At 60.9% G+C, this 57671-nt stretch carries 48 protein-coding genes and 1 pseudogene (2 of these 49 only partly in view); 35 read left to right on the forward strand and 14 right to left on the reverse strand.

What is annotated here, in order from left to right; genetic code table 11:
- The 4 genes from ACLFLU_RS17380 to ACLFLU_RS17395 all read left to right on the forward strand — a co-directional run.
- On the forward strand, positions 1-353 hold the 3' portion of the coding sequence (locus ACLFLU_RS17380; RefSeq protein WP_426414013.1) for a malonic semialdehyde reductase. The gene continues 241 nt to the left of window position 1, outside the view; 353 of the gene's 594 nt are visible here — the last part of the coding sequence; the start codon falls outside the window, past its left edge; its stop codon occupies positions 351-353.
- A 39-nt stretch (positions 354-392) separates the two neighbouring features.
- Positions 393-797, forward strand: a complete 405-nt coding sequence (locus ACLFLU_RS17385) for a nuclear transport factor 2 family protein (protein ID WP_426413380.1) — start codon at positions 393-395, stop codon at positions 795-797.
- Between the two features lie 233 nt (positions 798-1030).
- Positions 1031-1708: a dienelactone hydrolase family protein gene (locus tag ACLFLU_RS17390; protein WP_426413381.1), complete on the forward strand. Its 678-nt coding sequence runs from the start codon at positions 1031-1033 to the stop codon at positions 1706-1708.
- A 121-nt stretch (positions 1709-1829) separates the two neighbouring features.
- On the forward strand, positions 1830-2615 hold the full coding sequence (locus ACLFLU_RS17395) for an enoyl-CoA hydratase/isomerase family protein (RefSeq protein ID WP_426413382.1): 786 nt from the start codon (positions 1830-1832) through the stop codon (positions 2613-2615).
- 285 nt (positions 2616-2900) lie between these two features.
- On the opposite strand, the gene ACLFLU_RS17400 is transcribed toward ACLFLU_RS17395, so the two are convergent.
- Together ACLFLU_RS17400 and ACLFLU_RS17405 are read right to left on the reverse strand one after the other, a co-directional pair.
- On the reverse strand, positions 2901-4562 hold the full coding sequence (locus ACLFLU_RS17400) for an electron transfer flavoprotein-ubiquinone oxidoreductase (RefSeq protein ID WP_426413383.1): 1662 nt from the start codon (positions 4560-4562) through the stop codon (positions 2901-2903).
- A 98-nt stretch (positions 4563-4660) separates the two neighbouring features.
- Complete coding sequence (locus ACLFLU_RS17405; protein ID WP_426413384.1) at positions 4661-5530, reverse strand: crotonase/enoyl-CoA hydratase family protein; 870 nt, start codon at positions 5528-5530, stop codon at positions 4661-4663.
- A gap of 261 nt (positions 5531-5791) precedes the next feature.
- Here ACLFLU_RS17405 and leuC point away from each other — a divergent pair, with 261 nt between their 5' ends.
- The 13 genes from leuC to ACLFLU_RS17470 all read left to right on the forward strand — a co-directional run bounded on the left by leuC (position 5792) and on the right by ACLFLU_RS17470 (position 21933).
- On the forward strand, positions 5792-7195 hold the full coding sequence (leuC, locus tag ACLFLU_RS17410; protein WP_426414014.1) for a 3-isopropylmalate dehydratase large subunit: 1404 nt from the start codon (positions 5792-5794) through the stop codon (positions 7193-7195).
- Between the two features lies 1 nt (position 7196).
- Positions 7197-7832 carry a 3-isopropylmalate dehydratase small subunit gene (gene leuD / locus ACLFLU_RS17415; protein ID WP_426413385.1) on the forward strand — a complete coding sequence of 212 codons (636 nt, stop codon included), beginning with the start codon at positions 7197-7199 and terminating at the stop codon, positions 7830-7832.
- Positions 7829-8944 carry a 3-isopropylmalate dehydrogenase gene (leuB, locus tag ACLFLU_RS17420; RefSeq protein WP_426413386.1) on the forward strand — a complete coding sequence of 372 codons (1116 nt, stop codon included), beginning with the start codon at positions 7829-7831 and terminating at the stop codon, positions 8942-8944. Before leuD ends, leuB begins: the two co-directional genes overlap by 4 nt.
- A gap of 121 nt (positions 8945-9065) precedes the next feature.
- On the forward strand, positions 9066-12554 hold the full coding sequence (locus ACLFLU_RS17425) for an indolepyruvate ferredoxin oxidoreductase family protein (RefSeq protein ID WP_426413387.1): 3489 nt from the start codon (positions 9066-9068) through the stop codon (positions 12552-12554).
- A gap of 49 nt (positions 12555-12603) precedes the next feature.
- The gene (locus ACLFLU_RS17430; protein WP_426413388.1) at positions 12604-13398 is read left to right on the forward strand and encodes an ABC transporter ATP-binding protein; all 795 of its coding nucleotides are present in this window, start codon (positions 12604-12606) and stop codon (positions 13396-13398) included.
- Positions 13395-14108, forward strand: a complete 714-nt coding sequence (locus ACLFLU_RS17435; protein ID WP_426413389.1) for an ABC transporter ATP-binding protein — start codon at positions 13395-13397, stop codon at positions 14106-14108. Before ACLFLU_RS17430 ends, ACLFLU_RS17435 begins: the two co-directional genes overlap by 4 nt.
- Positions 14109-14121: 13 nt before the next feature.
- Positions 14122-15000, forward strand: a complete 879-nt coding sequence (locus ACLFLU_RS17440; protein ID WP_426413390.1) for a branched-chain amino acid ABC transporter permease — start codon at positions 14122-14124, stop codon at positions 14998-15000.
- A gap of 2 nt (positions 15001-15002) precedes the next feature.
- On the forward strand, positions 15003-16016 hold the full coding sequence (locus ACLFLU_RS17445) for a branched-chain amino acid ABC transporter permease (RefSeq protein ID WP_426413391.1): 1014 nt from the start codon (positions 15003-15005) through the stop codon (positions 16014-16016).
- A gap of 376 nt (positions 16017-16392) precedes the next feature.
- Positions 16393-16518 (forward strand): hypothetical protein, encoded by a 126-nt coding sequence (locus ACLFLU_RS17450; RefSeq protein WP_426413392.1) that lies wholly within the window; start codon positions 16393-16395, stop codon positions 16516-16518.
- Positions 16519-16915: 397 nt separating this feature from the next.
- Positions 16916-19750: an ATP-binding protein gene (locus ACLFLU_RS17455; protein WP_426413393.1), complete on the forward strand. Its 2835-nt coding sequence runs from the start codon at positions 16916-16918 to the stop codon at positions 19748-19750.
- An 856-nt stretch (positions 19751-20606) separates the two neighbouring features.
- Positions 20607-20987, forward strand: coding sequence for a hypothetical protein (locus ACLFLU_RS17460; protein WP_426413394.1), 381 nt, complete (start codon positions 20607-20609; stop codon positions 20985-20987).
- A gap of 9 nt (positions 20988-20996) precedes the next feature.
- Positions 20997-21698 carry a TetR/AcrR family transcriptional regulator gene (locus tag ACLFLU_RS17465; protein ID WP_426413395.1) on the forward strand — a complete coding sequence of 234 codons (702 nt, stop codon included), beginning with the start codon at positions 20997-20999 and terminating at the stop codon, positions 21696-21698.
- Positions 21655-21933, forward strand: a complete 279-nt coding sequence (locus ACLFLU_RS17470) for a cytochrome d ubiquinol oxidase subunit II (protein WP_426413396.1) — start codon at positions 21655-21657, stop codon at positions 21931-21933. Before ACLFLU_RS17465 ends, ACLFLU_RS17470 begins: the two co-directional genes overlap by 44 nt.
- A gap of 379 nt (positions 21934-22312) precedes the next feature.
- On the opposite strand, the gene ACLFLU_RS17475 is transcribed toward ACLFLU_RS17470, so the two are convergent.
- From ACLFLU_RS17475 to ACLFLU_RS17495, 5 genes are all read right to left on the reverse strand, one after another.
- The gene (locus ACLFLU_RS17475) at positions 22313-23092 is read right to left on the reverse strand and encodes an outer membrane protein (protein ID WP_426413397.1); all 780 of its coding nucleotides are present in this window, start codon (positions 23090-23092) and stop codon (positions 22313-22315) included.
- Between the two features lie 969 nt (positions 23093-24061).
- Complete coding sequence (locus ACLFLU_RS17480; protein ID WP_426413398.1) at positions 24062-24679, reverse strand: HupE/UreJ family protein; 618 nt, start codon at positions 24677-24679, stop codon at positions 24062-24064.
- Positions 24676-25281, reverse strand: a complete 606-nt coding sequence (locus tag ACLFLU_RS17485; RefSeq protein ID WP_426413399.1) for a HupE/UreJ family protein — start codon at positions 25279-25281, stop codon at positions 24676-24678. The genes ACLFLU_RS17480 and ACLFLU_RS17485 overlap by 4 nt, the downstream gene beginning before the upstream one ends.
- Positions 25282-25297: 16 nt before the next feature.
- Entirely contained in the window at positions 25298-26290 is a 993-nt protein-coding gene (locus tag ACLFLU_RS17490) for a HupE/UreJ family protein (protein ID WP_426413400.1), read from the reverse strand.
- The gene (locus ACLFLU_RS17495) at positions 26287-27195 is read right to left on the reverse strand and encodes a peptidyl-prolyl cis-trans isomerase (protein ID WP_426413401.1); all 909 of its coding nucleotides are present in this window, start codon (positions 27193-27195) and stop codon (positions 26287-26289) included. The genes ACLFLU_RS17490 and ACLFLU_RS17495 overlap by 4 nt, the downstream gene beginning before the upstream one ends.
- Before the next feature lie 265 nt (positions 27196-27460).
- Between ACLFLU_RS17495 and ACLFLU_RS17500 the strand changes: the two genes are divergently transcribed.
- The 3 genes from ACLFLU_RS17500 to ACLFLU_RS17510 all read left to right on the forward strand — a co-directional run bounded on the left by ACLFLU_RS17500 (position 27461) and on the right by ACLFLU_RS17510 (position 30611).
- Positions 27461-29458: a hypothetical protein gene (locus ACLFLU_RS17500; RefSeq protein ID WP_426413402.1), complete on the forward strand. Its 1998-nt coding sequence runs from the start codon at positions 27461-27463 to the stop codon at positions 29456-29458.
- 89 nt (positions 29459-29547) lie between these two features.
- Positions 29548-29889: a hypothetical protein gene (locus ACLFLU_RS17505; protein WP_426413403.1), complete on the forward strand. Its 342-nt coding sequence runs from the start codon at positions 29548-29550 to the stop codon at positions 29887-29889.
- A gap of 98 nt (positions 29890-29987) precedes the next feature.
- Positions 29988-30611 carry a 2OG-Fe(II) oxygenase family protein gene (locus ACLFLU_RS17510; RefSeq protein WP_426413404.1) on the forward strand — a complete coding sequence of 208 codons (624 nt, stop codon included), beginning with the start codon at positions 29988-29990 and terminating at the stop codon, positions 30609-30611.
- 10 nt (positions 30612-30621) lie between these two features.
- Here the strand turns inward: ACLFLU_RS17510 and ACLFLU_RS17515 are convergent, their stop codons facing one another.
- Both ACLFLU_RS17515 and ACLFLU_RS17520 read right to left on the reverse strand, forming a co-directional pair.
- The gene (locus tag ACLFLU_RS17515; RefSeq protein ID WP_426413405.1) at positions 30622-33255 is read right to left on the reverse strand and encodes a spermidine synthase; all 2634 of its coding nucleotides are present in this window, start codon (positions 33253-33255) and stop codon (positions 30622-30624) included.
- Between the two features lie 160 nt (positions 33256-33415).
- A complete protein-coding gene (locus tag ACLFLU_RS17520; protein WP_426413406.1) occupies positions 33416-35611 on the reverse strand; it encodes a TonB-dependent receptor domain-containing protein in 2196 nt (731 codons plus the stop codon).
- A 377-nt stretch (positions 35612-35988) separates the two neighbouring features.
- Between ACLFLU_RS17520 and ACLFLU_RS17525 the strand changes: the two genes are divergently transcribed.
- Positions 35989-36639, forward strand: a complete 651-nt coding sequence (locus ACLFLU_RS17525) for a hypothetical protein (RefSeq protein WP_426413407.1) — start codon at positions 35989-35991, stop codon at positions 36637-36639.
- Between the two features lie 664 nt (positions 36640-37303).
- On the opposite strand, the gene ACLFLU_RS17530 is transcribed toward ACLFLU_RS17525, so the two are convergent.
- Together ACLFLU_RS17530 and ACLFLU_RS17535 are read right to left on the reverse strand one after the other, a co-directional pair.
- The gene (locus tag ACLFLU_RS17530; RefSeq protein ID WP_426413408.1) at positions 37304-38653 is read right to left on the reverse strand and encodes a protoglobin domain-containing protein; all 1350 of its coding nucleotides are present in this window, start codon (positions 38651-38653) and stop codon (positions 37304-37306) included.
- A 102-nt stretch (positions 38654-38755) separates the two neighbouring features.
- Positions 38756-39010, reverse strand: coding sequence for a hypothetical protein (locus ACLFLU_RS17535; RefSeq protein WP_426413409.1), 255 nt, complete (start codon positions 39008-39010; stop codon positions 38756-38758).
- Positions 39011-39369: 359 nt separating this feature from the next.
- On the opposite strand from ACLFLU_RS17535, the gene ACLFLU_RS17540 reads away from it, so the two are divergent.
- From ACLFLU_RS17540 to ACLFLU_RS17555, 4 genes are all read left to right on the forward strand, one after another.
- Positions 39370-39618 carry a hypothetical protein gene (locus ACLFLU_RS17540; RefSeq protein WP_426413410.1) on the forward strand — a complete coding sequence of 83 codons (249 nt, stop codon included), beginning with the start codon at positions 39370-39372 and terminating at the stop codon, positions 39616-39618.
- Complete coding sequence (locus tag ACLFLU_RS17545; protein ID WP_426413411.1) at positions 39611-40636, forward strand: GGDEF domain-containing protein; 1026 nt, start codon at positions 39611-39613, stop codon at positions 40634-40636. The genes ACLFLU_RS17540 and ACLFLU_RS17545 overlap by 8 nt, the downstream gene beginning before the upstream one ends.
- Before the next feature lie 295 nt (positions 40637-40931).
- Complete coding sequence (locus ACLFLU_RS17550; protein ID WP_426413412.1) at positions 40932-41642, forward strand: LuxR C-terminal-related transcriptional regulator; 711 nt, start codon at positions 40932-40934, stop codon at positions 41640-41642.
- A gap of 146 nt (positions 41643-41788) precedes the next feature.
- A complete protein-coding gene (locus ACLFLU_RS17555) occupies positions 41789-42772 on the forward strand; it encodes an AraC family transcriptional regulator (RefSeq protein WP_426413413.1) in 984 nt (327 codons plus the stop codon).
- Positions 42773-42929: 157 nt separating this feature from the next.
- Here the strand turns inward: ACLFLU_RS17555 and ACLFLU_RS17560 are convergent, their stop codons facing one another.
- Together ACLFLU_RS17560 and ACLFLU_RS17565 are read right to left on the reverse strand one after the other, a co-directional pair.
- A complete protein-coding gene (locus ACLFLU_RS17560) occupies positions 42930-44807 on the reverse strand; it encodes a TRAP transporter large permease subunit (protein ID WP_426413414.1) in 1878 nt (625 codons plus the stop codon).
- Complete coding sequence (locus ACLFLU_RS17565) at positions 44804-45829, reverse strand: TRAP transporter substrate-binding protein (RefSeq protein WP_426413415.1); 1026 nt, start codon at positions 45827-45829, stop codon at positions 44804-44806. Before ACLFLU_RS17565 ends, ACLFLU_RS17560 begins: the two co-directional genes overlap by 4 nt.
- Before the next feature lie 266 nt (positions 45830-46095).
- Here ACLFLU_RS17565 and ACLFLU_RS17570 point away from each other — a divergent pair, with 266 nt between their 5' ends.
- The 4 genes from ACLFLU_RS17570 to ACLFLU_RS17585 all read left to right on the forward strand — a co-directional run bounded on the left by ACLFLU_RS17570 (position 46096) and on the right by ACLFLU_RS17585 (position 49942).
- Entirely contained in the window at positions 46096-47049 is a 954-nt protein-coding gene (locus tag ACLFLU_RS17570) for a LysR substrate-binding domain-containing protein (RefSeq protein ID WP_426413416.1), read from the forward strand.
- A gap of 291 nt (positions 47050-47340) precedes the next feature.
- Positions 47341-48699, forward strand: coding sequence for an NAD(P)H-dependent oxidoreductase (locus ACLFLU_RS17575; RefSeq protein WP_426413417.1), 1359 nt, complete (start codon positions 47341-47343; stop codon positions 48697-48699).
- A gap of 35 nt (positions 48700-48734) precedes the next feature.
- Positions 48735-49040, forward strand: a complete 306-nt coding sequence (locus ACLFLU_RS17580; protein ID WP_426413418.1) for a putative quinol monooxygenase — start codon at positions 48735-48737, stop codon at positions 49038-49040.
- Positions 49041-49060: 20 nt separating this feature from the next.
- Positions 49061-49942: an NAD(P)-dependent oxidoreductase gene (locus ACLFLU_RS17585; RefSeq protein WP_426413419.1), complete on the forward strand. Its 882-nt coding sequence runs from the start codon at positions 49061-49063 to the stop codon at positions 49940-49942.
- 84 nt (positions 49943-50026) lie between these two features.
- Here ACLFLU_RS17585 and ACLFLU_RS17590 read toward each other — a convergent pair whose 3' ends face one another.
- Positions 50027-50905 (reverse strand): LysR substrate-binding domain-containing protein, encoded by an 879-nt coding sequence (locus ACLFLU_RS17590; protein ID WP_426414015.1) that lies wholly within the window; start codon positions 50903-50905, stop codon positions 50027-50029.
- Between the two features lie 108 nt (positions 50906-51013).
- Here ACLFLU_RS17590 and ACLFLU_RS17595 point away from each other — a divergent pair, with 108 nt between their 5' ends.
- From ACLFLU_RS17595 to tkt, 6 genes and pseudogenes are all read left to right on the forward strand, one after another.
- Complete coding sequence (locus tag ACLFLU_RS17595) at positions 51014-51763, forward strand: SDR family NAD(P)-dependent oxidoreductase (RefSeq protein ID WP_426413420.1); 750 nt, start codon at positions 51014-51016, stop codon at positions 51761-51763.
- A 15-nt stretch (positions 51764-51778) separates the two neighbouring features.
- Positions 51779-52627 carry a transketolase gene (locus ACLFLU_RS17600; protein WP_426413421.1) on the forward strand — a complete coding sequence of 283 codons (849 nt, stop codon included), beginning with the start codon at positions 51779-51781 and terminating at the stop codon, positions 52625-52627.
- Positions 52624-53640 (forward strand): transketolase family protein, encoded by a 1017-nt coding sequence (locus tag ACLFLU_RS17605; protein ID WP_426413422.1) that lies wholly within the window; start codon positions 52624-52626, stop codon positions 53638-53640. The genes ACLFLU_RS17600 and ACLFLU_RS17605 overlap by 4 nt, the downstream gene beginning before the upstream one ends.
- A 50-nt stretch (positions 53641-53690) precedes the next feature.
- On the forward strand, positions 53691-54716 hold the full coding sequence (locus ACLFLU_RS17610) for a TRAP transporter substrate-binding protein (RefSeq protein ID WP_426413423.1): 1026 nt from the start codon (positions 53691-53693) through the stop codon (positions 54714-54716).
- Positions 54713-56577, forward strand: a pseudogene (locus ACLFLU_RS17615) (TRAP transporter large permease subunit). The gene ACLFLU_RS17610 and the pseudogene ACLFLU_RS17615 overlap by 4 nt, the downstream one beginning before the upstream one ends.
- Before the next feature lie 71 nt (positions 56578-56648).
- On the forward strand, positions 56649-57671 hold the 5' portion of the coding sequence (gene tkt, locus ACLFLU_RS17620; protein WP_426413424.1) for a transketolase. Its footprint extends 993 nt past the window's final position; the window shows 1023 of its 2016 coding nt (coding positions 1-1023); its start codon is at positions 56649-56651; its stop codon lies off the right edge, out of view.

A 57671-nucleotide genomic window follows, 5' to 3' on the forward strand; every position in this document is an offset into this window, starting at 1 on the left:
CGCCTGTCATAGCTATCGTTGGCTACGATCTCGCTTTCCATGAGCATCTGCCCGCACTGTTTCCGCATTTGCCGAATGCGAGAGCCATATTTGAGGATAAATTGCCGCTGATCGAGGCGACGGCCTTTCGCAACAGCAGCCTCCAGGGGGCTTATCTCGTCATCGCTGCACGTGCGCTCGGCTTGGATTGCGGGCCAATGTCGGGCTTTAACAATGCTGGCGTCGACCAGGAATTTTTTAGAGGTACACAGATCAAGTCCAATTTCCTGTGCAACCTCGGATATGGCGATCAGTCGAAGGTGTTCGCCCGTTCTCCACGTCTTGAGTTCAAAACCGCTTGCGCGGTCCTTTGATCGCAGGCGACCAGCGCGTCGCAGGACGATGGAACAGTAATGTCACCAATCTTGTTTGAAGGCGCGCATGGTTCGACGACTTCGGATCAAGAGATCGCAGAAGTAGAACGGCGCCGATATGAGGCCATGAAAAAGGCAGACGTAAATGTCTTGCGTGAAGTTCTAGACGATTTGCTCGTCTACGCCCATTCGAATTCCGAAACCGATGATAAGGAATCGTATCTCGCAAGAGTGCAGACCGGATACTACCGGTATGAGTCTATCTCGATCGACGAACAAAGTGCCGTTGTGCTTCCCAACCTGGCGCTCCTTCGCGGTCGAATGAGAGCACAGGGGTACTTCAATGGCTCGCCGCTGACGTTGGATAATCGCTTCCTGGCTGTGCTTCGGTGCCTGGATGGACAATGGCGTCTGCTCGGCTATCAGCCGACGCCGGTGAAGTGAAGGCCCCGCGAGGCCGTTACGGCGCTCGAGGGCTGATCCAGGTGTTTGGTGTCGTCATGGGGCCGAGTTACCGCGAGGATGGGGTCGGCGCGTGAAATCGTATCCAAGCGCTCTTCCTGTGCCGGTTTGCCTGGGTCATTGGCAGGCCGTTTCGTAATCGATGTGGCAGCAACGGACGTACAATGTTGTCGCAAGCTCGACTAAGTGCAACTTCAATTGAAAAAGGATCGGTCATGGGACAAGACATCAAACTGACGGCATCAGATGGGTTTCAAGTTGGCTGCTATCGCGCTGATCCTGCTGGCGTGCCCAAGGGCGCGATCGTCGTGGCTCAAGAGATCTTTGGCGTCAACCATCACATCCGCTCGATCTGCGATCGGCTCGCGAAGGAAGGCTATGCGGCGTTCGCACCATCGATTTTCGACCGCGTAGAGCCAAATTTCCAAAGTGGATACTCGCCCGATGAAGTCCAGAATGCATTGAAGAAGTTCGCCGGCAATCCGGATTGGGCGGCGTTTGTGCGCGATACGCAGGCGGCGATCGACGCGGCAAAGTCTATCGGACCGGTCGGCATCATCGGCTTTTGCTCTGGAGGAGTCATCGCGTACCTGGCGTCAGCTCGGTCGTCCGGTCTTTCCGCTGCGGTCGGATACTACGGGGGTGGCCTCATACACTTCGCAGATGAGAGACCGAGAGTGCCAACGCAACTACATTTCGGTGAGAAGGACGCGCATATTCCTCTGACCGACGTCGAAACAATCAAGGCCAAGCAGCCGGACGTCGAGGTCTTCACTTATCCCGGTGCAGAGCACGGCTTCCATTGCGACGAGCGATCCAGCTATGACAAGACAAGCTCGGATATCGCGTGGCCGCGTAGCCTGGCATTTTTCGCGAAACATTTGCAGGCTTAGTCGGACGATTTTGGTAAGCAGTCGGGGCCGCTCAGTTCTGGTCTTTGTTTGGCTCCCGATGGCCAAGGCCGGAACTGGCGTGCGCCCTCGAAGCTGTCATTCACCAATCAAGGAACGCTGAATGTCGTCGCTCGTGACTGTAGAACAATGCGGAGGCTATGCCGTTGTAAGCCTCAACCGTCCAGAAAAGAAGAATGCCATGAACCGCGCTGCGCGTCGGGAACTCTTCGACGCGCTGAGCTCCCTACGCGGCGAATGCCGGGCGATCGTGTTGACCGGTTCTGGTGATACGTTTTGCTCTGGCGTCGATCTGAAGGAAGCACGCGCGGATGCCGAGGCAGCAATCGCCCCCGATCCCCGGTCGGACTGGATTGAGGTGCTGATCGCAATCCGCGAGCACCCTGCGGTCTTTATCGCCGCCATCAACGGACTGGCCTTGGGCGGCGGAGCGACGCTCGTGAGTGTTTGCGACCTAGCCGTTGCCGCCCACGAGGCTGAAATCGGAATGCCGGAGATCGGCTTTGCAGCCTATCCGCAATTCTCGGGGCCGGGAGCCCAAATCCAGCTCACCGCCAAGCGTGCGGCCTGGCTGGTATTGACAGCCCAACGCATCGACGGCCGCACCGCGGAGACCTGGGGGATGGTCAACCGCTCGGTGCCACTTGCCGGGTTGATGGAGGAGGCCGGTCGCTTGGCGAAAGTCGTCGGCGGATTTGATGCAGTCGCTCTTTCAGAAAGCAAACGCGCTTTGGACGTGATTCCTGCATCGATTTCTGCCTGGCGCCAGTCGTTCGAGTACGGTCTGTCTACCAATGCTCGTATCCGGTCATTAAGCGTGGCGCAGGATGAGGGATTCTCGCGGTTCTCGGCGGGCGAGCGAAATCCCGGCCAAGGCCGATTGACATAACTAGTGGAACGCGACGAGCGGCGGGTTAGGAAAGATCCCAATGAGAATCGTCGCAGTGGTGGACGTCAGTCAACGGCTTTCTGGAATCTGAAAGACGGAAGCGTCCGGTTACGGGCCGAAGAGGCAGTCTGCGCAGGCCGTGTACCGCTAAATCAGTTGTGACGAACAAAATATACGATTCGTTTGTCCGCGGCTAAGCGCAACGCGGTACGGGCGGCAATGAGCGATGCGGCGGAGACCATCTATCGTCGAGGCCTGGCGGGAAAATGCCAGTCATGAGCTGTATTACATCGCCTCGTAGTTCGGTCCGCCGCCCCCCTCCGGAGGAACCCAGGTGATGTTGCCGTTGGGATCCTTCACGTCGCAGGTTTTGCAGTGGACACAGTTCTGGGCGTTGATCTGGTAGCGCGGAGCCGCACCCTCCTCGACCCACTCATAGACGCCGGCCGGGCAGTAGCGATTCGACGGGCCGGCGAAGACATCATGCTCGGACATCTTCTGGAGATTCATGTCGGCCACCCGGAGATGGATCGGCTGATCCTCCTCGTGGTTGGTGTTGGACAGGAACACTGAGGACAGCTTGTCGAACGAGATCTTGCCGTCCGGTTTCGGATAGTTCTTGGGCGCATGCTGCTTGGCCGGATCGAGTGTCGAGCGATCGGGCTTGGCGTGCGACTGCGTGCCGAACAGCGAGGTGCCGAACAGCGTGTTGAACCACATGTCGAGGCCGCCGAGGGCTACGCCAAGCACGGTGCCGAACTTCGACCACAGCGGCTTGACGTTGCGGACCAGGAACAGATCCTTGCCGACCGACGAGGACCGCCAGGCGCTCTCGTAATCGACGATCTCGTCATTGGCGCGATCGGCGGCGAGCGCGGCCGCGACATGCTCGGCAGCGAGCATGCCGGTACCCATCGCGTTGTGCACCCCCTTGATCCGGGGCACGTTGACGAAGCCAGCCGCGCAGCCGACCAGCGCGCCGCCGGGGAATGTCAGCTTCGGCACCGACTGGTAGCCGCCTTCAGTGATGGCACGCGCGCCATAGGCAAGGCGCTTGGCGCCTTCGAAGGTGCCGCGGATCGACGGATGAGTCTTGAAGCGCTGGAACTCGTCGAACGGCGATAGATACGGATCGTCGTAGTTCAGATGCACGACGAAGCCGACGGCGACGAGATTGTCGTCGTAATGATAGAGGAACGAACCACCGCCGGTCTTCAGGTCGAGCGGCCAGCCGAACGAATGCTGGATCAGGCCCTTCTGGTGCTTGGCGGGATCGATCTGCCAGACTTCCTTCAGACCGATGCCGAACTTCGCCGGCTCGCTCTTGGCATCGAGCGCGAACTTTGCGATCAGCTGCTTGGTCAGGCTGCCGCGCGCGCCTTCGGCGAACAGCGTGTACTTGCCGAGCAACTCCATGCCGCGGGTGAAAGAATCCTTCGGCTTGCCGTCGCGGCCGATACCCATGTCGCCGGTGGCGATGCCTTTCACCGCGCCCTTTTCGTCATAGAGCACTTCGGCGGCGGCAAAGCCCGGATAGATCTCGACGCCGAGCGCCTCGGCCTTGCGCGCCAGCCAGCGGCAGACATTGCCGAGCGAGCCGATATAGCAGTGATGGTTGTCCATCAGCGGCGGCATCATGAAGCCAGGCAGCTTGATCGCGGCGCCCGCCGTCATCCAGTAGAAGCGATCGTCCTTGACCTGCGTCTTCAGCGGGCAATCGGAATCTTCGCGCCAGTCCGGGATCAGCTTGTCGAGCCCGGCTGGATCGATCACGGCACCGGAGAGAATGTGCGCACCGACCTCGGAGCCTTTCTCCACCACGACGACGTTGAGATCGGCATTGATCTGCTTCAGCCGGATCGCCGCGGCCAGGCCCGAGGGGCCGGCGCCGACGATGACGACGTCGAATTCCATCGATTCGCGTGACGGCAGCGGCTCGGTGATCATGTTTCTACTCGAAGTTTCTGGCGCAGACGATAAACCGATCCGACCCGGTTACCATTCCACTGTGAGGACAACGCTGCGCGCATGGAGCTGGGCGCTGCCTATTGATAGTCTCGCTCTTGCCACCAAGGATAGTACGGCGGCATGTCGTCGGACACCTTGTCAGTGAACACGGCTGGCCGTTTCTCCAGAAATGATGCCACGCCCTCGCGCACATCGGCGGAGGCGCCGCGGGAATACATGCCGCGGCTGTCGATCTTGTGCGCCTCCATCGGATCGTCGGCGCCAAGCATGCGCCACATCATCTGCCGGATCAGTGCCACCGACACTGGCGCCGCGTTATCGGCTATCTCGCGGCCAAGTTCGCGCGCGGCCGGCAGCAACATTTCGGGAGAGACCACGCGGCTGACCAAGCGGCCAGTGAGCGCCTCGTGCGCATGAAATAAGCGACCCGAATACGTCCACTCCAGTGCTTGAGCGATACCGACGATACGAGGCAGAAACCAGCTTGAACACGCCTCGGGTACGATACCGCGTCGCGAAAACACAAAGCCGAAGCGGGCACTATCAGCGGCGATGCGGATATCCATCGCGAGCTGCATAGTGACGCCAATGCCTACGGCAGGGCCGTTAACCGCGGCGATTACAGGCTTGAGACTCTTGAAGATGCGCAGCGTCAGCCGGCCACCGTCGTCGCGTACGGCATCGTCGCTCCATGCCACTTCGCCATTCGTCCGCGCCGCGATGTCGAAAGTCTTCCCGCCTTCAGAGAGATCGGCGCCGGCACAGAACGCACGCCCGGCGCCCGTGACGATGATGGCGCGAATATTGTTGTCCTGATCGGCGCGATCGAATGCGTCGATCATCTCGGACTGCATGGTGCGAGTATAGGCGTTAAGCTTGTCGGGCCGGTTCAGCGTGATCGTCAGGATTTGATCCTCAACCTCGTACTTGATCTGCTTGTAACTCATCCGTTTCTTCACCTCGCGTCATCGTTGTTGGTCGCATCGTGACATCCCAGCGCAGCGGGATATACGCGATGGTTTGCGAGGCTTCGACACCTACATTTCTAGGTGAAGTCGCTTAATCACATATGTGATGTTTTGGTCTTCGGCGAATGACCATGGATGTGAAATCGATCGAGAAGCATTAATGTCCGAGCCAGACGGGCCGGGAGAGCCAGTCACCAGCCTATGAGACGCTAGTTGAGCAAGAGAGAGGGTGGGAAAGGGATGGCTGGGAGAACTATGTTCCGCAAGATATGGGACGACCACGTCGTCGCAGATCTCGGCGACAACTTTTTCCTTTTGCACATCGACCGCCACATTATGCACGATCTCGGTGGGCCAGCAGCGATGCTCGATGTGAAGCAGCGCGGGCTGCGTATTCGCAATCCCGAGCTGACATTCGCAACCGCCGACCATGCGATTTCGAGCGCTCAGGGCCGCATCGGTACGACGGAAACCGGGATCCGGCTCCTGAATGGCTTGCGTGCCGGCACACGTGACGCGGGCGTGCGCATGTTTGACATCGACGAACCCGGGCAAGGGATCGTTCACGTCATCGGGCCTGAGCTTGGGCTGACGTTACCGGGAGCGCTCCTCGTTTGTGGCGACAGCCACACTTGCACTCAAGGGGCGATGGGCGCCCTGGCATTCGGCATAGGGTCGACGGAGCTCGTTCACGTGCTCGCGACACAAACGTTGGTGCAGTCGCGACCGAAAACGATGCGCATTTGGTTCGAGGGCACCATGGGTCCCGGGGTGACGGCGAAAGACCTTATTCTACACCTGATCGGGAAGATCGGGGCCGCCGGAGGTACCGGCTATGCAGTGGAGTATGCAGGAAGTGCCATCCGCAACATGGGAATCGAAGGCCGGCTGACCGTCTGTAACCTGTCGATCGAGTTGGGTGCCAAGATGGGTCTGGTCGCGCCAGACGAAACGACCGTCGGCTATCTGAAAGACCGCAGGTTCGCGCCGACCGGGGACCTGTGGCATCGCGCAGTGGCCTACTGGCGTACTCTTGCTTCAGATGCTGATGCGGAGTTCAATCAAGAGGTAAAGATCGATGTTGATCGCATCGCGCCTCACGTCACTTGGGGTACAAGTCCAGAACAAGTTCTACCGATCGACGGCGTGGTACCTGACCCAGCCCTTATATTGGAAACCGGCAAGCGGACGGCTGCCATCGCGGCCCTGAGCTATATGGGGCTTGAGCCAGGTAAGCCCATTATGGGTACGCCCGTCGACTGGGTCTTCATCGGGTCTTGTACGAACAGTCGCATATCCGATCTCCGCTCGGCAGCCGACGTTGCTCGCGGGCGCAGAGTCGCACCGACAGTGCGTGCCTGGGTCGTGCCCGGCTCGGTAGCCATCAAACACCAAGCTGAGGCCGAGGGGCTTGACCGCGTATTTACTGAGGCCGGCTTCGAGTGGCGGGAGCCCGGCTGCTCGATGTGCCTCGCCGCGAACGGCGAGACTGTCCCACCCGGTCAGCGATCGGTTTCGACCTCAAATCGGAATTTCGTGGGTCGGCAGGGTCCGGAGGCCCGCACCCATCTTGCGAGTCCCGCCATGGCTGCGGCTGCAGCTATCGCCGGGCATATCGCAGACGTCCGCAGGCTGCGAGCTTAGCATGAAGCGGTTTCGCGTACTGACAGCGACGGCTGCCCCGCTTTTGCGTGACAACATCGACACCGATGTGATCATCCGGATCGAGAAGCTCGTTGGTATGACTGATGACAGCGACTTGGGCCGGTGGTGCTTTGGCGCGCTCCGTTATTCGCCCGACGGCTCGGAGAATCCCGAATTTGTTCTCAACCAAGCGCCGTATCGTGGATCTGAGATTCTGCTGGCGGGCGCGAATTTCGGGTGTGGTTCCTCACGTGAGGGAGCCGTTTGGGCGATGATGAAAATCGGTCTGAAGGCGGTGCTGGCGCCAAGCTTTGGCGAAATCTTTCACAACAACTGCTTTCAGAACGGCATGTTGCCCGTTGCACTCCCCCGCAGTTCAATTGAGGAAATCGTCTCGGAACTGGAGCCGGGTGCCGGAATGACGCTGGTAACTGTCGACCTTGAGCGCCGACTTGTCGTGTCGCCCCGGGGTAATGAGTACTCTTTCGAACTTCCGGAGTTGCGACGAGAAGCTCTGCTTGAAGGATTGGACGATATCGGACTCACTCTGAAGCGTGAAGAAGAGATCGCCGCGCATCAGGAGCGCGACCGCAGGGTCCGACCGTGGATCTATGAAACGGTCGAGGCTCAGTCGTGACGCGTTCCGATATTCGCAGCGTTGCGGTGATTGCCGGGGATGGGATCGGCCCCGAGGTCACTGCGCAGGGGCGTCGAATCCTTGCACTGGTGGCCGAAAGACGTTCGCTTCCGGTGAAGCTGCTGGACGTCGATTATGGTGCCGAGGCGTATCGGACTTGCGGCAAAGTGTTGCCAGAGGCGACGCGCCTAGCGATGCGCGAAGCTGATGCAATTCTGTTCGGCGCAACCGGTGGCCCCGCTTTCGACGCGATTCCCGTTCAGGCGCGCCAAATTGGCAGCCTCCTGGTCGTGCGTCGCGACTTCGATCTGTTCGCGAACCTGCGACCGGTCAAGATCATACCCGCGCTCTATGAGGCGTCGTCCCTCAAGCAGCGTGCGCTTGAGGGCGTCGATGTGATGATCGTACGGGAACTCGTAGGGGGGATGTATTTTGGCGAGCCGCGAGGTGTCGAAACGCTGCCAAGCGGCGAGCGACGCGGCGTCAACACGCACGTTTACACGTCCTCCCAAATTCAGCGGGTTGCGCGCACCGCATTTGATCTTTCGCGCACGAGAAACGGGCGGGTCTGCTCTGTAGCCAAGGAAAACGTGATGGAGGCTGGTGCGCTTTGGCGCGAGGAAGTGCAGGCGATTCACGATACCGAATACGGCGATGTGGAGCTGACCCATATGCTTGCGGACAATTGCGCAATGCAGTTGGTACGTGCGCCCGCTCAATTCGACGTAGTTGTAACCGACAATCTATTCGGCGACATTCTCTCCGATTGCGCTGCGATGGCCGCCGGCTCATTAGGAATGTTGCCGTCGGCTTCGCTCGGTCCTATTCAGGGCAGCGGACGGCGCGCGGCCCTTTACGAGCCAGTGCATGGGAGCGCTCCCGACATCGCCGGAAAAGGTTTGGCGAATCCGATCGGCTCGATTTTGAGTGTCGCCATGATGCTCCGATTCTCATTCGGTTTAGGGACAGAAGCTGATTTGATCGAACGCGCCATTTCGGACGTGGTTACGTCCGGCGCCCGTACTGCGGACATAGCTAATGGCGGCACGTACATCTCGACCACAGAAATGGGAGATGCCGTGACGTCGAAACTGACGGCGCTCTTGAATTGATTGAAGTGCCATTCGATTCTCGCATTCAGAGCTGGCTCCTTCCGCAGCGGTCATGCTGCTGGAAGGCCGCAGCGGTGTGGGGCAGCCCTGGTGAAAATCGAGAAGTAGCGGATACTTGAAAATGAATGCTCTCGTTGCCCGGGAAAACGTCACGCTAGACGACAAGTTCAACGTTCAGGACGGGTGGATTTACCTGACCGGCACGCAGGCGTTGACCCGGCTGCCAATCCAGCAGGCGATTCGCGACAAGGCGGCCGGATTGAATACCGGGGGATTCATCTCCGGCTATCGCGGCTCTCCGCTCGGCCGCTACGACATGGAGCTGTGGGCGCAGAAGGAGCTGCTCGAGCGGCACAACATCTACTTCATGCCGGGCATCAACGAGGAACTTGCCGCGACAGCGGTCTGGGGCGCGCAATATGTCGGTCAGATTCCGGGTGCCAAGGTCGATGGCGTGTTCTCGATCTGGTATGGCAAGGGGCCGGGTACGGACCGGAGTGCTGACGCCTTTCGCCATCTTGGCGTCGCTGGCGCGAACAGCAAGGGTGGTGTGCTGGCAATCGCCGGCGACGACCATGGCGTCAAGTCGTCCACCGTCTATAACTTCTCGGACCCGATTTTTATCGCAACGGGCATGCCCGTGCTCTATCCCTCGAACACCCAAGAGCTGTTGGAGTTAGGGCTTCACGGTATCGCACTGAGCCGTTTCTCGGGCTGCGCTGTTGGGTTCAAGGTGCATAACGACGTTGTCGAAGGCGGCGGATCCGTCTATGTCGATCCCGAAGCGCCGGTGATCGTACTGCCCGATCTTGCCGCTGCTCCGGAGCTCGGACCAGAAGGCCGCAACCTTCGCGTCTTCGATCGGCCGCTAGGCGGCGAGGAAAGGCTCGTCAACCATCGTTTGCCGGCCGCAATTGCCTATGCGCGCGCGAACCGTCTGAATTACATGGTCAGCGAGGTACGCGATGCCCGGCTGGGTATCCTGTCTGCGGGCAAGTCGTTCCAGGACGTGATGCAGTCATTGGCCGGCCTCGAGCTCAACGAAGACGGCCAGAAGGAATTCGGGATTCGCGTTGGCAAGGTGGGCATGATCTGGCCGCTGGATCCCGAGTTCATTCGCGAATTCGCGGCTGGTCTCGATGTGATTCTCGTCGTGGAAGAGAAGCGTGGCATTCTCGAAGATCAGTTGAAGGCAATCTTATACGACCTGGCTCTTCCAAATCAGCCGCGCGTTATCGGGAAGTACGCCAATGCGCAGGCTTTCGCGCCTGAGCGTGGAGAGGTGGTCCTACAGGGCTGGGGTGAACTGTCGTCGGCATCGATCAGACACGCAATTTCAACGCAATTGGGCAAACTGCGCCCGAGTCTGTCGAACGTCCTGCCAAAGCTACCTGCAACGAAACGAGGTGGGGGCGCCGATCCAGGCGCTCCAAATCGGAACCCCGGCTTCTGTTCTGGCTGCCCGCACAATCGCTCAACGAAGGTGCCGGAGGGCTCTCGGGCAATCGCAGGCATAGGTTGTCACGGCATGGCGGCGTACAACGATCCAACCAAGACCCTGCCGATCTTTGCTCAGATGGGTGCGGAGGGCGTTCACTGGCTAGGACAGCATAGATTTACGAACGAAAAGCACATATTCGCCAATATTGGCGATGGCACCTATTTTCACTCGGGCTTCCTTGCGATTCGGCAGTCGATCGCCGCGAAGGCGAACATTACCTACAAGGTTTTGGTCAACGGCTTCGTCTCGATGACTGGAGGCCAACCGATCGAGGGCGACCTTTCGGTTCATCAGATCGTCACCGAACTGAAGGCCGAGGGCGCCAAAGCCCTTTTTGTGCTCACAGACGATCTTGAAAAGTACGAATCCGCAAGTCTGCCCGCCGAAGTATCGCTCCTTTCACGAGACGATCTTGACGAAGTGATGTTGCGATGTCGCGAGATCGAGGGTGTCACTGTTATCGTCTACGACCAGCCCTGTGCCACTGAACGTCGTCGTCTACGAAAACGTGGCAAATGGTCCGATCCTGCAAAGCGCAGTTTCATCAACGCAGCAGTCTGCGAGGGCTGCGGCGACTGTTCGACGGTGTCGAACTGCATGTCGATCGAACCGCTCGAGACCGAATTCGGCCGCAAGCGCAAGATCAATCAGAGCTCCTGCAACAAAGACTTCAGTTGCGTCGAAGGTTTTTGTCCGAGCTTTGTGACGGTGTATGGCGGGTCCCTGCGGAAGGCGAAAAAGAACGGCGTCGTTGGCATAGATTTTCCGGTCCTTCCCATGCCGAAGAGGCCTCAGCTCACACGCGACTATTCGATACTCCTCACGGGCGTGGGCGGCACCGGTGTCGTCACGGTCGGCCAGATTCTTGGCCTGGCGGCCCATGTCGAAGGTCTCGCTGTGTCGGTGCTCGATGTGACGGGGCTCGCCCAAAAGTACGGCGCAGTAATGTCGCATGTCCGGTTCGCGCCGACGGCGGATCAATTGCATGCGACTCGTATTGCGGACTCCGAGGCTGACGCTGTCGTTGGATGCGATCTGGTCGTTACGGCGGGTGAGGAGGCGCTGGCGCGCATGAAACCAAGGCAGAGCCGTGTCGTGGTCGCGACCGATCTCGTGCCGACGACGGACTTTTCCCGTAATCCAGACTGGCGTATGGACCGGACCGCGCTAATCGGACGAATCCAGGATCGTTGTGGCAGGGAGAGCGTTCTTGCGATCGAGGGCTTACGCCTTGCGACGGGACTGATGGGCGATCCGCTCGCTAATAATATGTTCATGCTTGGAGTGGCGTGGCAGTTGGGTTACGTACCGCTGTCGCTCGACTCAATCATGAGAGCAATCGAGCTGAACAACGTACAGGTCGACTTCAACAAAACGAGCTTCCTTTGGGGCCGTCACGCCACGGTCAACATCGCGGCCGTCGAGAAGGCCGTGACCAAGAACAGCGCGCAGCCGATACCGGAGCGCATCGACACGTCGCGCGACGCGATCGTCGCGCGTTCAATGACTTACCTTACCAACTATCAGGACGCCTCGTATGCACGGCGATACAAGGCGTTCGTGGACTGCGCCATCGCTGCCGAGAAGGCGAGGGGGCTTGACGATCGGTTCAGTACGGCTATCGCCCGTTACTATTTCAAGCTGCTTGCAATAAAGGACGAGTTTGAGGTGGCGCGCCTCTTCTCGTCGGATGTGTTCAAGAAGGAATTACAGGAGACCTTCGAAGGCAATTACACAATTCGGTTCAACGTTGGTGCATGGCCGTTCGGTGGCATTGACGGAAGTGGCCATCCTTACAAGAAGGAGATCGGGCCATGGCTGATGCGAGCTTTCGGTCTGTTGAAGAACCTAAAGAGGCTACGCGGCACGGTATTTGATCCGTTCCGGAACAACGCGGAGCGAAGGCTAGCTTTGCGTGTGCTCGCAGAATACGAGGCGGAAATTGGAGAATTGATCGCGACGGTCGACAAGAAAACCGTCGACAAGGCGATCGCCCTCGCGTCTTTGCCGGAGAAAATCCGGGGGTATGGCCATGTGCGCGAACGTCATGTCACGCAGGTCGAGAAAGAACGTGCGGCTATCAGGGCCGTCGAGCCCATCACGGCATGAGTGGAGCAGGTATGTACTCAACGTTGATCACTCATGATTGGCAGGCGCCATGAACCGTCCGCAATTGGCCAATCAAGAACCGCTGCTGGCGGTGCGCGACCTAGGGGTTGCCTTCGGCGGCATCATTGCGCTCAACGGCGTTTCCTTTGCGCTGAGGCACGAGCAGATTCTTGGTCTGATCGGCCCCAACGGCGCCGGAAAGACGACCTTGTTCAATTGCCTGAGCAGGCTTTACCAGCCGTCCTCCGGCGACATCTTGATGGAAGGCCGGAGCATCCTGACGAGGCCGCCGCACCGGATCGCCGAAATTGGCATCGGTCGCACCTTTCAGAACGTCGCGCTGTTTGCGAACTTGTCGGTGATGGACAATGTGCGAATCGGCGCCCATTCCAGAACCTCCAGCGACATAATTAGTGACTCGCTCCGGTTGGCTTGGGTTCGCCGCAGCGAGACTGAGGTGAACAAAAAGGTCCGTGAGATCCTTGCCTATCTCGACCTCGAAAACGTAGCGCACAGCATCGTCGCGGGGCTGCCGTTTGGAACCCAGAAGAGAGTCGAGCTCGCCCGCGCCCTCGCAGCTGATCCAAAGATACTGCTGCTAGACGAGCCGGCCGGCGGCCTCAACCATGAAGAGGTCTATGTGCTCGGCGACCTGATCCGGAAGATCCGCGACGAGCGCCACATCACTGTGCTCCTGGTTGAGCATCACATGGGGCTTGTGATGTCGATCGCCGACCACGTCGTGGCGCTCAATTTCGGCCGGAAGCTCGCTGAAGGCACTCCTGGCCAAGTGCAGGCGGACCCCGACGTCATCAAGGCCTATCTCGGGAGCAAAGACCAATGACGGCGCTGTTGAAAGTCAAGGATTTGCGCGCCTTCTACGGCCAGGTGCAGGCTCTCCATGGGCTGAATTTCTCGCTCGACGAAGGGAGTCTGACCACGCTGCTCGGCGCCAATGGTGCGGGTAAGACCACAACACTGCGCGCCGTCTGCAACATGGTACGCTCGACAGGGGCGATCGAGTTCGAGGGGCGCTCGCTTAGCGGTCGGTCGACCGAAAACATAGTGCGGCTCGGCATTGCCCATGTACCGCAGGGCCGCGGCACTTTCACCGCAATGACGGTGGAAGAAAATCTGCAGCTCGGGGCCATCACTCGCAAGGACCAGGCCGGCATCGCCTCCGATATCGAGCGGATGTACGCCTATTTCCCGGTACTGAAGCGGCGCCACACCCAGCAGGCCGGCACGTTGTCGGGTGGCGAGCAGCAGATGCTGGCGGTCGCACGCGCGCTGATGCTGCGGCCGCGGCTGATGCTTCTCGACGAGCCATCTTTCGGGCTCGCGCCGCTGGTCGTGCGCGACTTGTTCTCGATCCTTGGCAAGATTAACCGCGAGGAGAAGGTCTCGATCTTGGTGGTCGAACAGAATGCGCAGCTCGCGCTTGAGCTTGCCGACCAGGCTTATGTGATTGAGACCGGCCGCATTGTCATGTCGGGTGGCGCTAAGGACATCGCTAACAACGAAGATGTCCGCAAGTCCTACTTGGGCTACTAAGGAGCGAGCGTCAATGGAGCTTTTCACCAACCAAATCCTCGCCGGGATTTCCACTGGCGCGATCTATGGGTGCCTCGCATTGGCGGTAGTCATGATCTACCAGGCAATTGATCAACTCAATTTCGCTCAAGGCGAAATGGCGATGTTCTCGACCTTCGTATCCTGGCAGATGATGCAGTGGGGCATGCCTTATTGGGGGGCCTTCATCCTCACGATCGGCTTCTCCTTTATCAGCGGTATCGCCATCGAGCGCATTCTGTTCAAACCGCTTGATAAAGCGCCGATTCTGACCAAGGTCGCAGGCTTTATCGCCCTCTATTCGGTCCTCAATTCCTCTGCCGGACTCATCTGGGACTTTACCATAAAGCAATATCCGACCCCGTTCGGATCGGCGCCTTTGCTTGGCAGTCGACTGATCTCGACCCACCAGGCAGGCATGATCGGGGTTACCATTCTTCTCTTGAGCGGGCTCTACTTCTTCTTCCAGTACACGCGGGTCGGGCTCGCGATGCGGGCCGCCGCCTCGTTGCCTGAATCGGCGCGGCTGGTCGGCATCAACACATCCTGGATGATTGCGCTTGGTTGGGGCATGGCCTCCTCGATCGGCGCTGTCGGCGGCATGCTGATTGCGCCGGTCGTGTTCCTGGAACCGAACATGATGCTTGGAACGTTGGTCTACGGCTTCGCCTCAGCCGTGCTCGGCGGCCTGTCAAGCCCGCTTGGTGCCGTGGTAGGTGGCTTCCTAGTCGGCATCTTTGAGAACCTGGCAGGTACCTATATTCCGGGCGTTGGCAATGAGTTGAAGCTACCGATCGCGCTTGCGCTGATCATTTCTGTCCTAGTCGTCAAACCCGCCGGTCTGTTCGGCCGTGCCGTCGTGAAACGAGTCTGACCATGAGCGCTGTCGAAGAATTCGCAACCGAATCCACAGCCGTCGAAGCCGTACCGAAGCGGTCCATGACGCTCAATACCGGCACCTCGCTGGCTTTACTCGGCGTGCTGCTGCTCGCGCCGCTAGTGGTGAAGAATTTCCTCATTTTCCAAATGACGATGCTCCTGATCTACGGGCTCGCGGTGCTGGCGTTAAACATCTTGACTGGCAGCTCGGGGCAGTTCTCGCTCGGCCAAAGCGCATTCTATGCAGTCGGCGCCTATACATCAGCGATCTTGATGGAGACCTACAACGTCAACTACGCGCTGACCTTACCGATCTCCGGCATCGTGTGCTTTGCGGTTGGTTTCCTGTTCGGCCAGCCGGCGCTGCGGCTGTCGGGCGTTTATCTTGCGCTTGCGACCTTTGCGCTTGCGACGGCAATGCCTCAACTTCTCAAGCTCAACTTTCTTGAACCCTGGACCGGTGGCGTACAGGGCCTGGTGGTGACGAAGCCCGACGCGCCGTTCGGCTTGCCGATGTCCCAGGACATGTGGCTCTATTATTTCACGCTAGCGGTCGCAATTGCGGTCTATGTCGGCGCAGGAAACCTGTTGCGCTCACGTACTGGGCGAGCTTTCATGGCGATCCGCGACAACGAGATCGCGGCCTCCGCCATGGGCGTTAATGTAGCGCTGTACAAGACGCTGGCCTTCGGCGTTTCTGCGGGCGTCACAGGGATCGCCGGCTCGCTTGGCGCCATCGTCGTGCAATTCGTCGCACCTGACAGCTACACCATCGCGCTCGCGATCTCATTGTTCCTTGGCATGGTGGTCGGCGGCGTGGGCTGGCTACCGGGCTCAATCGTCGGGGCCGCCTTCATTATCTTCGTGCCGAATATCGCGGAGAGCGTCTCGAAGGGCCTCTCGGGTGCAGTGTTCGGTGTGCTCCTATTTCTCGTTATATTCCTGGTGCCGCATGGCGCCAGGCAAGTCGCGATCGCGAGCGTACGGCTGGTCAGAAGGCGCGACAGTTAGTTGAGCGGGGCGCTCCTGGTCTTCGCGTGGCTAAGGTGAGGCCCCAAGCACTAACGGAAAGACCTCTGGGACAGAAGTGATGATGTATCCATGAACGGAGTGGGACGGATGCCGTTCGCCGGCATCGCGGCGCTATCGCAGAACCATGTTTGCGATCGCGTTTATGCATTTGCAGCAAAGCGGCGCAAGTCGAATGTAACCTGTCTAACGGGCTTCGCCGAGCTGAGTTACCATCGCGGCTTAACGCCTCGCAAGGGACCGACTTAGGGATGGCCGGGGACGGCGTTGCCCCGACTTAGGAGTAACTCCCGGTGGCGACACCATCGGCGTTGGCACGGCACCTATCTTGCGCATGCACGAATTGGTGACCAAGGATGTGCCGGTCCAATCTCTCGACGGCCACCACCACGATATCTACGGCTTAGCGATCACTAACATCTACGCATTGTGCCAGTTCGGGCTTCGCAGTTTCGACGGCGCCGTCGGCTGGCTGGGCGACTAACCCTACGCAAAAAGGGGCGGTGGGCAACGTTTCGACCGAAGATGTCGTCCATCTTCTGAAGGGGACTTGGCTGCGACGCCAGCGTCGATCTCGATGCGCTCCGGCACGTTGCCACCAGAACCTGAGCGGTCCTGGTGGAGCCGACTCGGACGTCTGTTCACGAATATAGTAGGAGCAGGTGAAGCCCGTTGCCATCAAGCTCGCTCGTTATATTATACGATCGTAAAAATTGTTTGAAGTCGAGCGCAGATCTCGTTCTTGGTTGCAGTCGATGACGGCTTCGTAGGGGAGAACTCACAACGACATGCTCATCGCGCCTGCCGGACGTTGGTGAGGGCTAGACCGGCACTCGAGAGGGTGACGCACTGAAAACCTCATCCCCAGCAGGGATCGTTCATTGCACGAAGTTGTCCACATTGGAACATTCAAGCTCTTCCCGTCGCAACGTCTGCTGATGAGGGGCGCTGAGGTCGTCAAGCTCGGAAGTCGCTCGTTCGACATTTTGCTCGCTTTAGCTGATAGACCCGGCGAAGTCGTTAGTCAGAAAGAGTTGATCGCGAAGGTCTGGCGAGACGTTTTTGTCGAGAACGTAAGTCTTCGCGTGCATGTTGCGGCGCTGCGTAGAGCGCTTGACTGCGATGGTACGCGTTGCCTCGCGAATGTGCCCGGCCGCGGCTATTGTCTTATCGCCCCAGTCGTACGGGGTACGATGGAAGAATTGCCAGGCTCGGCTCCCGCTATCGAGCCCGAATATCTATTGCCGCCGCCACTCGCCCGAATGGTGGGGCGAAATGAAGACGTTCGCGAGATCTGCGGCAAACTGCTTGCAAGCAGGTTTGTGACCGTCGTCGGGCCGGGAGGCGTAGGAAAGACCACAACTGTCCTTTCCGTCGCTCATAACCTCCTTGACCAATTTCTTGGTATGGTGTGCCTTGTCGAACTTAGTCCTGTCGACTCTCCGACGTGTTTCGCGCCAGCGATCACCGCCGCCCTTCGCCTTCCAGTCCGGGCGCAAGATCCGATACCGGAACTGGCCACGCAGCTTCGCGGCAAGCGCGTCTTGCTCGTCCTGGATAGTTGCGAGCACCTCATCGCGGAAGCGGCCAGGGTTGCGGAGCGCCTCTTTCGAGAGGTCTCAGACCTTTACATTCTGGCGACCAGCCGCGAAGCGTTGCGGGTGGAAGGCGAGCACATTTACCTGCTGCCTCCGCTGGCCAGCCCGCCAGAGGACGAGAAACTCACCGCTACCGAAGCTCTTGCGTATCCGGCCGTGCAGTTGTTCGTCAATCGTATTGTAAGTGATGGTAGTAACGGGCTCGTCGACGAAGACGCGCAGATCGTGAGCGGGATGTGCCGCCAGCTCGGTGGCATCGCGCTCGCGATAGAACTCGCCGCCGGTCGTGTCGCAGCCTACGGCATTCGGCAAACCGCGTCGCTTCTCAACGACCAGTTCGCGTTGCTATGGCCTGGACGGCGGACGGCGCCGCCTCGTCAGCAAACGCTGAATGCGACGCTCGACTGGAGCTATGATCTGCTTTCGGAGGATGAAAGAAAGCTGTTCCGGCAACTATCGGTATTCAAAGGCGGGTTCACGCTTGATGCGGTCCACCGCGTGACGGCGGGTGGCGAGCCGGGAAGCTTAGAAGTTCACGGGATCATCGCAGGTTTAGTCGCGAAGTCTCTCGCGTCCGCCGATCCCGGCGCGTCGAGGCGTTATCGGCTCCTGGACATGACCCGGGCCTATGCCGAGTCAAAGCTGCAGCGCGCAGGTGAGAACCTCGATCTATGCCGGCGACACGCTATCTACTATCGCGATCTGCTGGCCCAAGCGGCGCGCGAAAACCAAGACCCTCGCGCGCTGGCGGCGGAAATCGACAACATTCGCGCGGCGCTCAGTTGGTCGTTCGAGCGGTCAGGCGATTCCGAAATGGGAGTACAACTCGCTGCGTTGTCCGCGACGGTTTGGCTCGGCCTGGGCCTTCTTACCGAGTGCCGTGATTGGATGAAGACGGCATCGAAGCTCCTTGACTACACGCCCGCGCCATTGCCACAGCAGCTTGGAATCTGCATGGCTCTCGCGAGTACGCTGCTGTTCACTGCCAGTAATATCGGCGAATTCAAATCCGTCTGGGACAAGGCATTCGGTCTCGCTGTGAGCCTCGGTGACATCGAAAGCCAGATGAGCTGTCATCTTGCTCTGTGGGCACTCCAGGTTCGTACGCCGTGTTACGCCGACTGCCTTGCTGTAGCCGAAGACTGCCTGCGCACGGCCGAGCGCTCCGGCAACCCCGGGGCGATCGGTCAAGCAGAATGGATGCTGGGACAATCGAATCTGCACTTCGGAAGGCTGGATAAGGCAATGAGCCATTATCAGCGCTTCATTGCGGTGGATACAGAAGCGTCGCGGTTGGCCATGATGAAGCAAACCGGATATGATAGATTGTCGGATGGCCTTGGTAATCTTTCGTGTCTTTTGTGGCTGACCGGATCGCCCGAACAGGCTCTCCGCACTGGTAGCGAAGCGGTATCCGTGGCCAGATCGCTGGAGTTCCCGCTGCCTATCGCAGTTGCCGGCATGTGGAACGGCCTCACTCGTTATTTCGTCGAGCTCGATATCGACGAGATCGAAGCCGACATGGTTGAGTTGGTCGAGCATGCTCGGACGCATAGGATAGTTCAGTTCCATGGGTTTGGGTTGTCGATGCTGGGCCTTTGCCAGGCGCGACGCGGCCAATTTGATGAGGCGCGCCGGCTCGTCGAGGAAGGCTTGCGTTTGCAAGACGCATCGCACATCCGCGTATTCCATCCAATCATGAGGAGCGAACTTGCAGAGGCTGCCGCAAATCTCGGCCGGCTAGGGGAGGCCAGATCGATACTTCTGCAACACGACAGAGATGATATCAACGATCCCGAACATTGGTGGTCGCCCGAAATCTTGCGGATAAAGGGTGTGGTAGCCGAAGCGGACGGGCGGGTGGATTATGGTGTCGATCTTTGTCGGCGTGCTGCTCTGCTCGCAGGCCATCAGGGAGCGCTTTCCTTTGAGCTACGAGCTGCAACAACGCTGGGCCAAATGCGCGCGCCGAATCCGCATGCGGCACTGGAATTGCTCAGCGCTGTCTATGGTAGGTTTGTGGAGGGGTTCCATAGCCCTGACCTCCTGAAGGCGAAGCGATTGATCGATAAACTGAAGATCTCAAGCAACCACCCTGACTTGCGGGACGCAATCTGAGCCGCTTAAGCGCGGTGGTCCGAACGTGGCTCCGGATCGGGTGCGGCTTTGTAAGAGCCGAGGAGGAGAAACCGAAATCGGAGGCGCGTGCCGTGAGTGGATGTTACCATGCGCGCAGAGCGGTTTCCGCACGGCTGCATGTCCAAAAATCTGCTTCGCAGCAATGCATCTGTTCTGAGGATCCGTCAGGTCTGGCCTCGGCAAAATCCGCTAAGCGGCAGCATGGACCTACAAGATCAGGAATCTCTCTTGGCGTAAGCCGTTTCAGCGCAATCCTCGGCGTTCGAATGGAACGGAGGCTTTTTTGATGCTCAAGGGGTTTCAGTCCCGCGGTCGGCGCAGGGGTCGGCAACTCTAACGCTCCAGCTGCCCTGGCATTACGCCGGTGGCGTTCTGGCAGCGGAATTCTGGAGTGACCCGGGGGTGTCAGCCGAAAACGCTTCCCAGGGGCGTCGAGCTTGATGCACCAGGTGGCGGGCGTTGCGTCACGCGGCTCTCGATTCACATTGTCTGACTACCAGCCTTTGGCGGATTTGGCTGTCCGCTAGTCTTTCCTCCCGGTAGTCCGAGACGGCCATTGCAGTCGACACAGCAGGAATAGACAAGAAGAGACTAGCTGATGAAATCAATTGTAACTGATCCTGCTAGACTTTTGCCGCGATGAACGAAATGCGCGGAGTCAGAGAAGCTCGGGGGCTTTACCGTTCCAAAGCCGCCATTTTCGTCGAGCCGCGCTGACCCCACTGCGGCAGTGGTACCATTCAGGTGATGTTGTGGGAGTAGAGTGTGGGTGGGCCCCGAGGCCGGCAGTAGCGACGCTGCCGCACGGCGTCTCGCCAGATCCGGGCATGCCATCATGATGTCACTGGATTGGCGATTCACCGCGCAAGACGACGAGATACTCGATCCGACTCACGACCAGTACTGCGAGGCGTTCGTGATGCTTGACGCAATGTATTGCGATATGCCGCCACTATGGTGTCCGGGCATCCATGTCGACAATAATGCGGGCACGTCACTGGGGAGGGGAACACAAGCCGTTTCCAAGAAAAAGGGCAGCATTTATCAAACGCGCAGCTTTGCTGCAAAAGCCCCGGTTGTTCCTGGCGGCCGATTTGGTACCTGCCTGGCCACGCACAGCGTTTGCGGAAGCCTGCGTTACCTTGCGGCAGTCAGTCGAAAACGGACTATCGTTCCTCACTCGCTGTGCAGCGTCGTCTCCCAGCCAAAGTATTAGCCAGTCAGAATGCGGAAGAAAGCGAAGACAGTATCAAAGGAGAAGCGATCTGCGCGTCCGCGCAAGAGGGCCGAACAGCAGCGCTCGCTCGAGACGCGGGCCCAGATTCTGAATGCTGCCATCGCTGAGTTTGCTGAGTCGGGCTTCGAGGGAGCTAGCATTCGGGCGATCGCTGATAGGCTCGATCTGCAGCATCCGCTTATTACATATCATTATCGCAGCAAGGACGTCCTATGGCGCGCGGCAGGAGAGTATGCCTTCGCGCAGATCAGCGGCTCGTTGGGGGGGCGCGTGGCGCCGGAGAGTGCCGATTTGTCGCCGCTTGCCCGATTGAGGAGGGAATACGAGAGTCTTTATCGTTTCACCGTCGCGTTCCCCGAGTTTCACCGCTTCATGCGTCAGCAGGCACTGCCCAACAATCCGCGGCTCGAGTGGGTGGCGAAGACCGTCTTGTCGCCGCTTCTTGGAAGGCTGCTTCCTCAGATTGTCGCGGCGCAAAAACAACGCTTGCTTCCTGCAGTCGACCCGATTCTTTTCCATTACATGATGGTGAGCCTCACTGCCACCCTGTCAGGGTTTGGACCCGAGATGCAGGTGACAAGCGGACGGTGCTCTGGAGATAAGAATATAGTCGAAGTCTATTGGCGTTTGGTCGAAGCGACCGTCTTTGGAGACTGCACTTGCGCGAAGCCTGGAAGAAAAGGCCGATGACCCCGCTACGGCGCTATTTTGGGACGGTGACAACCGCCCTTGGATCGGCGCCTGCTCGTTTTGGCCTTACACGATTCCGTTCGCGCTCACTGTCGAACAGGCGGCCTCGCCGGGAGAAAGTTTGACGTTCATGTTCTGGGGCGCTGGCCTCTTCGTAATGCCACTTACGCTGGCCTATACGTTTGTCGTCTACCGCCTGTTCCAGGGGCAGGTGGCGGAAGCCGGTTGTGAATAGAGCGATCGTCCGGCCAGGCTCATCGAAATGAGGGTTTTGAACGCGTCATCAGCACGGCAGAAGCGTGCAATGGACGTAGGGCGGCTGGAGTTTCTTGCTCGCGCACGGCGCAAAGCAGCAGAGGCGGGATTGCTGAAGCAAAACAAAAATTATGACGATATTACAGAGATATACGAGCTACTTACTCTAATTGCTCGCCGCCCTGCACTCGTTGCGAGCCCAAGATGGATATTAGAAGGGATTGGCATTGCCCCGATAGACAACTGCCTGTCTATCATGCCGAGTCCAAAGGAGCCCTTTATTTTGGGTAGTTGCTTGTCCTCTTCGGAGACGCCTTTGGAGCGGCGGTGAGTTTGATAACGTCCCAGCTGTCAAAACCTCAGAAACGCAATCGTAAACCGCCAAATCCTTCAACGGCTCGGACGCGCGCGGAGAAAGACTCATCAGAGAACAAATTCGTATTCAACCCCGTACGATATCTCCCCATGTCAACGTACCGGACGCCGGTTTCCAAAACCAAAACCGAGTTGATGTTGGCCGAAACGCCTCCAGTAACTGAGCCAGCGAGATTATTTTCAGAGCGTTGCGGCCAAATCGACCCAACAAGCAGTCCAGCACCAGGATTTTGGACCACGGTATAATGCTGGTTGCCCGAAGTCTTGAGATTCGCGACACCCAGGCCCGCACCGCCGAATACACTGAACGTCGAATTGATAGGGACGTCATAGTAGGCGTTCAACATTAGTCGTTTTGAATCTATGCTGATGGAGTTGAAGCCGTTGAAATTTATACTGGCGCCGCATTGCGCGGCCGTACATGCCCCAACGGTGTTGATCTCTTGACTCGTCGTGTTCCGGATTGTTGCTTCGAGCTCGAGACGAAGGGGAAGTCCTTTGGACGTCCCGAGTGCAAACGACCCAAAGCCGAAGCTGGATTGATCTCCGGTGCTTACAATCCCGGTAACTCGCGGATTGATGGCTTCAAGATTTGTCATATCCGACCAGCCTCCACCACCTCGGATCGCGGCGTAGAAGAAATTGTTGGCATCCGTTGAAGCAGGGCTCTTCACGTACGCTAAGTCTGCTGCACTGGCAGGTGCGAAGTTGGGAATAATAAGTGCGACCGCAATCACTCCCGCCCATTTGACTTGCCGGATCATTCTTATCGTTCCTCTCAGTGGGTCGGCCAGCTATGACGCGGCTGCAAAAAACGACCATCTTATCCGGACGTCGGACGGAATCGCTTTAATCCGAAGGATGATCGGGGGAAGCACTATCAACTATCTCTTCAGATTGATGTTGATGCGTGTGAGCCAATTGTTCAATCCTCAGAACGCAAACATCACATTTGTGATGGAGGAGGCAAAAATTGCAAAGCGCCGCATCCGATCGCCACCACCAATCGCCTGCGGTGAGTGGCCCCGGCGTGTTCGGCGACGTCAAGATGACAACCGCGATATCGTTCAGTGGAGCGGTCCGCAAAATCCCGGATGCGGTGAAAATCCTCCGGCGACAACCAAGCAATCGCTAACCGAGCGGAGTTCTCGTAACGGTGGATGCGCTCTTGAGCTTCGGACTCGTGGCCGCTTTGCAGATCGCGATCGGGGCACCGATGATGGACGCGATCCGCATGCCGAGCTCGATCTGATTGGGTGAGGCGCTGTAATCTTCGAGTGATTGCGCGCCGCTCTCTTGACGGCCGACCGTCCCGCACAATGTTCTGTCCGTCCGCATACTGGTCGTCGGCGCGATAGGACATTGCCGGGCCAGCGCTCCCGCTGATCAAATTGGATATCTTCGTGAGACGGAGCAACGGCTCCCCCGGATCGCGTCAAGTTCAAAACGCGGTGCCCTGCAAGCGCGAATCTTTGGGACGCTGTGGTTTACGAACCTCGTCAGGCGTGCAGTTGGGGCGCTACCGATAGCTCAATCTCCGCGGTGGCGGCTGGCCGAGCTAAGTGTGTGGGTCGATACGGATGACGGTACCGCTGCGATTTGGTGTGTGGGCTCCTATCACCCGGATCGTGTCACCGGCTTCATGACAAACCCGCTATCGGAGGAATTCCCCCCCGCATCATTGGCTTGCGATCGCGTTCCCGCTGGCGGCGGATGGGGATCTTCGCGGCCCCTCATGCTGCGAGTGCGAGGCTCGCCATCATCAGACCGATAGCCGCGATCCAGCCGCCGAGAGCACGAACGGCGATGGATCGCCAAGATATTGCGCTGTCCGAATTCGTTCGTTTGAATACCGCGGTCAGCGCCATCGTCAGCGTGATGGCTCCGTAGCCCACACAAGCCAATCCGGCCGCAAACAGCAGCCGGTCGGTTTCGGGCCCGAGGTCAGCGCCGTTCGCTGCGCCCCGTATCACGGCGACTGCGAACGCAATTGCGCACAGCAGGAGCGTGGGGACTTGCGCCGCTGCCGCGAGCAGCATGCCGATTGCGAGCATCATTGTCGCGTCCGCAAGCTGTGCGGGAGCCGCGCCGAAGACGTTTCCAAGAGATAATCCGACCAGCAGTCCAAGCGGAAACACCAGGATGAGCAAGCGCCCCTTGGCGAACCCGAGCGTGCCAGCCAGCACGCCCGTCGCAGTCCAGAGAACGACATCCTGAAGATCGGTGACGGGGTGCACCGCACCCATGTAGAAATCGCCGAGGCGAGCCGCGACGATATGCGCCTCGGTGGCATTCGCGCCGGCAAGCAGCATCGCCGCGGCCATCAATGCCCGTGCGGGTTTCAGTTTCATGCGAGAGCTCCGATGCCCTGAGCGAGGAAATAGCAGCCAATTCCCGCGATGCCGGCCCCAAGTCCTTGAACAATGCGCTCGCCGGCGGGCCAGCGCGTCAACGTGCCCATCGCGATGCCGAACAGGTGCAGGAGGCCGGTGGCGGTGACGAAGCCAACCCCATAGGCCAGCGCATTCGCCGCGAGCGGAAGTTCGGCTCCGTGCGCATGACCGTGAAAGATCGCGAAGATCGCAACGACGAGGGCGGCAGCGGGAAAGGGCAGGCGCAACCGGGCGGCAACGGAAACCCCGAGGATCACGGCGGAGGCGGCAATCATCAGCTCCGGCATCGGAAGCGGAACATGCAGCACGCCCATCACCCCGCCGATCGCCATGACAAGCGGGAAGGTGATCGGCAGGATCCAGATTGCGGGGGCGCCGAGCTGCGCGCCCCAGATCCCGACGGCCACCATTGCGACCAGATGATCGATGCCCGTGATCGGATGGAGCAGGCCGCTGACGAGGCCACCCGCCACGCCAGCCTGCTCGTGCGCAAGAGCCGGTTGCGTCAGTGCGATCGAAGCGATCGCGGTCGTGAGAGCTTGAGGAATGCGTAAAGACATTGTGTGCGACTCTCGCTCAGATCGCGGCGAACACGCGCGCCAGACGGCCGAAGAACCAGAACATCGACACCGACCCAATGAGATAGGCCGGGAGGGCCTCGCCCCAGTGCGGCACGACGGCATCAAGCCGTCGATGCGCCCAGATCAATGCGAGCACGAGCAGCACGAAGGCAAGCTGTCCGATTTCCACGCCGATATTGAAGAACAGCAGCGCTGCGGGAAGGAGCCGTCGTTCCAGCCCAAGTCCCGCCAGGGCGCTTGCGAAGCCGATGCCGTGAACCAGGCCGAAGGTGAACGCCACGATCCAGGGATAGCGGGCGGTGAGTCCGATCTCGCCGCGCTGCTGCTTGACGATTTCCACCCCGACGAACGCGATGCTCAATGCGATGCAGGCGTTAAGCGGGCGTTCCGGCACGCCGATCACGCCGAAAGCTGCCGCGGCAAGCGAGGCGCTGTGTCCGATCGTGAAGGCCGTGATCGTCTTCACCAGACGCCAGCCGCCGCCGACGATCCAGATCAGGCCCAGCACGAACAGCAGATGATCGGCGCCGAGCAGAATGTGGTCGATTCCGTAGTTCACATAAGTCTTGGCCAGTTCGATCCATGCCTCGAGCGTCGGGGCGTCAGTGCCAAGGACGGTGACAACGGGATTGGCCGTCGAGATCGTGTAGCTGCGCGGCTCGCCCTCAATTGGGATAACCTTGATCAGGACGACCGACATGTTTGAGCCGAGATTGGAGATGGTGATCGGACCGACTAGCCCCTTCTGGCCGCAATTCATCTCGGGCAGGCGGAGAAAGCAGTGGGACGGCATCCGCAGATCGACCCGTGAAGCACCGATAGAGGGCTCGATGCTCCAGCGGCCGACAAACGCGCCGGGACGGACCTCGCGGAATTCCAGCACGCCCATCGCCGCTTCATGCGCATTGAGTGCCGAAGGCCGGATGAGCGCGGCGAGGGCCAGGGTCAGGGCGAGCAGCGCCAATCGCAGATAGTGGGTCGCCCTCATGGCTCGTATCGCACTTGGTAAGACGCCTTGAGCCGCTTGACCGCTTCCCAGGCCAGCTTGCGGGTCTCCTCCGTATGCCAGACCCTGCCAGCCTCATCGCGAACCTTGTCGAGGCTGGCAAGATTTCCCAGCCGCCGGGAATCCAGCCGAGCGACGTGCCAGCCGTCCTTGGACTGCAGCAGCCTCCATTCCCCCTCCGGCATCTTCAGGAGTCCATCACGGAAATCTTCGCCGAAGGACGCCGAGAGACTCGCGACCGGCCGGGCGAGGATGGCGCGTGTGAGGTTCTGCAGCTCCTCGGATTCGCGCTGCTGGACGATGTCCTCGAGCTGGCGCTGTGCCGTGGCCTGGTCCGTGGGCGGGGTGATGTAGAACGACACGCGCTCCGGCTCGTCGAAGCGGATGTGGTTCTCCGCAAACCACGCCTGCAACTGCTCGTCCGAGGGGCGCGGGACGCGGACCTGGTCGAAGATCAGCAACTGCATCTTGTAGGCAATCCGATCGCGGATCGTCTCGTCGCCGCGGTCCACGGCAAGCGCCTTGCCCTCGCGATAGAGGATTTCGCTCGCGACCCAGCTGTCGATCATCTTCTGGAGCTGCTCGCTGGAAGGGGCGCGTTCCTTGTCCTCGTCGAAATTGTCGATGAAGGACTGGCGCATCGCCTTGGTGACCGTGATGACCTTTTCGTCCTTGACGGGCGGATGCAGCATGGCGTCGATGCCGAAGATGATCGCTCCAAGCAACGTGAAGTGCAGCAAGGGTTCGCGCGAGAGCCGCGCGAGCACGGCGACAAGGGAACGCGAAGGCTCCGTTGTGCCGCGCACGACATCGGCGTGCGGGTCCGAACCTCCGTTGCCCGATCTCGGGAAGGACTGCACTTCAACAGGTGTCGCTTGCATTGACATGCGGTTGTCACCAATTCTCGTAGCACGACGCTGCGGCGTTTCATCGGGCAGAGCATTTCATCTGCCATCTTCTATCGCTCACACGACGCGCGAAAATGCAATGGAGAAACACAAGAGACAAGATGCCGCACGGACGGCGCGGACATGCGCAGGCCGAAACACAAATCCTTCACGAAGCTGTATCGGAACTCCGATCACTATCGCGGCGCGCAGGGAGCCCGCTCGGACTCCCAGATTTTCTGCTGACTTGAATGAGGGGCGATAGATGTTTCCATCTAGCAAGACGATACTGTTGACCGCCGCGTCGGCATCATTAGCTCTGACGCAGAGCGCTGCAGCCGAGGGGTGGGGGCGCGACGAGCGCCGCGGCAATCCGTATGTCGCCGGTGACATGCATAATCACAATACCTGCACGGATGGTTCGGTTGCCGCCGGCTACGCGATCGACCGCGCGGTCGGACGCGGCACCGCGTCCGCTGGTGGAAGCAATTTTGACCTCGACTGGTTCACGCTCGGCAACCACGGCGGTTCTGGCAACCGCGACTGCCGCTTCAGCGACACCAGCGCCAATCTTCCGGGACAGACCACGACGACCTGGAGCCAGACGCTCGGCCAGACCATCGACGGGATTACGATCAGCAGCCTGAAGGGCACCCCGAAAGGTACCGGCACCGGCGCACAGATGTGGCGCTGGCAGTCGATCCGCGAGGTCGAGTATCCGACCATCGTCGATCGCTCGGCTAAGTACGACAAGGTGCTGATCGAGGGTCTCGAGTGGATCGCACCTGGCCATGAACACGTCGACGTCGCCGTCATCACCGGGCAGCAGCCGCGGAAGGGGACCGGCAATGCGGACAAGATGGCGGAATTCGAATACCGTTTCGACCGCGCCGACACCGACGCGATCGGTCCCGTCATCGACGCCGGTGGCAATCAGCTCTGGCCGGGCAAGGACAACGTCAACAACACGGGCACGGCGGGCCACCAGAAGGCGCTCACAGGCGTCAAGTGGTTGCAGACGAACTATCCGCTGCAGTCCTACATCATCCCGACTCACACCGAACGCCAGGGGCCGTTCAGTGCGAGCGCCAACAAGGGCTATAACATCGAGCATTTCCGCGACTTCAACAACGCGGGCCCGACGGTTGCGTTCGGCATCGAAGCCCCCGGTCACTTCGCCGAAGGCGGAGCCAGCGGCGGTTCCGGCTCGTACACCCCCAGCGCGGTCGGCGGCGGCACCTACGGCATGAGCGGCATTTACACCGCGAAGGTCGGCGGCCTGTGGGACGGACTGCTCGGCGAAGGCCGCAACTTCTTCATGTATGTGAGTTCCGACTGGCACAGTCGCGGTGCGGGTGGTGCGCGCGACTCCTTCACGACGGCCGATTTCATCCCCGGCGAGTACACCAAGCTGTATGTTCCGAATGCCGGACGGTTCTCGTCGCAGCACGTCATCGACGGCATGCGTTCGGGCAACTCGTACTCGGTCAATGCGGATCTGATCGGCCCGGATATGGTGTTCCGTGCCAAGGCGCGCGGCGACGATTGGAAGACCATGGGCGAGACGCTGATCGTGAGGCCCGGCGAAAAGATCACGGTCGAGATGGAGCTGACCGTTCCGAACGAGAACAACAGCCCTTACAGCTTCGACAACCCTTTGCTGTTGCCGGTGGGGATCAAACAGCCGCTCAACAAGCCGGCGCTCGACCACGTCGATCTGATCACCGGCCAGATCACGGGCGTCGTTGCGCCTGACGCGCCCAACTACGCGGTGGCGAATGCCGCGGGCGCGGCCGGCGCGGCAATCGTGTACAATCCGTCGGCAACCATCGCCCGGCAGATTCCCGCGGCGCAGATGAAGCGTGAGCATCGGGGCGACCGTGACGGCGTGCGCTTGCGGTTCACGACGACGTTCACCGCAGGCACCAAGCCGTTCTACATCCGTGCACGTGGAACCAACATTCCGAATGGCACTCCAAACGTCTCCGATACCGCTGGCAATCCGCTGCTCGATGCTAACAACGCGCAGGTCAGCTGTACGGATCCGGCGTGCCCGGCGCATCTGGAGACGGTGAATGGCGCCAAGAAGGTGACCCACGACGTTCAGGCCTACTCGAACGTCTGGTTCTACGCCAATCCGATCTTCGTGCGGCTGGAAGGCTCGCCGAAGCTCCTGGTCGAGACCAACGCCGAGCTGGCGCGCCGGCTCGGGCAGCGGGCTGACAACGATCACGACGATGATCATCATCACGACCACCACTGACGCGATGTGAGGCCATCCGGCGGGACGCATCGTGCGATGTGTCCCGCCGTACTTGTTTGGAAATGACTGATCCCGCCAGAACGCCTTCGATGTATCTGTTTCGCATCACCGTCTGCGCACTGGGCCTCTTCGCTAGCCTCGGCTGCGGTGTGGCCGCACCTGGTACTGCCGTGCCCGCCATGGACGAACCCACACGGGACGATTGCAACGCTGCGGTCGCGGAGGCGCGCGCGTTGGCCGCGGGTTTGCCGCCCGACCATCTCTCCCGCTACATTGCCGAACGGCACCTCCACCAGGCCATGGCCGAAGCCGGCAACGGCGAATTCGACGAATGCCTGGAAATGGCTGCGCGTGCTTCTGACGAGGTGCGCGAACGGCGCCATGAGCTGCGGCCGGGCGAGACGCTGAAGGTGCTTGGGCCCGACGAGTAGCAGGATCGGATTTTGGAGATCCTGCACGCTGTCATCGCGGCGTCATCTTTGCCCGCGCATTGTCCGCGCGCGTTTCAAGAACAGGTAGACGTTACGACATGGATCAGATCGAGCCGCTTTTCCCGATTCCCCTGCTGCGCTCACCGGGGTTACTTCCGCCCTCGCTGAACGAAGCCGCCGTGGCCGCGATCCGGGGCACGCGCGTCGAAGGCAATCTGCGCTCGGGCCAACTGTTCCACACCGAAGTTGCGGATCCCCGCGACAACGAGCTGTTCCGCCAGATCGCCGAGCTTGCCGTGCCGAAGCTGGTTGATTTCGGCGTCCTGCTGTTCGGCGAAGAGCTGCGCTGGACCGTCAAGGAGATGTGGACCAACATGCTCGAGACCGGCGGCAACCAGACACTGCATTCCCACGCCAACAGTTTCGTCTCGGGCATCATTTATCTGACGCCCTCGCATGCGGCCTGCAAGACGGTCTTTGTGCGGCCGCCCGGCGGTTTTGACTTCTCCTTCCGGCATCACACGCGAAGCGCCGCCATCGGGCCCTTCAATGCGGGCAAGTACGTCCTGCCGGAGGCTGAGCCCGGCGATCTCGTGCTGTTTCCGAGCTACCTCTACCACGAGGTGCCGAGGAATCAGGGCGGGCAGAGGATCACGATCGCCTTCAACGCTATCCCGGATCATCTGGACTGCTGGGGCTATCGCATCAATTTTGCGCCGTGAGGCCGGCGGATCATTGGATTCTCAGGCCGAATTCACGAAGTAGCAGGTCCCTTGCCTCGCCACGCGACGGCGCCGCCTCATTGATCTGGCGCAGCAGGCGCGCGGCCGCCGCGCGGTCCGAGCCGATCAGGGATCTCGCCATCCCCATCAGCGGCCCGTAGGCCGGATCGAACTCGGAGCTCAGGCGAAGCGCGTCGATGAGGCCCGGCGATGCCGCTTCGATCAAGGCTGCTCCGCGCGGATCGCCCGGCAAGGACGCTCCAGCTTCGAGAAAGCGGTTGCGCGCGGCCCAATAGGCGTCGAGACGTGCGCCCAGCGCGTTGCGCTCGGCTGCGTGCGCGAGGAGTTCATTCGAATCCGGTTGCATGTCTTTCGTGACGGCGAGCAGCAGTGACCAGGGGGCTGCCGTGAGTGCACGGACATTTCGCCGCGCATCGAACGTCACGAACGGATAATCATCCGTGTTGCGCGGGCCGTCGCCGACGAATGTGGAAAGAGCGTGCGGGCCTGCAAGATATTGGCCGAGGAGATCGATCGGCGCCTCGAACCCGAACGGGCGAACGACGGGTCCGATCGCGGAATCGCGAAGCCGCGCAGCCAGAGCCTCGGTATCGAGATGGCCACCGTCCCGCGTTCCGATGAGCGCGAGCATCGGCGTCCGGACGCTGTAGTGATTGAGCCAGGCCGAGCCGTCGGGATAGACGTCGAGAAAGCCGCGAACGATGGCGCGCAGCGAGGGCAGATCGAGCTGATATAGCGGCAGCCATTGGCAGAAGATGCCTCCGGGCGAGAGCCTACGCTTCACGGCCGCGAAATGCTCCACCGTATAGAGCGCGCCGCTGCCGTCGAGCGCGGGATGAAACAGGTCGGCGATGATCACGTCATGCTGGCCCGTATCCGCAGCGACGTAGCGGCGGGCATCCGCCACGCTCACCCGCGGCGCGGAAGCCGGCGCCGGGTTGACGAACCAGGGCAGCAAGTCCACCACTTCCCGGGAGAGCTCGACACCCTGCGCGCTGACACCAGGCATCTGCGCCCCGCCGACCATGGTGGCGCCGGTGCCGATGCCGAGGAACAAAGCCCGATGCGGAGCCTCGTGAAGCAACAGCGGCAACATCGCCTGCCGGTAGTCGGATCGCGTTGAACTCGTTCCGCCCATGCGGAAGTGCCCGTTGACCGCGAGGTAGCGCGTGCCTACGGCGTCGTCGACGACGCTCGCCGTCGCCATCGGCCCCTCACGGACCGCAAGCAGCGCGCCGCCTGGCGGTACGCGCGTCAACGATGGCGCGGGATTGAGCCACAGGACGAGCGCGGAGATCGCCGGGGCGGCGGACCACGGCAGCGCCGATCGGCCGGGCGGCAGCAGCAGCAGATAGCCCAGCGCAACGGCAAGCAGTGCCGTCCATGCGCCAAGGGCGGGAATCAGGAATTGCGCCGCCACCAGCGGCGCGATGCAGGCGCCGAGACTGTTGATGCCGACCGCCGATCCGACGGAGCCGCGCTGATCGCTCACTCGTTGCGACAGCAGGCCGAACAATGCGCCCATTGCGGTTGCGGGCACCAGGAACAGTGCGATCGCCACCGCCAGTTCGCCGAAGACATCCGCAAAGGCTGTGGTCTCGACCAGGCGGCCGGCATAGGGCGCAAGTGCCGCCGTCGCGATGCAGGCGAGCGCCGTTGCGGCGAGCAGGCCGCGGAGATTTCCATCCTGCGAATCTCGCCCGGTCCGCTGCCAGAGCAGGCTCCCCGCTGCGGTGCCGAGCAGATATGCAGCCAGCAGTCCAGCGAACGTGTAGACGGTATCCTCCATCACCTGCGCGGCAAGCCGGACTACGAGGACCTCGAATGCAATTCCGAACAGTCCGGTGGCGAACAAGGTGATCGTTATCCGTAAGTCCCGAATTCGCTGCGGCCGCCCTTCTTCTGCATCGGCGTTGCCGGCCGCCGATCCGAACGCGAGCGCGGCCAGGGTGCAGAACGTGTTGACACCGGCGAGGCAGAGTAGCGTTCCTGAAAATCCCAGCGCCGGGATCAGGAGGAATGTGGAGGCGAGAGTGCCGGCCAGAGCCCCGGCCGTATTCGCCCCATACACACCTGCCGTGACGCGCGCTTCGCCGCGCGCTTGCCGCGTCATTCGTTCCAGGGCGGCCAGGGTTCCGCCCATGGCCGCCGTTGCGGGGAGCAGCACGAGCGTTGGCAGCGCCAGGCTGCCGGCCCAGAGCAGGGCAGCAGACGGTTCGGTGCCGAGCAGGGGAGGCAGAGCCCGACCGGCCGCCGGCAGAAGCCAGACGCTGATCAGGCCCCAGATGGCAATAACGGCTTCAAGGATCGCATAGACACGCCAAGGTGATTTCGAGCGGCGGATCGGCCCATCAAGCGCGAACGCGCCCAGAGCCAGGCCGCCGAAGAACCCGGCAATGACACCGAGCACCGCCATCATCTCGGTGCCGAGCGCAAGGCTCAACTGGCGCGTCCACACGATCTCGTAGCCGAGGCCCGCAAAGCCCGACGCTGTCACGATCGGCACGAGGGCCCAGGCGTGGCTTGCAGCCGGACGAGTGCGCACCGGTGCGGCTTCGTCCTGGACCGCTCCCGAGAACCGGTCTGCCGAAGCGATCGTGATGCCGTTCGGCTCAGATTGCATTCCTTACTCCTGCCTCGAACGCGTCCAGCCATTCGGGGTCTCTGCCGACAGAAGCATCCGTTTCATGTCAGATTTTTTCAGGATTTGTGACGGCCGGTCGGTGTCGGTTGCCTTAGCGCCGGTCGGCGTAGCGGCGTCGATGCCGCAAGCTCCGCTGCGATCAGAATCGTGCCGCCACCGTCAGCCGCACCGCGAGGGGCTCCGCCGGATGGACGTGACGATCGGCGACACCGTCGATGGGTTCTCCTGGCAGGCGCGACAGATAATAATATTCGATCTGGTTGGTCTGGGCGTTGAAGAGGTTGAGCACGTCGAGCTGCACCCGCAGACCATTGTCGAACCTGTAGCCGGCGCGCGCATTGAAGATCAGCGACGACCGCGAACGGACGCTGTCGTCTTCAATGAGAGGGCGCGGACCGAAATAGCGCGCCTTCAACGCGCCGAACCAGCCGGTGTCGCCGCCCAGCGTAATCGCGCTGCTGGCCACCCACGCCGGTGCGCCGGGGATGCGGGCCCCGGCGGAGTCGAAATCGGTGAAGCGGGCGTGCGTCTGGGCGACGTCAAGATCGACCGTCATCCACGGCAATGGCTTGTACTGGTTCGTCCACTCGATGCCGACGCGGCGGCTGGGCCGGCTCGGTTCCGTCGTGCCGGCGTCCCCGACGAACAACAGCTCCGAGTCGAAATCGAGTACGAAGATCGCCAGCGAGCTGGTGAGACCGTCGATCACTTTGGTGCGAATGCCGAGTTCGGCGCCGCGCGAGCGCACCAGCAGCGGCACGCGGTCGAGCGGAGTCACCTTGTCGTTGGGATCGACGGTGATGGTCGCGCCGCGGATATCGTTGCTGTGCAGGCCGTAGCCGGCATTGCCGTAGAACTCGGTCTTGTACCAGGGGCCGAGCACGAGACCGGCCTTCGGGCTCGCCATCGACGCCTGTGCGTTGCCCGAATTTTGCGGCGTATCGCTGAAGACGTGTCCGACGAAAAAATCCTCGCGGATGCCGACCGTGGTGCGCAGCCAGTCGGTCCAGCGCGTGGTCGTGTCGGTCCAGAGGCCGACATTGCCCTCCTGCACGCGGTCGTCGCGCACGGTCGAGAGCCATGAACGCTGCTCCGTCTTGAACAGGCCGACATGGATATCGTCATAGCGGCTCTGCACCCCGACGCGGGTTTGCATTTCGAGAGCGGCAAAGCGCCAATCGAACGTATGCCGCGCATCGACGCCGCCGAGAGTCCGAGCGTCGAGTTGGCTGAACTGGTCGCCATTGACGGGGTTGTCGAGAAAGTAGGTGAAATTGTTGAACAGCCGCAGGTCGGAGCGCACGACATACGCGCTGACATTGGTCTGTCCGTAGTCGCTCGACTGCGCCCAGTTGCTCGACAGGCTGAATCGGCTGGAGGTACCGCCATCGGTTGGATCGAGCGTGCCGAGACGGTTGATCAGGCCCTGGTCAATCGCGCGTTGCGGGACCTGGTCGGTCGAATTCCAGCCATTGGAATAAGCCATCGCCGTCAGCGTCAGGCCGTCGGTCGCGGTGCCCTGGCTGTAGCGCAGGACGCCGTTCAGCTTGCGGACATCGTCCGGCACGTCCCACGGTCCGTCATACTTGCCCGCCTCAAACGCCGTCAGCAGCGTGCCATCGCCAACGCGGGTCGATCCCACCGCCAATGCGCGCCGATAGCCGAAACTGCCGAAGGTCATCTCTGCGATGTTGTTCGGCAGCTTGTTGACATAGTCGATCGCCACGGCGCCGGCGGAAGCGAAGTCGCTTTGGTCGGCGAAATACGGTCCCTTGCGGACGTTGACCGATTGGATCAGCTCGGGGATCAGGAAATTGATGTCGGCGTAGCCTTGCCCATGCCCGTGCGTTGGCATGTTGACGGGCATGCCGTCGACGCTGATTGCGAGATCGGTGCCGTGATCGAGATTGAAGCCGCGCAGGAAATATTGATTGGCTTTGCCCTCGCCGGAGTGTTGCGTGACGATCAGGCCCGGCACCACTTCCAGCGCCTCGCCGGGCCGCGAGAACGGGACCGCGTTCACCTCGCCGCCGCTAATGCGAATCGCACTGGCGACGGTCGGCATTAAGCCGGGCGAACCGACGGCCGCCGTACCGGCCGCGACGCCGCCTTCGGTCGGGCTGTCCCCGCGAGCGGTAGCCCGATTGCGCGGATCCCCGCTCTTCGGCGGTCGTTTGCGAGCGATGCGTTTGGGGTGCGGATCGTCCGGCGCCGCGACGGTGACCGGCGGAAGCTCGGCGGGCGCGCCCGCGCTGCTCTCGTGGGCCGGGGCCGGGAACGTGCAAAGAGCGGACGATGCGGCGGCGGAAAACACCCGCAACAAGACCCTAGGCACCACGAAATCTCCGCACGACAACCATTGCAGTTCAACAACAAAGCCGCACTATGGCAGCCGAGTATGACGATCCGGAAACAATATCATACTAGGCTCCGGCTGCCATCGCGAATGGCGAATTGATGCAATCACCGCGCCGCATTGCCGGAGGCTCGGATCCCCAAATTCATCTGCGCGCTATTGCAGGCGGGGTAGCGCGTTGAAACACCGCCAAGGTGATCGCCGCTTCGCACAGGTGTCACATGGGTGACCGATAAGCCTTGCTTCCCTCGGCGATCTGACGCCTGAACAAGCGCTGCTTGTCTCGCGTGCGCAGGCCGTCAGCTTTCCATGACTGAGAATCTTGCGCTGCTGGCAATTGGCTGATGACGAGGGACATGAAAGCGCATCGGGCGATATGGCGGATCTCGGTATGGCTCGCGCCCATGCTCGCCGTTTCCGCCCCGACCTTTGCGCTGCCGGCGGATTTCTCGGATGTCGACGTGCCAACTTTCGTCGTGCCGGCGCCCGACCGCTCACTTCCGGAGGTTCCCGCAACGTCGGCACCGGTAGTCAGTCCGGTGGCTCCATCGCCGTCTGCCGTGAGACGGGAGGCGATGCGGGGCAATCCGCTCTGGGCGGTCCCGCTCTCAATGCTGTCGGAGACGGGCGATCGACCGATCTTTTCGGCCTCACGGCGACCGCCGCCACCCGTGGCTTCGGTATCTGCGTCGAGCGCGCCGCCGCCGCCGATCCCGCCGCAGGCTGAGTTGCGCCTGGTATTGGTCGGAACTGTTATCGGCGATGATCAGAGTGTTGGGATTTTTGTCGACGAGAAGAGCAAGACCACACTGCGCCTGAAGCTCGACGGCAACTATCAAGGCTGGAAACTTCTTTCGGTGCATCGCCGGGAGGTGATCATGGCGCGCGGGGACCTGACCGAGACGTTGGAGCTCAAAAGACCAGGCGCGGGCGGGTCCGCAAACGAGTCGGCGGTTGCGGAAAGCACGGTGAAGCGCGGAAGCTCGCACACGGCTCAGTACGACTAGGGCCAGCCAATCCGATCGACGTTGGTGTCGAGGATTGGATGTGCAGCAAGTGAGTTGTCAGAATCTGCTGCCCGGAACGAGTTGCGCGCGTTCAAGATGAGCCCGGATCGCCTGTCGCTCGATATCGATCCAGCCATGCTCGTGGATCTTGGCCGCATCTCTGCGTCGCGCTGGTGATCCAATTTCATCATGCCTCTCACGTTCTATTGAGTCGTTTCCTCAACTGCGCTCACGTTGCTGCGCATGTGACCTATCCATCCAGACGCTGGAGGATGCGGACGTGCGGATCTCGTCGTCAATACCGCGCTCAGTAACATCGATTCCGAAAGAGGTAGGCATGAGATGAGGCGACTGAAAGCTCCCAGCGCTGTCCCGTAGTTCCTTCTGAAGTCTCCGTTGAGCTTCGCAATCTTCGACAACTCGGAAGATGCCTCGGCGTCGTCCGCTATTGAGCTGGTTCCTTGCGATAGTTGGACCAGCACCTTATGAACCACTGTTTTGCCCGACGGCGCAAGTGGAAATTTCGGTATATCAAAAGATGTCAAAACGGCGCAATTGACGGTTCTCGGTAGCGCGAGCCACGGCGTGTCTCCAGCGCGGTGAAAACTCGACGGAGATCCCGATCCTTGCGCGGCGTTTCAGGCGAAGGTCTGCGTTTCGTTCATCAAGCGGCCCGCACGTTCTCGAGGAACCTATGAACTTCCACCCGAAGAGCCTGGGCCTGTTTGGCAAGCTCGATGGAGGCGCCTTGGACTTTGGTTGCACCTTCTCCGGTCCGTGAGGCAGCGTGGGCGACGCCGGCAATGTTCGATGTTACCCCGGTCGTTCCTGTCGAGGCACGGCTAACAGATCCCACGATCTCATTTGTGGCCGCATTCTGCTCTTCAATGGCGGCGGCGATCGCGGAAGCAACGGCGTCGATTTGGTGAACGGCATTGGTAATACCGTTGATCGCGTCAACCGCATGGCCTGTAGAGGCCTTGATTGCAGAAATCTTAGCCGTGATGTTGATGGTCGCGCTAGCGGTTTGATTGGCGAGAGCCTTCACTTCTGACGCGACAATAGAGAAGCCTCGGCCAGCGTCCCCGGCTCGCGCAGCTTCGATTGTTGCGTTAAGCGCAAGCAAATTCGTCTGGCTGGCAAGATTGGAGATTGTGTCGACGATTTCGCTTATCCCGGCTACGACCTCCGTTAGGTCGGTCACGGTCGAAGCGGCACTTACGGCATTTTCGACAGCGGCCCTCGACACCTGCACGGAGTGGTCGACCTGCCGCGCAATCTCCTGTACGGCAATACCAAGTTGCTGAGCTGATGCGGCGACTGTCGAGACGTTGGTCGCGGCGTCTTCGGCTGCTTTTGAGACAGCTACCGATTGCACGGAAGTTTCTCCCGCAGAGGCGGTTAGCTGCGCTGCGGTTGATTGCATCTGATCCGCCGCAGCAGAAAGAGAGCCAACGACTGTACCGACTGAGGTGTCGAACGTATTCGCTAACGCCTCGAGCATTGTTCGACGTTCTCGGCGACCGGTGTCAAGATAGACAGCAATCGCGAAGTCGATGTCCAGCATGAGCGCCCGGGCGAGAGCCTGTTGCAAAACGGTGGCATCATCCTTCCCGCGAATCTTGAAGAAACCAGCTCGCTTGTCTTTCGCAATTTTGGCGATCAGACTCGCGAGCAGGAAATTGTAGCCACCGATATACCATTTCGGTTCAAGACCAATCTTGTTGTGCACCTCGCCGATCTTGGTGACAGAGGCGACGTAGCGCTCCCCGAAATCGCCCTCGGTAAGGATTTCCCAATGCCGAATTTGCATGGCCTTCGCATGCTGCATGTGTTCACGGCTTCTGAAGAACTGTGCTGCTTCCGGAAAATTGGCAATGTGATTGTAAAACTCGTCGAGCGCGGCTGGCAAGATCGCTATAATGTAGGACTTGTTGGCCTTCAGAAGCGCACTCGTCTCAGAATCAATGCCGTGGAAGCGCAGCCGCATACGATATTCGGTGGTGTCATTCATTACCGTCACTCCACGTATAGGTGTCGAACTTTCGAACCGCCGCGTACCTGGAAGGGTCCAGCCCGCTCGAACGCATAGGCAGTATTCACAGTGTCCGGCCACTTAACGTGGATTTAATTGTGGGCACAGCGTCGAAGTATTGATGCGCATACTGTCCGCATTCTTCGTGATTTGTCCTTTGGTAGAGCCAATGAGCTTAATTCGGATGTCGTGCAGCGCAGGTCCGTAGGTGCAGGGATGCGTATTCGTGCCTTCGTCCATGCGACCGACCGGAATCGGCGAGGGGGGTGATATGGTGGCGAGCAGCCAGGAACCGGTGGTGAGCGAGAAGGCGATCGGTACTCCAGCCATTTCCATGCACCGAGCCCCCTGAAGAAGACGACAATCACATGGTGCTGGAGACCGGTCAGTGCTCGTGCAGAAAGACAGTGCTGCGGGCCTCTATCGCCGTCTGTAGCGGCGCGCCGGACAATATCGCCGGTGCCTCGCGAAGGTTCAGGCTTGCGCTCAGGAGAGCAACCTTTCATGTGAACAAGCGGATCTGACGCATCCCCACCGAACAGCGTCAGTCAGTTGCATCGCACGTTACTTTCATGCGCGTATTGTCTGTTCTCTTCGCGATATGTCCTCTTTCGCGGTCTGATTGCGTCTAGTGGGGGACTCTCTCTTGATAGGATGGCAGGCTTGGCCGCGAATTGCAGAAATCGATGATCTCCATGTCAAAGCCCGACGACGAAACAACGCTCTCGCCGATCAAACCAGTTAGCGTTGATCTGCAAGCTTGGGGGTTAGTTGATCCGCGTAAACCCTTGATGTCTGCGACTTTTGATTCGTTTGGTGGCTGCGGCATTCACGCGGTTCATCGATGTTCCCATGGAATGCGCGAATTAATGAAGTTTGAAGCCCTGTTGCGTACCACTCGAAGGGCCAATGCCTCCTCGCCTGTGTTTATCGAACATGAGTGACACCTCGTCAGACGAAATCGATTTGGAGTACTCTTGCGCAATTGCCAATCGCGCAATGAGGTTTATGGCGCAGCAGGATGTCCCGCCGATCCCGGAAAATTTCATCGTCTGGTATACCTATTCAGCAGGCGCCAGCGCGGAGCTTAAACGAACAATCGACGTGCTGCTTACAAACAAGCGGAAGTTCGATTCTGAAACGAGCCACGAACTCAATGCACTGGTGACCGGAACATCATCAGCAAGAGTAGACCAGCGCCTCTCGGAGCGCATATCTGGAGTTATCAACACAGTTCAAAGACTGTTGGTCGAGGCGGCGGAAGGCAACCACCAGCAAATTAGCTCGATTAAGGGGGTGGTAGAAAACGTGGGAGCCGTCGATAGTCGCGTCCTTCTGCGCACGTTGGTCAGCGAGTTATCGGCGGCGGCATCGCGCGCCACGAGCTTGGAAAAGGAGTTGGCGGAGAGGTCGAGTGAGCTGAAGGCTATTCGGACTTCTTTCGAGGTCGCAGAGAAGCGTTCAAAGACCGACAGCGTGACAGGGTTACCGAACCGGCGTGGTTTGGATGAATTCCTTCGCTCCAAGCAGATCGTGGCTATGGAGCGCGGTGAACCTTTGTCGATATTGATGATGGACATTGATCATTTCAAGCGCTTCAACGACGAATTCGGTCACAGCGTCGGAGACCAGGTGCTGCGGTTGATCGCGACCACCACGAGCAAGGTTATCGGTCCTGAGGGCATGGCCGCTCGATTTGGGGGCGAAGAGATAGTCGTGGTACTGCCGTGCACTGAACTGACTGCGGCGGCCGTTGTTGCCGAGCGCACTCGCAGATCAATTTCGGAGTGCCGTATCACTCGTCGCTCGACCGGCGAATTTCTTTCCGCTGTCACCGTGTCCATTGGAGTTGCGCAATTTCGACTTGGCGAGTCGATGGCTGAATTGATCGACCGGTGTGACCAGGCGCTCTACCAAGCGAAGCGAAGCGGACGAAATCGGATCGAGATGGAATCGAATTGATCGGAGAAGCTGAAGCGCATTCGGCGATGAGTCGACGATAGTGCAAGCTAAATGATCTTTGTCGCGGCCGCTCGGCGCAAATGGGCGCGGGCAGCTGGTGGTGATGCCCGCGGCGCCTCGCTGTGGAAGAAGCTGTCGCTCGTGTGAACGGTCGTCTCCCGAGGTGGGTGGCGTCGGGCCTGCGGCTCACCGTCACAGTGCAGATATTGGGAGTTGCGCCTCCAGAAAATGTGGTTTCATTATCCCAAAAATGGGGTTAGTCACAATCCAGGATTGTGGAAGGCGATTCGTTGAAATGGATTCTCGTCACGAACACTTCAGATTTCGCGCTGCTGATCTCGAATTGGCCGCTCGATGCCAAAGGCTTGTTGGAAGCACAAAGGTCGTCGTTCCCTTCGACCACATTCTTGTGTCGGGATTGGATGTTGACGGTCTGAGGGTGGGATCCGGCACGTTGTTGCTGAGCAGTTTTCCAGACTCGTACCTGGAGACATACTATTCCGAGGGGTGCGCGTCCTACGATCCCCTTGTTGCGCTCACCCTTTCAGCGAAACGACCGGTGACGGACGAGGAGGCGTGGCGCGAGAGGAAGGCGGATGCGAAGCATCGGCGGCTTCGCAATTTGATGCTTTACCACGGAATTCAGAACCGAACTGTCGTCCCGCTCACGCGCTCTGGGCGTACTTACGGAACTGTCGTCGTGACATGCCGGCGCTCTTTGACGGATACGGAGCGAGAGTATTTACAATTTATAGCTGAGCCACTTCACGATGCGACATCGGAGCCTTACGCCGACGACGTGCGCGCGAGGCTCCACCTGACCAGAGGAGAAATTCAGTGCATCGCCTTAGCGTCGCGCGGGCTCACAAGTGAAGCGATCGCTCAGCAGAGCGCCTATTCCCTCGAAACCGTCAACAGCTACCTGAAGTCCGCGACAAAGAAGCTAGGGGCATCAAACCGAACTCACGCTGTCGTTGAGGCCATAAGGCGGAAGCTGATTTCGTGAGATGATCCGGCGGTATCCGCAATCGATGATGCGAAGCGACTGCAGGCGCATCCGGCGTTCCTCGAGCGGTCCGGCTATATGCAGAGCTGGTAGTCGATAAACTCCGCGTGTCCCCTGAATTCGGCTGCTAGCGATAAGGAGGAACGATGCCAAAACGGGCACTCGCCCGAGCGTCTCAGGTCGTTGTGAACTTCGAGCAACAAGACGCCGACGGGTTGGCCGAACTTATTTCTCAGCGCTTTGCCCCGGTGACGATCGTACCGCTGCGGTCTGCCGATCGATTTACAATGTCGGGCAGCTACGGCTCGGTCGCCGGGATCGACTTCAGCAGGAGCCGGGTGACAGGTGAGTTCAAGCTGACGCCGCAATACCAGTATGACGGTGTGTTCTTTTTCTTTCCAACAGCAGGGAGTCTCGTGTTCCATCAGAGGCGGGGTACCTTTGCGAGTATGCCGACAATTGCGGTTGCAGCGGAAGGAACGGCATGCCGATCGATGGAGTTCTTGGACAACCACGAATTCTGTGGCTTGGTGATCAGCCGGGCTGTGCTTGCAGAGCGATTGTCGGTTCTCTTTGGTCGTCCGGTCGTCGAGAAATTGACGTTTGAGACGTCGATTGACATGACCTCGAGCGAGGCGATCGCTCTGAGGTCTCTGGTGACGTGCGTCACCGGCTCCGAGTTCGGGGTGCAACTCAATAGATCGCCTTTCACGGCCGAACGGGTGCAGGAGGCGCTTGTCGACATGGTGATCGAGACTTGGCCAAACAACTATTCCGAGATCCTGCGACGGCCACCGACGATGATAGCCCCGCGGCATGTCAAACTCGCTGTCGACTTTATTCATGATCACGCCGCCATGCTCCCGAGCGGGACCGAACTTGCGTCCTTGTCCGGCGTGAGTCTGCGTGCGCTGCAAGCCGGCTTCCGGCGCTTCGTGGGCGTGTCTATCGCAGCCTATCAGCGCCAGCTCCGCCTGGAGCGCGCTCGCGCTGACCTGCTGCGCAACCCGGCAGCCTCGGTCGAGGAGGTCGCTTTGCGCTGGGGGTTTACGAACACTGGCCGTTTCAGCCGTTACTTCAGGGAAGCGTATGGCGTTTTCCCGACGCAGATCATTCGCCGCAAAGTCTGATCAGGTGCGAGAGGTAGCCGTCAATCACGACAATACCGGCCATCTCCACGTGCATGTCATTGTCTGAGGCAAGGACGATCTGAGCGAAGAAGGGTGTTGCGCCTCCGCGATGTGAGGTGCGCCAGGAGAAGCTCAGGATGTCTGAACGAGTTCCGGGTCACAAGAAGCCGGTGGAGATCCATGGGATGAACGTGATCACCACGAGGCCCGCGAGTAGTGCGCCAAGATAGATCCAGATGCGCTTGAGCCCCGCCTCGGGCGGTACGCGACCGATGATGCAGGCGGCATAGTAGCATAGGCCGAAGGGCGGAGCGAACAGGCCAAGGCCCATCGCGAGGATCACCACCATCGCATAGTGCACCTCGTGAATGCCGAGCTGCCGGGCGATCGGGAACAGCAGCGGCCCGAACAACACAATGGCGGGAATCCCTTCAAGGACGCTACCGAGTACGATAAAGGCGAGGATTGAGACGAGCAAGAAGCCCGCCGAGCCGCCAGGGATGCGCGCCATAAGCGACGCGAGATCATGCGAGAAGCCGGACTGGGTCAGTGCCCAGGCCATGGCGCTCGCAGCCCCGACGATGAACAGGATTGCACCCGAGAGCGCAGCCGTCTGCACCAGCATGGGCAGCACTGCTTTCCATGTCAGCCCGCCGCGATAGAAGATCAGCCCGGCCACCAATGCATAGGCGATGCCAATGGTTGAGACCTCGGTCGCTGTGGCCACTCCCTCCACCACTGCGGTTCGGATGAGGAAAGGCAGGAGCAGGGCTGGCAACGCCACAGTCAGCGTCTTCAGGATCAGGGCGTTGGAGGCGCGGGGCGCGGGGGATGCATCTTCCTCCTGGCCAGCACGGTAGCGGGCGACGAATGCGAGGACCAGCGCCAGCACGATGCCCGGCAGGATACCGGCCGTGAACAGCGCGGCGATCGACACGCCTGTGACCGAGGCGATCGCGATGAGTACGATCGAGGGCGGAATGGTCTCGCTCATGGCCCCGGAGGCCGCAAGCAACGCGATCAGTTCGCCATCCTTCATGCCGCGCTTGCGCATTTCCGGAAACAGGACCGGGGCGACCGCCGCCATGTCCGCGGTCTTCGACCCGGAAATGCCGGAGACCAGCAACATGGCGCCGAGCAGCACATAGGACATGCCCGCGCGCACATGGCCGAGCGCGGAGGCGAGGAAAGCCACCATCACGCGCGCCATGCCGGTGACGTCTACCATCTGGCCGAGCAGCACGAACAGCGGGACCGCGAGCAGGATGAGGCCGCTCATGCCTTCGTCCATGCGTCCGACCACTACGGTCAGCGGGGTCGAGGTGGTCGTGAGGAGATAGGCGGCGGTGGCGAGCGAGAAGGCGAACGCGATCGGAACGCCCGCCATCACCGCGATGCCGAGCAGTCCCACGAAGAAGACGACAAGCGCTCCATGGCCGAGATCGGTCAGCGCCGGTGCCGCGAAATAATCTCCGCCGGCCACCATCGCCATCAGCAGCAACACGCCAGCGATGTCACGAGGGGGGCAGCGAAGAAGCCGCAGGCAGGCGCTCAGCAAGGCGACGGCGCAGCCGACCGGGATGGCGAGCGCGCGCACCACGCCGGACCAGCCGAGCGCGGGTGTTTCGACAAATGACTGGTCCTGCACGTACTCCAGCGCTGGATGAAAGACGAGGATGAGGAACAGGACGACTGCGCTGCTCCCAAGCGTCTCGGCCCACGCCTGCGCCCGGCGCGGGAACTTGGCGACGAAGAAGGTGAGCCGCATATGGCCGGAGCGCTGCACCGCGATCGCGCTGCCGAGCATGGCGAGCCACAGGAACAGAATGGAAGCGAGTTCGTCCGTCCAGACGATGGGCCGGTGAAACAGCGCCCGCGCCACGATGCCGACAAACAGGATCACCACCTCCGCGACCACGACTGCGGCGGCAGGAATTTCGACGCACAATCGAAGCGCTCGCTCGAGGCGGGTCTCGTTCGCCTCGAGCGAGGTAGCGAGCCCTGCCTGGTGTGCACTCTCCGTCGCGACGCTCACGACAGGGGCCCAACCACTGCTTCAAGGGCGGCCCAGTTCTCGGCGCCGAACTTCTCGCGCCAGTCCTTGTAGAAGCCGGCTTTTGACAGAGCCTGACGGAACGCTTTGCGTTCGGGCGTCACAAACGTGAGGCCCTTGGCTGTGAGTTCGTCCTTAAGGGAGGCGTTGAGGCGCGTCACGTCAGCACGCTGCTCCAGGGCGGCGCGGTCGAACTCGCGGCGCACGACCTCCTGGATGTCGGATGGCAGACGCGTGAAGGCGCGGCGATTGCCGAGGAGCCAGAAGGGGTCCCAAATGTGGTTGGTCTCGGAGGCGTATTTTTGCACTTCGTAGAGTTTGCCAGCTTCGATGGCGACAAGCCCATTCTCCTGCCCGTCCACGAGCTTGGTCTGGAGCGCGGTGTAGAGCTCGTTGAAGTTGATCGAGGTGGGATTGGCACCAAGTGCCTGGAACAGCGATGTGAAGATCGGCGAGACCGGCACGCGAATGTGGTAGCCCTGAAGATCTGTGGGCGTCTTGATCGGCTTGGCGCTTGACGTGATGGAGCGAAAGCTGTTGTCGGCGGCCTTCGATACGGCGATCACGCCGGTCTTCTCGATCTGGGCCCGGACGACCTGGCCGACGGTGCCATCGATGCCCGGCCACACCTGGTCGTAGTCTGAGAAGGCGAAGCCCACGTTCGTGATGGCCGCCACCGGTGCGGTGGTGGAAAGAACCGAGCCTGCAATATTCAAAAACTCGACGCCGCCGGTCCGTACCTGGGTGAGCAGATCGGTGTCCGAACCGAGCTGGCTCGCTGGGAAGAAACGGATCTCGAGCCGCCCGCCTGTCGCCTCACGGATGCGCTGAGTCGCCTGTTCGAGGCGCGCATTGATGGGCTGAGTCAGCGACTGCCCGGTCGCAAGCTTGTAACTGAACTCGGCGGCGCCGGCGCGGCGGGTGTGGATCGCCGCCAGCGGTATAGCTGCTGCGCCCGCGAGGACAGTGCGGCGCGAAAGGCCAGGGCGGGAATGAGTCGTCATGGTCTCCTCCTTGTATGAGGCGACGCGCTGCCCTCCAGCGCAACGTCAACCGTCGCGCCGGTGTGGACTGGCGAACCTCGTCTTGAGCGGGCCATTGCGGGCCCGCTATGTGCAGAAGCGGTGGCGTTTCCTGTTTCGGGCCGTGCCGGCTCGGGTCGCGGTGTGATCCACCGTCCTTATTTCGGAAAATGACGGTAGGAAGTCTGTCCGTGAAGCACAATACAGTTTAATTTCGAGATCATTTAGCTGAGCTAAAAGGTTCAATCATGCATCTTCCCATGCGGGCAATCAGTGTTTTCCACGCAGCGGCCCGCGTGGGCAGCATTTCGCGCGCGGCGGAGGAACTGAGCGTCACCCCGTCTGCCGTCAGCCAGCAGATCCAGCTTCTCGAAGTTCATCTCGGCACTTCGCTGATGACCAAGGTCGGCCGGCGGGTCGTGCTTACCGAAGCGGGCGAACGCTATTTTTCCATGATCAGCGACGAGGTCGAGCGCATTCGTGAGGCGACAGAGAGCATTCGCGGCTTCCGGTCGGTGACGAGGCTGGTGGTGCGTGCAACGCCCAGCCTGTCCAGCAAGTGGCTTCTTCCGCGTCTTGGCGGCTTCCTCGACGCCCATCCGGATCTTGAGATTCGCGTCGACGGCACCAACGAGCCGACAGACTTCTCCCGCGAGGGAGTGGACGTGGAGATCCGGCATGGCGACGGGCGGTGGCCGGGCCTGTTCGTGGAGGGATTCGCGGAAGAAGGGTTCCTGCCGGTCTGCGCGCCATCGTATCGCGCGCCGTCGAGCCTCGAGGCCGCCGACTTGACCGATCACCGCTTGATCCATTCCGTGAAGTCGCAGATGCAGTGGACCAACTGGTTCGCAAGCGCCGGCGTCACGCCTGCCGGGCGGTGGCGTCGTGTGCTGTTCGACCGCACCCACATGGCGATCGATGCGGCCGCCAGCGGGATGGGAATCGCGCTTGAATCGACCCTGATGATGTGGCGCGAGCTGGAAGCCGGCATGCTCACTTGTCCGGTGCGCCATCCACCGGCAATCACGCTCACCACGCAATGGATCGTATGTCCGCGCGACCATCTGCGTCAGCGAAAGGTGCGCCTTTTCCTCGACTGGTTGAGAGCGGAGCGCGATGCGTGGAGCGCGACAGCAGACCGCGCCCTGCGCAGATCTTTTAGCAGAACTAACAAATCGGCTCGGAAATCTCGATTGTCCTAAGCTGACGCCGTTCCTAGTCTCCACCGCGTCATGGAGTTCCGGGGTCATCCCCGGTCCTCCAGCAAAATGCGGCGGTCGACCAGCGGCTCGCCACGGAGGAAGCGGCAGCCGGCGGCGCTAACTGCCCGGCGAGATCTGGCCATGTTCGGGTTGCCCTCATGCCTTGGGCGGGGGTCCGGTTGGCTGCGCGGATCGGCAGCTTTCTCTTTCGGCCGCTCCGGTCTTCCGCGAACGGGCTTGCCAACTTCCTGGTTGGCTCTGCCTTGGCGATCGACAACGGAAGGACAGCAAATGAATCTCTCGACCCTGCTCGCGGCGCGCGTTGCCGCCGGCCGCCCGGTACGCGTTGGCCTGATCGGTGCCGGCAAATTCGGCTCCATGGTGCTCGCCCAGGCCCAGCGCGTTGCCGGCCTTCACGTCGTGGGTGTCGCCGACCTCGACGTCGGCAAGGCCCGTGCGTCGCTTGCGCGGGTCGGATGGCCCACCGAGCGATTTGGCGCGGCGAGCCTTGGTGAGGCCGTCAAGGCCGGCACCACCTGCGTCACCGACGATGCCGGAGCGCTCGCGCAGTGTCCCGAGATCGAATGCATCATCGAGGCGACAGGCCATCCGATCGCTGGCATCCGCCACGCGCTCGCGGCCATCGAGGGAGGCAAGCACGTCGTGATGGTCAATGTGGAAGCCGACGTCCTGTGCGGTCCGCTGCTGGCGGAGCGCGCGTCGCGCAAGGGGCTCGTCTATTCCATGGCCTATGGCGATCAGCCGGCGATCATCTGTGAGCTCGTCGACTGGGTGCGCTCGTGCGGGTTCGAATTGACCTCGGCCGGCAAAGGCATGAACTTCGAACCGCGCTATCGCTATTCGACCCCCGACACGGTCTGGGGCTTCTTCGGCTGGACCGAGGAAGAGGTGGCAAAGGGCGACTTCAATCCGAAGATGTACAATTCGTTCACTGATGGCACCAAGGCCGCCATCGAGATGGCGGCGGTGGCGAATGGGACGGGTCTCGACTGTCCCGATGACGGCTTGGCCTTTCCGCCGACCGGGCTGCACGACCTTGCGCGTGTGTTCCGCCCGGTAGCGGACGGGGGGCGGCTTGCCCGCAGCGGTCTGGTGGACATTGCCGCGAGCCAGGAGCTGGACGGGCGCGAGGTCTTCAACAATATCCGTTACGGCGTGTTCGTCACCTTCAAGGCCAACAACGAATATACCCGAGCCTGTTTCAAGCAGTACGGACTGCTGACCGATCCCTCCGGCTGGTATGGCTCGATGTGGCGCCCGTTCCACATGATCGGTCTTGAGACCAGCGTTAGCGTGCTCTCGGCGGTGTTGCGCGGCGAGGCCACCGGTTCTTCGAAGGAGTTCCGTGGCGATGCAGTTGCTACCGCCAAGCGCGACCTTAAGCCAGGCGAGATGTTGGACGGAGAGGGCGGTTTCACCGTATGGGCGAACGCCATACCGGCGTCGAAGAGCCTCGCGCATGGCGGCCTCCCCATCGGCCTTGCGCACAATGTGCGCCTGAAGCGTCCGGTGGCGCGCGATGCCATGCTGACGTTTGATGACGTCGAAATCGAACGCGACCTTGATGTCGTGGCGCTTCGGCGAGAGATGGAGGCTGCGACACGTCGGGCCACGGCAAAGGCGGCGTGAGTGGGCCTGTCCCAACGGCGCGGGGGAGGCGGCCCGTGAAGGCGGATGCGTTTGTGGTGATCGCCGAATTCGAGGTCAAGCCTGACAAGCTCGACGCTTTCCTGGCGCTTGCACAGGACGATGCACATCATTCCCTCACCGATGAGCCAGGGTGCCGCCAGTTCGATGTGGTGGTGCCGGAAGGAGACGCCGTGACCGTTCTGTTCTACGAGGTCTACGAAGATCAGGCGGCGTTCGACGTCCATCTTCGGACGCCGCACCTGGCTCAGTTTCGGGCAGGATTCCCGGCGTTGATCGTGGCCGAGCGCGAGGTCCGCTTCGCGCGCCGGCATCATCCCTGATCCGGCGGATAAGGCGTATCATGGCGGGGTTGACGATCGGCTTTCTCGGTACCGGCATTATGGGGGCACCGATGGCAGGCCATCTTGCAATGGCCGGGCATCGCGTTCTCGCCTGGAATCGCACGCCGCAAAAGGTGGAGGCTCTCCCCGGCGTCGAGCGGGTTGAGGCGCCCGCGGCGGCGGCGCAGGGCGCGGACGCCGTGGTAGTGATGCTCTCCAGCGGACCGGTCTGCGACGAGATTTTGCTCGGTCCGGAAGGCGCGCTTGCGAGCATGGCAGCGGGGGCGGCCCTTGTCGTCATGAGCTCTATCCCGGTGGAAACGGCACGTTCCCAAGCCGAGGCGGCCGCCGCACAGAGCGTGCTCTATCTCGATGCGCCCGTCTCCGGCGGCGAAAAGGGCGCACGGGACGCCACCCTTTCCATCATGGCAGGCGGCAGCGCTCATGCCTTTAAGCGCGTGCTCCCGCTTCTGGAGGTCATGGGCCGGCCGACCCATGTGGGTCCGGTTGGCACCGGCCAACTCGCCAAGCTCGTCAATCAGATGATTGTGGCGAGCACCATTGCCACCGTTGCGGAGGCGATGCTGTTCGCCGAACGCGGTGGCGCGGACTCTGCCAAGGTACGCGAGGCCTTGCTCGGAGGCTTTGCGGATTCGACCATCCTTCGCCAACACGCGCTGCGCATGATCAACTGCAGTTTTGCTCCTGGAGGGCCGGCGAAGTATCAGGTGAAGGACACGGGCACGGCGCTTTCCTACGCGCGCAGGCTTGGCCTCGAGCTGCCTGTGCTTCGCCTCGTTGACGCATTGTTTTCGGACATGGTCGCGAATGGCGATGGCGACCTCGACCATAGCGCGATCATCCGAGAGATCGGCCGCCGAAACGGCATCAAACGGGGATGAGCCGACCGATCTCGGATACCTCGGCGTCTTCGCGACAACGTTTCGGGCATCGCGGGGCGATCCGAGCTGTTGCGGCTCGACAGCCTATGTAGCCAGCTTCAGTTCAGCTGCGATCCAGTCGGTAAAGATGCGGACCGACCGGCGGTGCTTGGCCTGCGGGGGACACACGAGGTAGTGGCCGACATACGTCACGTCCCGAGCGTGCCCGGCGAGTGGCGCGACCAGTTGGCCGCTCGCGAGTTCGCTTTCGGCGAGCCGGGTCGATTCCAGGGTCACGCCAAGACCGTCGGTCGCCGCGGCGATCGCCATGAAGCTCCGGTCAAACCGAAATCCGCCGGGACTCGGCGCTGAAAGGCCGTTGGCGGCGAACCAGGCGTTCCAGCGAACGCGTTTCTGCTCGCTTTCGATGAGCGTCAGTTGCAGCAGGTCGGCCGGTTCACGGATATTGCCCGCGAGAGAAGGTGCGCACATCGGGCGTATGGTTTCCTCGCCGAGCGGTAGCACGGACAATCCCTCCTGCCGCGGCGGTCCGTAACAAATGTCGACATCGAACTCGTCGTTGCGAAAATGCGGATAGTCGACGCCGGCCGCCAGTCGCACCTCGAGTTCGGGATGAGCCCTAATCAATCTTCGCAGGCGCGGCATCAGCCATTGCGCCGCCATGCTCGGCGCGCAGTGGATCCGCAACAGATTGGACGAGCGCGCGCTTGCGACCTCGACGCCGTGTCGCAGTTCGTCGAATCCGCTCGAGACGCGGCGCAAAAGCTCATCGCCCGTCGGACTTAGCCGGACATTGCGTCCTTCACGGTCAAAAAGCGTCGTTCCGATCTGGTCTTCGAAGGCCCGGATGGCGTGGCTGACCGCACTCGGCGTCAGTCCCAATTCGCTCGCGGCCGCGCGGAACGATCCCGTGCGCGCAGCCGCCTCGAACACTCGCAACGCGCGGAGGGGGAGCATAGCCATGTTATAGATGAACACAGTTCACCTATTAGTGCAAATTTCATGTATTTTCGTAACCTGTCGCCCGAACCATATTCCGCGCCAATCGAAACAAGATTTCTCGGAGGGAATATGCTTTTGGCGGGCAAGACTGCGATCATTTCTGGCGCCGCGGGCCTGCGTGGCATCGGCTTTGCCACCGCACAGACATTCGCAAAGAACGGTGCGCGCGTCGCGATCCTTGATATCGACGCCGCGAGCGCGGCGAACGCCGCAGCCGAGCTCGGCAAGGATCACGTGGGAATTGCCTGCGACGTCGCCAAGAAGGCCGACTGCGAGCGCGCTGTCTCCGACGTACTCAAGGCCTTCGGCCAGATCGACATCCTGATCAATAACGCCGGCATCACCCAGCCGATCAAGGTCTGGGACATTTCGCTCGAGGATTGGGAGCGCATCCAGGACGTCAACCTGCGTGGCGTGCTCTTCCTGTCGCAGGCCGTGATGCCGCACATGCGTGGCCGCAAGTCTGGTGCGATCGCCTGCATGTCGTCCGTTTCGGCCCAGCGCGGCGGCGGCATCCTCGGAGGCGCGCACTATTCGGCCGCCAAGGCCGGTGTGCTTGGCCTCGCCAAGGCGATGGCGCGAGAGCTCGGCCCCGACGGCATTCGCGTCAATTGCGTGACGCCTGGCCTGATCCAGACCGACATCAACGCGGGCAAGATCTCCGACGAAAAGCGCAAGGAGATTCTCGAAGGCATTCCGCTCGGCAGGCTCGGCGTGCCCCAGGATGTCGCCAACATCTATCTCTTCCTGGCTTCGGACCTCTCCGCCTACACGACCGGCGCCGTTATCGACGTCAACGGCGGAATGCTCATCCACTAACAGGGGAGGGAACTCATGAACGATGCCGCGCTGCGCACCAACGAACCCGACCTCGCCGAACGCGCGTACCGTATCCGCCGCAACGCGGTTCGAATGGGCGAGGTACAGGGCCAAGGTTATATCGCGCAGGCCCTCGACATCGCCGACGTGCTGGCCGTCGCCTATTTCCGTGCCATGCGCTGCCGGCCCGAGGATCCGGCTTGGGAGGGGCGCGACCGTTTCCTGCTCTCGAACGGCCACTACGCCATCGCGCTGTATGCTGCACTGATTGAAGCCGGGATCATCCCGGAAGCCGAGCTCGAGACCTACGGCTTCGACGACAGCCGACTGCCGATGTCCGGCATGGCGAGTTACACGCCGGGCATGGAAATGTCGGGCGGCTCGCTCGGTCTCGGCTTGAGCATCGCCGTCGGCATGTGCCTGGGCCTGAAGCGCAAAGGCTCCGACAGCCGCGTCTATACGCTGTTCTCCGATGGGGAACTCGACGAAGGCTCCAAGTGGGAGGCGATGATGTCGGCGGCCCACTACAAGCTCGACAATCTCATCGCCATCGTCGACGTCAACAACCAGCAGGCCGATGGACCCTCCAAACAGATGATGGGATTCGAGCCGCTCGCGGAAAAGATGCGGGCATTCGGTTGGTTCGTACAGCGTATCGACGGCAACGATCTCAACGCGGTGGTAGCCGCCTTCGATGCGGCCATGACCCACGACGGCGCAAGGCCGCGCATGATCATCGCGGATACCCTGATGGGCAAGGGCGTTCCATTTCTCGAGGCGCGTGAGCGCAACCACTTCATGCGCGTGGACGCGCACGAATGGAAGCTGGCGCTGGAAGCCCTGGATGCACGGAGGCGCGCATGAAGCCGGTCATGAACACCACAACGACCGCCGCAGGAAAGCCGCGCCTTACCACGTCGGCGATGATTGCGTCGATTGCCGCCGAAGGGCAACCGACAAAGTCGGCGCCGTTCGGTCATGCGCTCATCGGCGTTGCGCGGCACCGCCCCGACATCGTCGGAATGACCGCCGACCTCGGCAAGTACACCGACCTTCACGTGTTCGCGAAAGAGTTTCCGGACCGCTACTACCAGATGGGCATGGCCGAGCAGCTCTTGTTCGGAGCAGCGTCGGGCCTCGCTGCCGAAGGGTTCACGCCGTTCGTCACGACCTACGCCGTTTTCGCGGCTCGCCGTGCCTATGACTTTATCCACCAGACGATCGCGGAGGAGGATCGCAACGTCAAGATCGCCTGCGCGCTGCCCGGCCTCACGTCCGGCTACGGGCCGAGTCACCAGGCAGCCGAGGATCTCGCGCTATTCCGCGCAATGCCGAACATGACCGTGATCGACCCCTGTGATGCCCTCGAGATCGAACAGGCGGTGCCGGTGATCGCCGCTCACCAAGGTCCGGTCTACATGCGGCTGTTGCGTGGACAGGTGCCGCTGGTTCTCGACGAGTACGGCTACAAGTTCGAACTCGGCAGGGCCACGCTGCTGCGGGACGGCGCGGACGTCCTCTTCATCTCCTCCGGACTGCTGACCATGCGTGCGCTGGAGGCTGCCAAGCAGCTTGAAGCCGACCGCGTCAGTGCGGCCGTGCTGCATGTGCCGACCATCAAGCCGCTCGACACCGAAGCGATCGTTGAAGCCTGCCGCAAGCCGGGTCGACTCGTCGTCGTTGCCGAGAACCACACCGTGATCGGCGGATTGGGTGAGGCGGTGGCGGCGATCCTGATGCGGGCGCGTGTTTATCCCACGTTCCATCAGATCGGACTGCCGGACGAGTTCCTCGCCGCAGGCGCACTGCCGACGCTGCATGGCCGCTATGGCATCTCGACGGAGGCGATATGCGCTGCCGTCAAAAGTTGGCGGTGAAACGGCCGCCGACTAAAAAACGACACCAATAAAAATACAGGGAGAATGAAATGACCAAGCAACCCAAAACGGGCCTGAGCCGACGCGCCGTGCTGGCAACCGGTGCGTCGATCCCGCTCGTATCGATCCTCTCGCGACGCGGTGATGCGGCTGAATTCACCCTCAAATTCGCAACTGGCCAGGACCCGTCGCATCCCGTCAACAAGCGGGCGCGTGAGGCAATCGACCGCATCAAGGAAGCAACCGGCGGGCGTGTCGAGATCAATCTCTTCCCGGCCAACCAGCTCGGCTCCGACACCGATCTGCTGGGTCAGATCCGGAATGGGGCGGTTGACTATCTGAACATCGGCTCTTCGGTTCTAGCAACGCTCGTTCCAAACGTCGGCATCGTGAATACGGGCTTCGCCTTCACGTCCTATGACGAGGTCTGGAAGGCGATGGACGGCGACCTCGGAAAGTTCGTCAAGGCCGAAATCGAGAACGTCGGCGTCCTTCAGATTGGCAAAACCTGGGACAACGGGTTCCGCCAGCTCACGTCGTCCACCCGCGAGATCAAGACGCCGGACGATCTCAAGGGCTTCAAGATGCGCGTCCCGGCGGCACCTATCCTCACCAGCCTGTTCCAGGCCCTTGGTGCCGGCCCGACGCCGATCAACTTCAACGAGGTCTATTCCGCCCTGCAGACCAAGGTCGTCGAAGGGCAGGAGAATCCGCTGGCGATCATTGCGACCGCGAAGCTCTATGAAGTGCAGAAATATTGCAGCCTCACGAGCCACGTCTGGGACGCCTACCTCATCCTCGGCAACCGCCGCTCCTTCCAGCGCCTTCCGGCCGATGCTCAGGAAATCGTCACGCGCGAATTGAACAAGGCGGCGGACGCCGAGCGTGTTGATATTGCAGCACTGTCGAAATCGCTGCGCGACGAACTATCGGGCAAAGGCTTGCAGTTCGTCGAGGTCGACAAGGCCGCCTTCCGGGGGACTCTGGCCAAGACCAGCTTCTACAAGGATTGGCGCCAAAAGTTTGGCGATAAGGGGTGGACCTTGCTCGAACAAGCAGTGGGCAAACTCGGATGAGCGCCGAGACGCTGTCGGGAGAGTCGGCTGCGCCCGTATCGAGCCTGGCCGCACGGTTCGATAGGGCGCTCGCGCTCGCTACCGAGCCGGTGGCGGCCGCTGTGGTCGTGGCCGAAATTCTCGTATTGCTTACCGGAGTCATTGCGCGCTTTGTGTTTAACCATCCCCTGACGTGGTCGGACGAGCTCGCCTCGATCATGTTCCTGTGGCTTGCCATGCTCGGCGCGGCTATCGCGCAGAGGCGCGGCCAGCACATGCGGATGACCGCAGTTGTCGGGATGTTCTCGGGTTGGCTGCGTGGTCTGCTTGAGGCGGCGGGCTCGGCCGCGCCCGCACTATTTCTGCTGCTGATTCTTCATCCGGCATACAATTTCGCAGAGGATCAGACCTTTGTTCATACTCCGGCGCTCGGCCTCAACGACGTTGTTCGTGCAGCTGCGTTGCCTGTGGGCGTCTTGCTCATGCTGGCCGCCAGTTTGCTCCGCTGTGCTGACCGCGGTTGGCGCGACCTCGTGCTTGCCATTGCCGTCATCGCCGCGCTTGCCGGCTTGCTTTATGGGCTTGGCCCGTGGATCAGGCAGATCGGCAACTGGAATCTCGTCATCTTCTTTGCGTTTCTGCTTGGACTCGGCGTGCTTGCCGGCGTTCCGATCGCGTTTTGCTTCGGGTTATCGACAGTCTCGTACCTCGTGTTGACCACGACGACGCCGCTGGAGGTGATCCCCGGGCGTATCGACGAGGGCGTCAGTTCGTTGATCCTGCTGGCCGTGCCTTTGTTCATCCTGCTCGGCTATCTGATTGTCATGACGCGCATGTCGACCGCCATGGTCAACTTTCTTGCGGCGCTGGTTGGACATGTCGAAGGCGGCCTGTCCACGTCCTGCTCGGCGCTATGTTGCTTGTCTCCGGCATTTCCGGCGCCAAGACCGCGGACATGGCGGCAGTTGCTCCGGTGCTCTTTCCGGACATGAAGAAGCGCGGCATTCACGAGGGGGAGCTGGTATCGCTGCTCGCGGCCTCAGGCGCGATGGCAGAAACGATCCCGCCGTCAATCGTACTCATCATCATTGGCTCCGTGACCGGCGTCTCGATCGCGGCGCTGTTCACCGGGGGAATCCTGCCTGGCGTCGTGCTTGCCCTGGCGCTTGCCATCATTGCGCGTCGTCGTATGGCAGAGGGCTCGGGAGCTGAGCGTGGCGTGATCACGATACGCGAAATCGGCCGCACGTTCCTGATCGCCGTGCCGGCCCTGATCCTGCCGATCATCATCCGCGTTGCCGTGATGGAAGGCGTGGCTACCGCGACGGAAGTCGCCACGATCGGCATTGCCTATGCCATCGTCATCGGCATTCTCGTGTATCGCTCGTTCAATTGGCGCGAGCTCTATCCCGCGCTTGTGGGGACAGCGGCCCTTGCAGGGACCATTCTCTTTATCATTGGCGCTGCGACCTGCATGTCCTGGGCTTTGACGCAATCAAACTTCTCGCATGCGCTTGCAGCGGTTCTAGCGCATGCGCCCGGCGGCAAGTATGGCTTCCTGATTGGCTCGATCGTTCTGTTCATCGTACTTGGTAGCGTGCTCGAAGGCATCCCTGCAATGGTACTCTTTGGCCCGTTGCTCTTCCCGGTCGCCAAGCAACTCGGCGTGCATGAGGTGCACTATGCGATGGTCGTCATTCTCGCCATGGGAATCGGCCTTTTCGCGCCACCCTTTGGGCTCGGTTACTATGCAGCATGCTCGATCGGTCGGGTCGATCCGAACGCTGGCCTGAAGAGGATCTGGAGCTATCTCGCTGCCCTGGTTGTCGGGCTGCTCGTAGTCGCCTTCGTTCCCTGGATCTCCACTGGTTTCCTACCGTGATGCGCCGGACGCGCGTCTGACAATCGCGGCCGCGGCAAGGATCCGCGTCGCACGAAGATGGTGCTTTGCATATGTCGGCTGATGCCTCCGTGACCTACGCCTCCGCATGTTCGGCAGGCGAGATGGGTAAACGTCTAGCCCAGGCGATTCGCTTCCTTGCGGTCGATGCGATTCTGAAGGCTGGCGAGGGCCATCAAGGCGTCCCGCTCGGCATGGCTGAGATCGCCACCGCGCTGTTCACGTGCCACCTGAAGTTCAACCCAAAGGACCCGCTCTGGCCCGATCGCGACCGTTTTGTGGTTTCGAACGGCCACGGATCGATGCTTCTCTATGCACTCTTGCACCTGACTGGCTATGAGAGGATCTCTCTTTCGCAAGTGAAGTCCTTCCGCGAGCTCGGTTCACACTGTGCGGGGCACCCCGAATACGATCCTGCCGCGGGCATCGAAACGACAACGGGGCCACTCGGTCAGGGCATCGCCAATGCTCTTGGCATGGCCATTGCTGAGGCGCAGTTGCGGGCACGTTTCGGTGCAGGAATCGTCGACCACATGACATACGCATTTGTCGGCGATGGATGCTTGCAGGAGGGGGTGGGGCAGGAAGTCATTTCGCTTGCCGGCCACCTGCGCCTCGGCCACCTCGTCTTTGTCTGGGACAACAACGACATTACCGACGACGGCGCGACCTCTCTGAGCATCTCCGAGGACGTGGCGGAACGCTTTCGCGTTGCTGGCTGGCATGTCGCCGAGGTGGACGGACACGATATCAAGGCAGTGAGCGATGCGCTCGCTGCTGCGAGAAAGGATGATCGTCCATCGTTGATCGCCTGCCGCACCACGATCGCCAAAGGTATTCGCCGGCTCGAAGGCCAGCGAGGCGGGCATAGCGGAAAATTGTTTGACACTGATCGCTACGAGATGGCGGTTACGCTGGGCTGGCCTGCGACATCCTTCACCATTCCAAATGATGTGGTCGCGGCCTGGCTTGACGCGGGAACGCGCTCCCAAGCCGAATACGACGCTTGGCAGCACCGCCTTGCGGCGCTGGGCGGCGCCGATCGGGCACATTTCGAACGGGCGATCGCAGGACAC

Origin of the sequence: Bradyrhizobium ganzhouense (assembly GCF_049949285.1) — a bacterium.
GTDB lineage: Bacteria > Pseudomonadota > Alphaproteobacteria > Rhizobiales > Xanthobacteraceae > Bradyrhizobium > Bradyrhizobium ganzhouense.

Excerpts from the sequence above, each read along its gene's own strand:
- ACLFLU_RS17400 (WP_426413383.1), bottom strand. The coding sequence starts at position 4,562 with ATGATCACCGAGCCGCTGCCGTCACGCGAATCGATGGAATTCGACGTC.
- leuC (WP_426414014.1), top strand. The coding sequence starts at position 5,792 with ATGGCTGGGAGAACTATGTTCCGCAAGATATGGGACGACCACGTCGTC.
- ACLFLU_RS17545 (WP_426413411.1), top strand. The coding sequence starts at position 39,611 with ATGAGTGACACCTCGTCAGACGAAATCGATTTGGAGTACTCTTGCGCA.
- ACLFLU_RS17550 (WP_426413412.1), top strand. The coding sequence starts at position 40,932 with ATGGATTCTCGTCACGAACACTTCAGATTTCGCGCTGCTGATCTCGAA.
- ACLFLU_RS17425 (WP_426413387.1), top strand. The coding sequence starts at position 9,066 with ATGAATGCTCTCGTTGCCCGGGAAAACGTCACGCTAGACGACAAGTTC.
- ACLFLU_RS17605 (WP_426413422.1), top strand. The coding sequence starts at position 52,624 with ATGAAGCCGGTCATGAACACCACAACGACCGCCGCAGGAAAGCCGCGC.
- ACLFLU_RS17540 (WP_426413410.1), top strand. The coding sequence starts at position 39,370 with ATGTCAAAGCCCGACGACGAAACAACGCTCTCGCCGATCAAACCAGTT.
- ACLFLU_RS17575 (WP_426413417.1), top strand. The coding sequence starts at position 47,341 with ATGAATCTCTCGACCCTGCTCGCGGCGCGCGTTGCCGCCGGCCGCCCG.
- ACLFLU_RS17610 (WP_426413423.1), top strand. The coding sequence starts at position 53,691 with ATGACCAAGCAACCCAAAACGGGCCTGAGCCGACGCGCCGTGCTGGCA.
- leuD (WP_426413385.1), top strand. The coding sequence starts at position 7,197 with ATGAAGCGGTTTCGCGTACTGACAGCGACGGCTGCCCCGCTTTTGCGT.
- ACLFLU_RS17535 (WP_426413409.1), bottom strand. The coding sequence starts at position 39,010 with ATGGAAATGGCTGGAGTACCGATCGCCTTCTCGCTCACCACCGGTTCC.
- ACLFLU_RS17570 (WP_426413416.1), top strand. The coding sequence starts at position 46,096 with ATGCATCTTCCCATGCGGGCAATCAGTGTTTTCCACGCAGCGGCCCGC.
- ACLFLU_RS17460 (WP_426413394.1), top strand. The coding sequence starts at position 20,607 with ATGATGTCACTGGATTGGCGATTCACCGCGCAAGACGACGAGATACTC.
- ACLFLU_RS17515 (WP_426413405.1), bottom strand. The coding sequence starts at position 33,255 with ATGCAATCTGAGCCGAACGGCATCACGATCGCTTCGGCAGACCGGTTC.
- ACLFLU_RS17385 (WP_426413380.1), top strand. The coding sequence starts at position 393 with ATGTCACCAATCTTGTTTGAAGGCGCGCATGGTTCGACGACTTCGGAT.
- ACLFLU_RS17405 (WP_426413384.1), bottom strand. The coding sequence starts at position 5,530 with ATGAGTTACAAGCAGATCAAGTACGAGGTTGAGGATCAAATCCTGACG.
- ACLFLU_RS17440 (WP_426413390.1), top strand. The coding sequence starts at position 14,122 with ATGGAGCTTTTCACCAACCAAATCCTCGCCGGGATTTCCACTGGCGCG.
- ACLFLU_RS17555 (WP_426413413.1), top strand. The coding sequence starts at position 41,789 with ATGCCAAAACGGGCACTCGCCCGAGCGTCTCAGGTCGTTGTGAACTTC.
- ACLFLU_RS17510 (WP_426413404.1), top strand. The coding sequence starts at position 29,988 with ATGGATCAGATCGAGCCGCTTTTCCCGATTCCCCTGCTGCGCTCACCG.
- ACLFLU_RS17395 (WP_426413382.1), top strand. The coding sequence starts at position 1,830 with ATGTCGTCGCTCGTGACTGTAGAACAATGCGGAGGCTATGCCGTTGTA.
- ACLFLU_RS17490 (WP_426413400.1), bottom strand. The coding sequence starts at position 26,290 with ATGAGGGCGACCCACTATCTGCGATTGGCGCTGCTCGCCCTGACCCTG.
- ACLFLU_RS17475 (WP_426413397.1), bottom strand. The coding sequence starts at position 23,092 with ATGATCCGGCAAGTCAAATGGGCGGGAGTGATTGCGGTCGCACTTATT.
- ACLFLU_RS17495 (WP_426413401.1), bottom strand. The coding sequence starts at position 27,195 with ATGTCAATGCAAGCGACACCTGTTGAAGTGCAGTCCTTCCCGAGATCG.
- ACLFLU_RS17595 (WP_426413420.1), top strand. The coding sequence starts at position 51,014 with ATGCTTTTGGCGGGCAAGACTGCGATCATTTCTGGCGCCGCGGGCCTG.
- ACLFLU_RS17505 (WP_426413403.1), top strand. The coding sequence starts at position 29,548 with ATGTATCTGTTTCGCATCACCGTCTGCGCACTGGGCCTCTTCGCTAGC.
- ACLFLU_RS17585 (WP_426413419.1), top strand. The coding sequence starts at position 49,061 with ATGGCGGGGTTGACGATCGGCTTTCTCGGTACCGGCATTATGGGGGCA.
- ACLFLU_RS17390 (WP_426413381.1), top strand. The coding sequence starts at position 1,031 with ATGGGACAAGACATCAAACTGACGGCATCAGATGGGTTTCAAGTTGGC.
- ACLFLU_RS17435 (WP_426413389.1), top strand. The coding sequence starts at position 13,395 with ATGACGGCGCTGTTGAAAGTCAAGGATTTGCGCGCCTTCTACGGCCAG.
- ACLFLU_RS17565 (WP_426413415.1), bottom strand. The coding sequence starts at position 45,829 with ATGACGACTCATTCCCGCCCTGGCCTTTCGCGCCGCACTGTCCTCGCG.
- ACLFLU_RS17500 (WP_426413402.1), top strand. The coding sequence starts at position 27,461 with ATGTTTCCATCTAGCAAGACGATACTGTTGACCGCCGCGTCGGCATCA.
- ACLFLU_RS17485 (WP_426413399.1), bottom strand. The coding sequence starts at position 25,281 with ATGTCTTTACGCATTCCTCAAGCTCTCACGACCGCGATCGCTTCGATC.
- ACLFLU_RS17430 (WP_426413388.1), top strand. The coding sequence starts at position 12,604 with ATGAACCGTCCGCAATTGGCCAATCAAGAACCGCTGCTGGCGGTGCGC.
- ACLFLU_RS17600 (WP_426413421.1), top strand. The coding sequence starts at position 51,779 with ATGAACGATGCCGCGCTGCGCACCAACGAACCCGACCTCGCCGAACGC.
- ACLFLU_RS17590 (WP_426414015.1), bottom strand. The coding sequence starts at position 50,905 with ATGGCTATGCTCCCCCTCCGCGCGTTGCGAGTGTTCGAGGCGGCTGCG.
- ACLFLU_RS17445 (WP_426413391.1), top strand. The coding sequence starts at position 15,003 with ATGAGCGCTGTCGAAGAATTCGCAACCGAATCCACAGCCGTCGAAGCC.
- ACLFLU_RS17480 (WP_426413398.1), bottom strand. The coding sequence starts at position 24,679 with ATGAAACTGAAACCCGCACGGGCATTGATGGCCGCGGCGATGCTGCTT.
- ACLFLU_RS17530 (WP_426413408.1), bottom strand. The coding sequence starts at position 38,653 with ATGAATGACACCACCGAATATCGTATGCGGCTGCGCTTCCACGGCATT.
- ACLFLU_RS17525 (WP_426413407.1), top strand. The coding sequence starts at position 35,989 with ATGAAAGCGCATCGGGCGATATGGCGGATCTCGGTATGGCTCGCGCCC.
- ACLFLU_RS17465 (WP_426413395.1), top strand. The coding sequence starts at position 20,997 with ATGCGGAAGAAAGCGAAGACAGTATCAAAGGAGAAGCGATCTGCGCGT.